The sequence below is a fragment of the Plasticicumulans acidivorans genome (assembly GCF_003182095.1).
Classification (GTDB): Bacteria; Pseudomonadota; Gammaproteobacteria; order Competibacterales; family Competibacteraceae; genus Plasticicumulans; species Plasticicumulans acidivorans.
This window is the reverse complement of the sequence record NZ_QGTJ01000005.1, coordinates 4,680-62,350: the sequence shown is the minus strand read 5'-3', so window position 1 is coordinate 62,350 and position 57,671 is coordinate 4,680. Positions and strand designations below refer to the sequence as shown.

General features: G+C 67.3%; 44 protein-coding genes (1 of these 44 only partly in view). 20 read left to right on the top strand and 24 right to left on the bottom strand.

All coding sequences use genetic code 11. The annotated features are described in order from the left end of the window. From C7443_RS09690 to C7443_RS09670, 5 genes are all read right to left on the bottom strand, one after another. Positions 1-439, bottom strand: partial view of a DUF6600 domain-containing protein gene (locus tag C7443_RS09690; RefSeq protein ID WP_110018409.1) — the beginning only. It extends 1,436 nt beyond the left edge of the window; the window shows 439 of its 1,875 coding nt (coding positions 1-439); it begins with the start codon at positions 437-439; its stop codon lies beyond the left edge, outside the window. A gap of 125 nt (positions 440-564) precedes the next feature. Further along, the gene (locus C7443_RS09685) at positions 565-1,152 is read right to left on the bottom strand and encodes a GNAT family N-acetyltransferase (RefSeq protein ID WP_170123568.1); all 588 of its coding nucleotides are present in this window, start codon (positions 1,150-1,152) and stop codon (positions 565-567) included. 81 nt (positions 1,153-1,233) lie between these two features. After that, positions 1,234-2,067, bottom strand: a complete 834-nt coding sequence (gene queF / locus C7443_RS09680) for an NADPH-dependent 7-cyano-7-deazaguanine reductase QueF (protein ID WP_110018407.1) — start codon at positions 2,065-2,067, stop codon at positions 1,234-1,236. Then, positions 2,067-2,621 carry a YaeQ family protein gene (locus tag C7443_RS09675; protein WP_110018406.1) on the bottom strand — a complete coding sequence of 185 codons (555 nt, stop codon included), beginning with the start codon at positions 2,619-2,621 and terminating at the stop codon, positions 2,067-2,069. Before C7443_RS09675 ends, queF begins: the two co-directional genes overlap by 1 nt. A gap of 123 nt (positions 2,622-2,744) precedes the next feature. Continuing rightward, positions 2,745-4,337 carry a GGDEF domain-containing protein gene (locus C7443_RS09670; protein WP_342774225.1) on the bottom strand — a complete coding sequence of 531 codons (1,593 nt, stop codon included), beginning with the start codon at positions 4,335-4,337 and terminating at the stop codon, positions 2,745-2,747. A gap of 414 nt (positions 4,338-4,751) precedes the next feature. Between C7443_RS09670 and eat the strand changes: the two genes are divergently transcribed. The 4 genes from eat to C7443_RS09650 all read left to right on the top strand — a co-directional run bounded on the left by eat (position 4,752) and on the right by C7443_RS09650 (position 9,844). After that, positions 4,752-6,149, top strand: a complete 1,398-nt coding sequence (gene eat, locus C7443_RS09665; protein ID WP_110018405.1) for an ethanolamine permease — start codon at positions 4,752-4,754, stop codon at positions 6,147-6,149. A gap of 62 nt (positions 6,150-6,211) precedes the next feature. Continuing rightward, the gene (locus C7443_RS09660) at positions 6,212-7,594 is read left to right on the top strand and encodes an ethanolamine ammonia-lyase subunit EutB (RefSeq protein ID WP_110018404.1); all 1,383 of its coding nucleotides are present in this window, start codon (positions 6,212-6,214) and stop codon (positions 7,592-7,594) included. 13 nt (positions 7,595-7,607) lie between these two features. Continuing rightward, positions 7,608-8,420: an ethanolamine ammonia-lyase subunit EutC gene (eutC, locus tag C7443_RS09655; RefSeq protein WP_110018403.1), complete on the top strand. Its 813-nt coding sequence runs from the start codon at positions 7,608-7,610 to the stop codon at positions 8,418-8,420. Between the two features lie 185 nt (positions 8,421-8,605). Then, a complete protein-coding gene (locus tag C7443_RS09650; RefSeq protein ID WP_110018402.1) occupies positions 8,606-9,844 on the top strand; it encodes a pyridoxal-phosphate-dependent aminotransferase family protein in 1,239 nt (412 codons plus the stop codon). Between the two features lie 16 nt (positions 9,845-9,860). Here the strand turns inward: C7443_RS09650 and C7443_RS09645 are convergent, their stop codons facing one another. Both C7443_RS09645 and C7443_RS09640 read right to left on the bottom strand, forming a co-directional pair. Beyond that, a complete protein-coding gene (locus C7443_RS09645; protein WP_110018401.1) occupies positions 9,861-10,988 on the bottom strand; it encodes a VIT1/CCC1 transporter family protein in 1,128 nt (375 codons plus the stop codon). Positions 10,989-11,003: 15 nt separating this feature from the next. Then, entirely contained in the window at positions 11,004-11,981 is a 978-nt protein-coding gene (locus tag C7443_RS09640; RefSeq protein WP_246004610.1) for a sensor domain-containing diguanylate cyclase, read from the bottom strand. 284 nt (positions 11,982-12,265) lie between these two features. Between C7443_RS09640 and C7443_RS09635 the strand changes: the two genes are divergently transcribed. Further along, the gene (locus C7443_RS09635) at positions 12,266-12,898 is read left to right on the top strand and encodes a hypothetical protein (protein WP_110018400.1); all 633 of its coding nucleotides are present in this window, start codon (positions 12,266-12,268) and stop codon (positions 12,896-12,898) included. A gap of 66 nt (positions 12,899-12,964) precedes the next feature. On the opposite strand, the gene lpdA is transcribed toward C7443_RS09635, so the two are convergent. From lpdA to aceE, 3 genes are all read right to left on the bottom strand, one after another. After that, a complete protein-coding gene (lpdA, locus tag C7443_RS09630) occupies positions 12,965-14,728 on the bottom strand; it encodes a dihydrolipoyl dehydrogenase (protein ID WP_110018399.1) in 1,764 nt (587 codons plus the stop codon). A gap of 173 nt (positions 14,729-14,901) precedes the next feature. After that, positions 14,902-16,530, bottom strand: a complete 1,629-nt coding sequence (gene aceF / locus C7443_RS09625; RefSeq protein ID WP_110018652.1) for a dihydrolipoyllysine-residue acetyltransferase — start codon at positions 16,528-16,530, stop codon at positions 14,902-14,904. 118 nt (positions 16,531-16,648) lie between these two features. Beyond that, positions 16,649-19,312: a pyruvate dehydrogenase (acetyl-transferring), homodimeric type gene (aceE, locus tag C7443_RS09620; RefSeq protein WP_110018398.1), complete on the bottom strand. Its 2,664-nt coding sequence runs from the start codon at positions 19,310-19,312 to the stop codon at positions 16,649-16,651. Positions 19,313-19,699: 387 nt separating this feature from the next. Here aceE and C7443_RS09615 point away from each other — a divergent pair, with 387 nt between their 5' ends. The 8 genes from C7443_RS09615 to C7443_RS09580 all read left to right on the top strand — a co-directional run bounded on the left by C7443_RS09615 (position 19,700) and on the right by C7443_RS09580 (position 29,782). Further along, on the top strand, positions 19,700-22,036 hold the full coding sequence (locus C7443_RS09615) for a methyl-accepting chemotaxis protein (RefSeq protein ID WP_170123567.1): 2,337 nt from the start codon (positions 19,700-19,702) through the stop codon (positions 22,034-22,036). Between the two features lie 46 nt (positions 22,037-22,082). Continuing rightward, a complete protein-coding gene (locus tag C7443_RS09610; RefSeq protein WP_110018396.1) occupies positions 22,083-22,718 on the top strand; it encodes a paraquat-inducible protein A in 636 nt (211 codons plus the stop codon). Next, on the top strand, positions 22,715-23,359 hold the full coding sequence (locus tag C7443_RS09605; protein ID WP_246004609.1) for a paraquat-inducible protein A: 645 nt from the start codon (positions 22,715-22,717) through the stop codon (positions 23,357-23,359). Before C7443_RS09610 ends, C7443_RS09605 begins: the two co-directional genes overlap by 4 nt. Then, positions 23,346-25,004: a PqiB family protein gene (locus C7443_RS09600; protein ID WP_170123566.1), complete on the top strand. Its 1,659-nt coding sequence runs from the start codon at positions 23,346-23,348 to the stop codon at positions 25,002-25,004. The genes C7443_RS09605 and C7443_RS09600 overlap by 14 nt, the downstream gene beginning before the upstream one ends. Continuing rightward, complete coding sequence (locus tag C7443_RS09595) at positions 25,001-25,594, top strand: PqiC family protein (protein ID WP_110018393.1); 594 nt, start codon at positions 25,001-25,003, stop codon at positions 25,592-25,594. Before C7443_RS09600 ends, C7443_RS09595 begins: the two co-directional genes overlap by 4 nt. Before the next feature lie 65 nt (positions 25,595-25,659). Then, positions 25,660-26,595 (top strand): AEC family transporter, encoded by a 936-nt coding sequence (locus tag C7443_RS09590; RefSeq protein ID WP_110018392.1) that lies wholly within the window; start codon positions 25,660-25,662, stop codon positions 26,593-26,595. Further along, positions 26,592-28,460, top strand: a complete 1,869-nt coding sequence (locus C7443_RS09585; RefSeq protein WP_110018391.1) for an ATP-binding protein — start codon at positions 26,592-26,594, stop codon at positions 28,458-28,460. The genes C7443_RS09590 and C7443_RS09585 overlap by 4 nt, the downstream gene beginning before the upstream one ends. Beyond that, positions 28,457-29,782, top strand: a complete 1,326-nt coding sequence (locus tag C7443_RS09580) for a sigma-54-dependent transcriptional regulator (protein WP_110018390.1) — start codon at positions 28,457-28,459, stop codon at positions 29,780-29,782. The genes C7443_RS09585 and C7443_RS09580 overlap by 4 nt, the downstream gene beginning before the upstream one ends. 155 nt (positions 29,783-29,937) lie before the next feature. Here the strand turns inward: C7443_RS09580 and C7443_RS20615 are convergent, their stop codons facing one another. Further along, positions 29,938-30,198: a DUF1127 domain-containing protein gene (locus C7443_RS20615; RefSeq protein ID WP_211346188.1), complete on the bottom strand. Its 261-nt coding sequence runs from the start codon at positions 30,196-30,198 to the stop codon at positions 29,938-29,940. A 214-nt stretch (positions 30,199-30,412) separates the two neighbouring features. Between C7443_RS20615 and C7443_RS09570 the strand changes: the two genes are divergently transcribed. Then, positions 30,413-31,399, top strand: a complete 987-nt coding sequence (locus C7443_RS09570; protein WP_110018388.1) for a transcriptional regulator GcvA — start codon at positions 30,413-30,415, stop codon at positions 31,397-31,399. 192 nt (positions 31,400-31,591) lie between these two features. Here C7443_RS09570 and prlC read toward each other — a convergent pair whose 3' ends face one another. The 3 genes from prlC to C7443_RS09555 are packed head-to-tail and all read right to left on the bottom strand — an operon-like array spanning position 31,592 to position 35,069. Then, on the bottom strand, positions 31,592-33,640 hold the full coding sequence (gene prlC / locus C7443_RS09565) for an oligopeptidase A (protein ID WP_110018387.1): 2,049 nt from the start codon (positions 33,638-33,640) through the stop codon (positions 31,592-31,594). A gap of 28 nt (positions 33,641-33,668) precedes the next feature. Then, positions 33,669-34,493: a hypothetical protein gene (locus C7443_RS09560; protein ID WP_110018386.1), complete on the bottom strand. Its 825-nt coding sequence runs from the start codon at positions 34,491-34,493 to the stop codon at positions 33,669-33,671. 3 nt (positions 34,494-34,496) lie between these two features. Then, entirely contained in the window at positions 34,497-35,069 is a 573-nt protein-coding gene (locus C7443_RS09555) for a LemA family protein (protein WP_110018385.1), read from the bottom strand. Positions 35,070-35,154: 85 nt separating this feature from the next. On the opposite strand from C7443_RS09555, the gene gorA reads away from it, so the two are divergent. From gorA to C7443_RS09535, 4 genes are all read left to right on the top strand, one after another. Then, positions 35,155-36,501: a glutathione-disulfide reductase gene (gene gorA / locus C7443_RS09550; RefSeq protein WP_110018384.1), complete on the top strand. Its 1,347-nt coding sequence runs from the start codon at positions 35,155-35,157 to the stop codon at positions 36,499-36,501. 28 nt (positions 36,502-36,529) lie between these two features. Next, positions 36,530-36,910, top strand: coding sequence for a lysozyme inhibitor LprI family protein (locus C7443_RS09545; RefSeq protein ID WP_110018383.1), 381 nt, complete (start codon positions 36,530-36,532; stop codon positions 36,908-36,910). Between the two features lie 13 nt (positions 36,911-36,923). Further along, positions 36,924-37,451, top strand: coding sequence for a gamma carbonic anhydrase family protein (locus C7443_RS09540; RefSeq protein WP_110018651.1), 528 nt, complete (start codon positions 36,924-36,926; stop codon positions 37,449-37,451). Between the two features lie 143 nt (positions 37,452-37,594). Further along, a complete protein-coding gene (locus C7443_RS09535) occupies positions 37,595-37,897 on the top strand; it encodes an EF-hand domain-containing protein (RefSeq protein WP_110018650.1) in 303 nt (100 codons plus the stop codon). 4 nt (positions 37,898-37,901) lie between these two features. On the opposite strand, the gene aroE is transcribed toward C7443_RS09535, so the two are convergent. From aroE to C7443_RS09490, 9 genes are all read right to left on the bottom strand, one after another. Next, positions 37,902-38,720 (bottom strand): shikimate dehydrogenase, encoded by an 819-nt coding sequence (aroE, locus tag C7443_RS09530; protein ID WP_110018382.1) that lies wholly within the window; start codon positions 38,718-38,720, stop codon positions 37,902-37,904. An 87-nt stretch (positions 38,721-38,807) separates the two neighbouring features. Further along, a complete protein-coding gene (locus C7443_RS09525) occupies positions 38,808-43,340 on the bottom strand; it encodes a pilus assembly protein (RefSeq protein WP_110018381.1) in 4,533 nt (1,510 codons plus the stop codon). A gap of 33 nt (positions 43,341-43,373) precedes the next feature. Next, positions 43,374-43,880: a pilus assembly PilX family protein gene (locus C7443_RS09520; RefSeq protein WP_110018380.1), complete on the bottom strand. Its 507-nt coding sequence runs from the start codon at positions 43,878-43,880 to the stop codon at positions 43,374-43,376. Next, positions 43,877-44,965 (bottom strand): PilW family protein, encoded by a 1,089-nt coding sequence (locus tag C7443_RS09515; protein ID WP_110018379.1) that lies wholly within the window; start codon positions 44,963-44,965, stop codon positions 43,877-43,879. Before C7443_RS09515 ends, C7443_RS09520 begins: the two co-directional genes overlap by 4 nt. Further along, positions 44,932-45,441, bottom strand: coding sequence for a type IV pilus modification protein PilV (pilV, locus tag C7443_RS09510; RefSeq protein WP_110018378.1), 510 nt, complete (start codon positions 45,439-45,441; stop codon positions 44,932-44,934). Before pilV ends, C7443_RS09515 begins: the two co-directional genes overlap by 34 nt. A gap of 8 nt (positions 45,442-45,449) precedes the next feature. Further along, positions 45,450-46,007 carry a GspH/FimT family pseudopilin gene (locus tag C7443_RS09505; protein ID WP_110018649.1) on the bottom strand — a complete coding sequence of 186 codons (558 nt, stop codon included), beginning with the start codon at positions 46,005-46,007 and terminating at the stop codon, positions 45,450-45,452. 267 nt (positions 46,008-46,274) lie between these two features. Further along, positions 46,275-46,949, bottom strand: coding sequence for a hypothetical protein (locus tag C7443_RS09500; RefSeq protein ID WP_110018377.1), 675 nt, complete (start codon positions 46,947-46,949; stop codon positions 46,275-46,277). After that, on the bottom strand, positions 46,949-47,962 hold the full coding sequence (gene hemB / locus C7443_RS09495; RefSeq protein WP_110018376.1) for a porphobilinogen synthase: 1,014 nt from the start codon (positions 47,960-47,962) through the stop codon (positions 46,949-46,951). Before hemB ends, C7443_RS09500 begins: the two co-directional genes overlap by 1 nt. Positions 47,963-48,161: 199 nt before the next feature. Beyond that, the gene (locus C7443_RS09490) at positions 48,162-49,610 is read right to left on the bottom strand and encodes a glyceraldehyde-3-phosphate dehydrogenase (RefSeq protein ID WP_110018375.1); all 1,449 of its coding nucleotides are present in this window, start codon (positions 49,608-49,610) and stop codon (positions 48,162-48,164) included. 285 nt (positions 49,611-49,895) lie between these two features. Between C7443_RS09490 and gshA the strand changes: the two genes are divergently transcribed. Then, complete coding sequence (gshA, locus tag C7443_RS09485) at positions 49,896-51,470, top strand: glutamate--cysteine ligase (RefSeq protein ID WP_110018374.1); 1,575 nt, start codon at positions 49,896-49,898, stop codon at positions 51,468-51,470. 38 nt (positions 51,471-51,508) lie between these two features. On the opposite strand, the gene C7443_RS09480 is transcribed toward gshA, so the two are convergent. Further along, positions 51,509-54,307, bottom strand: coding sequence for a DUF349 domain-containing protein (locus C7443_RS09480; protein ID WP_110018373.1), 2,799 nt, complete (start codon positions 54,305-54,307; stop codon positions 51,509-51,511). 14 nt (positions 54,308-54,321) lie between these two features. Between C7443_RS09480 and C7443_RS09475 the strand changes: the two genes are divergently transcribed. Then, the coding region (locus tag C7443_RS09475; RefSeq protein ID WP_170123564.1) for a beta strand repeat-containing protein at positions 54,322-57,671 on the top strand (3,350 nt) is incomplete at its 3' end.

The following is a 57,671-nucleotide window of genomic DNA, read 5'->3' as shown; positions in this document are numbered from 1 at the left end:
TCAGCCGCGTGCCGTCGGCATCGACCTCGAAGCGGTAATAGCCGGCGCGCTCGATCAGCACGCTCGCTGCCGGCGTCACCACCTCGACGCGCCGGGCCGGCAGCGTCGCCAGATCCAGCGCCAGCCGGCCGCCGGCGACGCGCAGCTGCAGCTGGCGCTCATCGAGCGTGCCGAAGGTGAGCTGGGTGTTTTCGGCGGCACGCGCGAAAGCCCGCGCGCCGAGCTGGATTTCGAATTCACTGCGCGCCGCGCTGTAGAGCGCGTCGCCCGCCGCCAGCGGCGTGTTGCGCAGCGCTGCCGACCAGTCACCGGCGCCCGGGCGCAGGAACGATACCTCACCACCGAGCTCGCCCAGGCGCGGCGGTGCGGCCGCATGCGTCAGTGGCAGCAGGCCGAGCAACAGGATCAGCAGCAGACAGACTTGTGTGACGCGACGCATGCGCGCCCCCCGGCCGCAGCCTTGTGGGGAAGCAGCGGACGGTCGCCGCCGGCGGCCGCCCGACCCGCCGGCCCGCCGGCCGGCTCTGTTTCGACCGCGCCCCGGCGCGGACGTTGCGCCGGGCCTCAGCCCAGCGTCTTTGCCATCAGCAGCACATCACCACTGTATTCGAGCAGCGGATGCGGGATCACCGAGCGGCGGTCGACGATGCCGAAACCGTGACGCAGGTACAGCCGCGTCGCCGGGCTGCGCTCGAAGGCGATCAGGCTCAGGCTCGGATAATCGCCGCGGCGGGCGGTGCGTTCGGCGTGCGCCAGCAGGCGGCCGGCAAAACCGTGATTGCGCCACGGTTCGAGCACCGCCATGCCGACGATGAACCACGAACCCGGCACCGACATGCACACCGGCGACAGCAGATTGGCGGCGTCGGGGCGCTGCTCGCTGCGGCAGCCGCAGGGGCAGCGGCTGGCCTGCATCAACATCGCCGCCACCGGCTCGGCATCGAGCTCGGCGACGACGGCATTGCGCCAGTCGAACGGCGGCTCGCGGCGGGCGAACAACGCCGCGCCGATCAGCTCGGGCTCGACACCGGGGAATTCATCCTGCCGCCGCAACCAGCCGATACGCGCGTAGCCGCCCGACGCCTGGCCAATGGCCCGGGCCAGCAACGGAATGTCCGCCTCGCCGGCGGGACGGATGTTGAACTCGGCCACCCTCAATCTCCCTGCCCAATCATATGCATGCTCAATGCACAACATAGGTGCGCCTTGTGCACGGTCAACTGTGATGATGCCTCATTGACGGGCGCCTCGTGGATTGACGGCGGTCACAGCGGCGTCACTGCTGCGCAGCGGATTGATGTCGAGGCCGCCGCGGCGCGTGTAGCGCGCATAGACACGGAGTTCCTGCGGCCGGCACTGGCGCAGCAGATCCATGTAGATGCGCTCGACGCACTGCTCGTGGAATTCGTTGTGCTCGCGAAACGACACCAGGTAGCCGAGCAGGCCGGCGCGGTCGATCGGTGCGCCGCGGTAGCGGATCTGCACGCTGGCCCAGTCCGGCTGGCCGGTGACCAGGCAGTTGGACTTGAGCAGGTTCGAGCACAGCGTCTCGGCGACCGGCGCGGCGCTGAAGTCGGCGCGCAGCAGCTGCGGCGCCGGCTGGTAGTGCTCGATGGTCACGTCGAGATCGTCGATGCATTCACCGTCCAGCTCGCCGAAGTCGAGCGCGGCGAAGCGCTCCGGCCCGATCAGCTCGACGCCGACCGCTGCGCCGGCGGCGGCGCTGAGGTCGGTCTGCAGCCGCGCCAGCAGTGCCGCGCGCGCGGCCAGACGGGTCTGGTTGAAGCTGTTGAGGTAGAGCTTCAGCGACTTCGACTCGATGATGTTCGGCGAGCTGGCCGGCACGCGGAATTCAGCGAGCGCCACCTGCGGCTTGCCCGAGGGCAGCAGCCACGACAGTTCGTAGGCATTCCACAGATCGAGGCCGTGGAACGGCAGCGGCGTGCCGGCCGGCAGGCCGATCTCGTCGCGCTTGAGCTGGCGCGGGATCGGGCACAGCAGCGTGGGATCGTAGTGACTGGCGTAGCGGACAGGCTTGCCGAGCGGGGCGCGGTCGAGATCGCTCATCACAACACTCCGCCGTCGGTGGCGCGCAGACACCGGGGTTCGAGGGTGACGGCGCCGCGCGCGCTGCTGAACAGGAACTGGCCCTCCTGGATCGTGCACTGCAGCTGCAGCGTGCGCTCGGCCAGGGCAGCCAGCGCCTGGGTCTGCGCTGGCGGCAGCTGCCAGACGCTGAGATTGCGCGCACGTTCGAGGCGCTCGGCGGCCTGCTTCCACCACAGCTCGACGCCGCCGCCGTAAGCCCACACCACCACCTGCCGCGCCAGGCCGCAGGCGCGCAGCAGGCGCCGTTCGTCGGGCTGGCCGAGCTCGACCCACAGCTCAATGTTGCCGCTCAGATCCTTGCGCCACAGCGCCGGCTCGTCGGCTTCGCACAGGCCGCGACCGAAAGCGAGCGCGGTGTCGGCCTGCGCGGCAAAGGCGAGCAGGCGCAGCATCAGCCGCTCATCGGTCTCGGAAGGATGGCGCGCCAGTGTCAGCGCGTGGTCGGCGTAGTAATGCCGATCGAGATCGGCGAGCTGCAGCTCGACCTTGAACACGGTTGCCTTGAGAGCCATCGCGGAAACACCCGGGAAAACGGACCGCGCATTAGACCGTATCCGCAGGCCCGACCGCCAACCCGCGGTTCAGGCGGTTCAGGCGGTTCAGGCGGTTCAGGCGGTTCAGGCGGTTCAGGCGGTTCAGGCGATATCGTGCAGTACCGTCCGCGCCACGGCCACCCGATTGCGCCCGCTGCGCTTGGCCTGATACATCGCCCGGTCGGCCGCCTTGAGCACAGCGCCGGCCTCGCTGGCGTGGAATGGACAGTGCGCCACACCGAGCGACACCGTGACCTGCCCGACCGGATCGATGGTGCCCCGTGCGATCTGCCGGCACAAACGCTCGGCGATCAGCAGCGCGGCGTCCGGGGTGATGTCGGGCAGCAGGATGAGGAACTCTTCACCGCCGGTGCGGCACAGTACGTCGACATCGCGCGTGCACTCGCGGATCAGGCGCGCCAGGTGCTGCAGCACCTGATCGCCAATGTCGTGACCGTAGGTGTCGTTGATCTGCTTGAACCAGTCGATGTCGAGGAACACCGCGGCGAACACGCGCTGCTCGGCCTGCCAGGTCGCCAGCACGTTTTCAGAGACGCGGCGGTTGCACAGGCCAGTCAGCGGATCGAGCTGAACGTCGCGCGCCAGCTGGCTGATGCGCTGATGCAGCAGGTCGATCCCCACCAGCAGCGCGCGCTTGAGCTCGGCGGACTCGAAGTACCAGGAATGCACACCGCGGATGTAGCCGGCGACCGTCGGCTGCTCCAGCTCGCGCACGTGATCCGCCAGCTGCTGCAGGGGCAGCGACACCAGGCGGGCGAACCACCAGATGAACAGCATGGTCAGCAGCGCCAGCGGCAGGGTGTTGCGCAGGACGTCGAGCATCAGGGCGTCGAGCGGTGCCAACGCCGCATGCAGCGGCCGCTGCACGACCACGCCCCAGCCGGTTTCCGGCACCGCGGCGTAGCCGGCCAGCATGTCGGTGCCTTGGCTGTTGCGTGCGCTCATCTGCCCGACCTGGCCACGCAGGACGGCGTCGATCACCTGATTGGCACCGATCTGCTCGCCGACCCGCGTGATCTCCGGGTGATACAGCAGCCGCCGGGTGTAGTCGACCACGTACAGATAGGACCCGTCACGGTAATACTGCTCGCCGAGCAGACTGTGCAGGACGTTCTGCTGCTTCAGATAGATGGTGCCACCGACGAGGCCCAGGTAACGGCCCGTGCCATCGATCACCGGCGCGGAGATGAACACCAGCAGATTGCCGAGCGTCGAGACATACGGCTGACTGACCAGCAGCCTGCGCTCAAGCAGCGCCTCGCTGACACCCGGAGTGTTCAGCACCTGGTCGCGCAGCGGCAGCGTCTCCGGTGCGGTCACCAGCACGCGCCCCGAGGCATCGAAAAACAGCACCGAATTGAAGTTGTCGGACTGGCGGTGCAGACGCTCCGCCTCGCGCTGCAGCCGCTCGCGACTGCCGAACTGTCCGGCGGCCATGGCGGCGCTGTAGGCCAGCTGCTGATGCGCTTCGTCGAGGAAGTTCTGTGTGATCGCCGCCAGCTTCACCGCATAGGCGCGGTTACTCTCCAGCGTGTTGTCGATCAGGATCTGCCGCTGCACGCGATAGCTGGCATACAGGCCGTTGGCGAGCGTGAACAGCGCGACGGACACGGCCATCAGCAGAATCAGTCGATGCAGATCGACGCGGAATACCGATGCCAACACTCTGTTCACTTTGCTTCATCCGTGAAGAAAACCGATCCCTGAATGGACGCCCCGCCCCTGTCGCGCGGGCGCCTCGCTCCGCCTGACAGCTGCATTCATAGACCCGGCAGCGCCGACTTGCCCGCCGGGGGCGCGCCACCTTGCACGGCCTGTCACGCCGGGGCAACGCACCAGCGTCATCCAGAAACGACAAAACGAACGCCGCCGCCCCGTTGCAGCGCGCCGGACGGGCGGGCGCGCTCGCTGCCGAAGCAGCCTTCACATCACAACACGCGCTGCGTCAGTCGGCAAAACATTACCAATCAGCCACTTCCAGGCAATGGCATCGTCCTTGTATCGCTGCAGTGCAGCATCACGCCGCGCTGCGTTCCAGGGAGTTGTGCGCCGCGCCCCGCGCCGTTTTCCTCACCCCGGAGTGAATCAATGCAAACCGATGCTGCAAACCCTTCATTGAAAAAGACCCTGGGTGCCTGGCACCTGTGGGGCATCGCTGTCGGCCTGGTGATTTCCGGCGAGTATTTCGGCTGGAGTTACGGCTGGGCCACCGCCGGCACGCTGGGCTTTTTCATCACGACGGTCATCGTCGCGCTGATGTACACGAGCTTCATTTTCAGCTTCACCGAGCTGACCACGGCGATCCCGCACGCCGGCGGCCCGTTCGCCTACGCCCGCCGCGCCTTCGGCCCGAGCGGCGGCTTCGTCGCCGGTGCCGCCACGCTGGTCGAATTCGTCTTCGCGCCGCCGGCGATCGCGATGGCGATCGGCGCCTACCTCAACGTGCAGTTTCCGGAGCTGAACCCGAAGACCGCCGCGGTCGGCGCCTACCTGCTGTTCATGACGCTGAACATCCTCGGCGTGCAGCTGGCGGCGACCTTCGAACTGTTCGTCACCGTGCTGGCGATCTTCGAGCTGCTGGTGTTCATCGGCGTGGTCTCGCCGGGCTTCTCGCTGGCCAACTTCAGTGCCGGCGGCTGGGCCGGCAGCGATACCTTCGGCCTGCCGGCGTTCACCGGCATCATCGCCGCGATCCCCTTCGCGATCTGGTTCTTTCTCGCCATCGAGGGCGCGGCAATGGCCGCCGAGGAAGCCAAGGACCCGAAGCGCACGATTCCGGTCGCCTACATCGCCGGCATCCTCACGCTGGTGGTACTGGCCTTCGGCGTGATGATCTTCGCCGGCGCCGCCGGTGACTGGACCAAGCTCTCCAATATCAATGATCCGCTGCCGCAGGCGATGAAGTTCATCGTCGGCGAGAACTCCGGCTGGCTGCACATGCTGGTGTGGATCGGCCTGTTCGGCCTGATCGCGAGCTTCCACGGCATCATCATGGGCTACTCGCGCCAGATCTACGCGCAGGCGCGCGCCGGCTACCTGCCGCCGAGCCTGGCCAAGATCAACCCGAGCTTCCGCACGCCGCACCGCGCGATCATCGCCGGCGGCGTCGTCGGCATCGCCGCGATCTACTCCGATGAGCTGATCACCTTCGGCGGCCAGACGCTGACGGCGAACATCGTCACCATGTCGGTGTTCGGCGCCATCGTCATGTACATCATGAGCATGGCCAGCCTGTTCAAGCTGCGCCGCAGCGAGCCCGCACTCGCCCGCCCGTTCAAGGCGCCGCTGTACCCGCTGTTCCCCGGCCTGGCGCTGGCAATCGCGGTGCTCTGCCTGCTGACGATGGTCTACTTCAACCCGCAGGTCGCCAGCCTGTTCCTCGGCTTCATGCTGCTCGGTTACGCCTACTTCTGGCTGACGCACAAGCAGCGCGAAGCGGCCCCCGACGACGCGCTGCTGCAGACGGCGCGCTCGCTGGTCGACTGAGCCACCGGCCCCGCCACCGGCGGCGGGGCCGTTTCCGCCCGTTCCGCGACGAGGTCCACCGCATGGCCTACACGCAGACCCTCGGCAGCACCCGCTACCGCTTCGCCGACCTCAAGACGCTGCTGGCGAAAGCCACGCCGCTGCGCTCCGGCGACTGCCTCGCCGGCATCGCCGCGGCGACGGCCGAGGAGCGCGTCGCCGCGCAGCTCGCACTGGCCGAGCTGCCGCTGCAGACCTTCCTCGATGAAGCGGTGATCCCCTACGAGGACGACGAGGTCACCCGGCTGATCATCGACGGTCACGACGCCGCGGCCTTCGTGCCGGTGGCGCACCTGACCGTCGGTGATTTCCGCAACTGGCTGCTCGGCCCGCAGGCCGACGAGCGCACGCTGGCGGCGCTGGCCGCCGGCCTGACGCCGGAGATGGTCGCCGCCGTCAGCAAGCTGATGCGCGTGCAGGATCTGATCGCCGTCGCCCGCAAATGCCGCGTCATCACCCGTTTTCGCGACACCATCGGCCTGCGCGGGCGGCTGTCGACACGCCTGCAGCCGAACCATCCGACCGACGACGCCACCGGCATCGCCGCCTCGATCCTCGACGGCCTGCTCTACGGCAACGGCGATGCGGTGATCGGCATCAACCCGGCGACCGACAACCTCGCTCAGGTCAGCGAGCTGCTGGTGATGCTCGATGCGGTGATCCGCGAATACGCCATCCCGACGCAGTCCTGCGTGCTGACGCATGTGACGACGACGATCGAGGCGATGGCGCGCGGCGTGCCGGTCGATCTGGTGTTCCAGTCGATCGCCGGCACCGAGGCGGCCAACGCCAGCTTCGGTGTCAGCCTGGCGCTGCTCGACGAGGCGCATCAGGCGGCGCTCGCGCTCGGCCGCGGCAGCATCGGCGACAACGTCATGTACTTCGAGACCGGCCAGGGCTCGGCGCTGTCGGCCAACGCCCATCACGGCGTCGACCAGCAGACCTGCGAGGCGCGCGCCTACGCCGTCGCCCGCCGCTTCCGCCCGCTGCTGGTCAATACCGTGGTCGGCTTCATCGGCCCGGAATACCTCTACGACGGCAAGCAGATCATCCGCGCCGGGCTGGAGGATCACTTCTGCGGCAAGCTGCTCGGCGTGCCGATGGGCTGCGACGTCTGCTACACCAACCACGCCGAAGCCGACCAGGACGACATGGACACGCTGCTGACGCTGTTCGGCGTCGCCGGCTGCAGTTACATCATGGGCATCCCCGGCGCCGACGACATCATGCTCAATTACCAGACCACCTCCTTCCACGACGCGCTCTACCTGCGCCAGACGCAGGGGTTGCGCCCGGCGCCGGAGTTCGAGGACTGGCTGCTGGCCAACGGCATTCTCGATGCCGAGCTGCGCCCGGCCGACACCCTGCCGCCGCGCTTCGCGCCGGCCCTGGCACGCCTGAACTGAACGGAGGCCGGCGATGAGCGAACACAAAGCCCCCCTGGTCGTCGACAACCCGTGGACCGCCCTGCGCCGCTACACCGATGCGCGCATCGCGCTCGGCCGCGCCGGCGTCAGCCTGCCGACCGCCGCGCAGCTGGCTTTTCAGCTCGACCACGCGCGCGCCCGCGACGCCGTGCATCTGCCACTCGACCGCGCCGCACTGCTGCCGCGGCTGCAGGGCTGCGGCCTCGACCTCATCGAACTGCACAGCGCCGCCGCCGACCGCCATGTCTATCTGCAGCGCCCGGACCTCGGCCGTCGGCTCGATGCGGCCTCGCGCGCGCGGCTCGACGCCCTCGCCGCACCGGGCTGCGAGCTGGCGTTCGTCATCGCCGACGGCCTATCGGCGCGTGCCGTCAACGAGCACGCCGCGGCGATGCTGGCAGCCATCCTGCCGCGGCTCGACGGCTGGCGGCTCGGCCCGCTGACGCTGGTCGAACAGGGCCGCGTGGCGATCGGCGATGAGATCGGCGCCGGCCTGCGGGCCGACATCGTCGTCGTGCTGATCGGCGAGCGCCCGGGGCTGAGCTCGCCGGACAGCCTTGGCCTGTACCTGACGCATGCGCCGCGCCCGGGGCGCAGCGATGCCGAGCGCAACTGCATCAGCAACGTGCGCCCGGCCGGGCAGAGCTTCGCCGCCGCCGCGCACCGCCTGCACCATCTGCTGGCAGAAAGCCGCCGCCGCGGCCTATCCGGCGTCGCGCTGAAAGACGACACCGAGCTGACGACGCTGGCCTCCGACTGCCAGGGCAGCTTCCTGCTCGGCGTGCAGGGGAGCGATGCCGGCTGAGCGGAGCGCGGCTTGCATCAACGTGGTGCACAGAGGTTTACACACAACATTTTGTGAATTTGATACACACTTGTTGTGTGTTTGCGGATATGCTCTGCGCCCTTCGCGCTCGCCAGCCGACCTCCCCCCGATGCGCCGGCCGCGACACGGAGACAGACCATCGTCTCCACCCCCTCGAGGAAATCATGACCGTCGAAGCCCTGAACCCGGCCGGCATCGTCCCGCTCGATCACATCCTTCCCGATGAACCCCTGCTGATGATGGGCGCCGGCCCGGTGCCGATCCCGCATCGCGTCGCCGAAGCCAACTCCATCGTCATCAATCACCTGGGCGAGACGATGAGCCGGGTGATCGAGCAGGTGAAGGCGATGGCCCGCTACGTGTTCCAGACCACCTCGGGCCATGTCATGGGCGTGGCCGGACCGGGCTCGGCGGCGATGGAAATGGCCGTCTGCAATCTGGTCGCGCCGGGCACGCCGGTGCTGTCGGTGGTCAACGGCTATTTCAGCCGCCGCCTGGCGGAGATGTCGACGCGCGTCGGCGGCCAGGTCACGCGCTATGAGATCAGCGAACTGCGCTGCGCCACGCCCGAGGAGCTCGGCGAGCTGTTCGCCAAGGGCCGCTTCGAGGTCATGACCATCGTCCAGGGCGAGACCTCGAACACCGTCTGCAACAAGCGCCTGCAGGAAATCGCCCGCATCGCCCGCGCCCACGGCTGCCTGATCGTCGTCGACGCCGTGTGCACGCTGAGCACCATGCCGCTGCAGATGGACGACTGGGGCATCGACGCCGTCATCACCGGTGGGCAGAAGGGTCTGTCGTCGATTCCCGGCGTCTCGCTGCTGGCCTTTTCCGACCGTGCCTGGGATCGCATCAGCGCGCGCACCGACCTGCTCTCGCACTGGTGCCTGGACGCCAAACTCGCCGACAACTTCTGGAACCAGAAGTCCTACCACTACACCGCCCCGGTGTCGGGCATCCTCGCGCTGCACGAGGCGCTGCACCTGGTCTGCGAGGAAACCCTGACGCAGCGCTTCCTGCGTCACCGCCACTGCTCCGAGGCGCTGCAGGCGGCGATCGAGGCGATGGGCCTGCAACTGTTCGTCGCGCCGGAATCGCGGCTGAACTCGGTGATCGGCATCAGCGTGCCGCAGACGGTGTCGGCCGACACCGTGCGCCAGCACATGTCGCACGTGCATCACGTCGAGATCTCCGGCGCCTTCGGCCACAACATCCTGCGCATCGGCCAGATGGGCGAGCAGAGCCGCGAGTACAACCTGTTCCGTACGCTGCACGCCTTCGGTTCGAGCATGCGCAGCTGTGGCGCCGAGCTCGACCTGCCGGCCGGCATGGCCGAACTGGAGCACTGCCTGTCGGAAACCGCGCAGCTGCGCGTGCCGAACAAGCGCGCCCGCGTCGCCTGAACCGGCCGCGCCCGGCTCAGCCGCCGAGCGCGACGCCGAACAGCCAGCCGGCGCCCCAGGTGACGCCGGCGGCGGCCAGACCGATCGACAGCTGACGCAGCCCCGACCACCAGGCGCTGCGGCCGGTGAACAGGGTGATCGCCGCGCCGATCAGGAACAGCCCGCCGGCGCCGGCGCCGGCACTGGCAAGCACCGCCTGCTCGCCAGTGAGCCAGACGAACGGCGCCACCGGCAGCAGCGCACCGACGATGAAAATCAGAAACGAGGTCGCCGCCGCCGCCCACGGCGAACCGGCCATCGCCTCGGGATCGACACCGAGTTCCTCGCGCGCCAGCGTGGCCAGCGCGGTCTGCGGATCGGCCATCACCCGCTCGGCGATGTTGTGGGCTTCTTCTTCAGTGAAGCCCTTGCTGCGGTAGATCAGTTCGAGTTCCGCGCGCTCCTCGGCCGGCACCTGCTGCAGCTCCTCGGCCTCGGCGGCGATCTGCCGCTGATACAGCTCGCGCGCGCTCTGCACCGAGATCCACTCGCCCATCGCCATCGAACAGGCACCGGCGAGCATGCCGGCGACGCCGGTGAGCAGGATGGTGTGCGAATCGGCACTGGCGCCGGCCACCCCCATCACCAGACTCAGCGTCGACACCAACCCGTCATTGGCACCGAGCACCGCGGCGCGCAGCGCGTTGCCGCCACCGGCGCCGTGGCGGCCTTCGAGGCGCGCATAGGTGGTGCCGCTCCAGCCCGGCCGCGGCCGCCGCGCCAGCTGGCCGAGCAGGCGCACATGCGAGCGCTCCTGCGCCGGCATCGCCGTCTGCGCGCTTTCCGGCTGATGGTCATAGCTGTCCTGGTCCATCGCCTCCAGCGAACGCGCCACCGGCAACACGAAATCGGCACCGAAACGCCGCGCCAGCCCGATCAGCACCCGGGTGCGCCAGCCCGGTCGCACCGCGAGCGGGGCGCCGAGCGTCTGCAGCCGGCGCTGCCAGAACGCGGCATGGGCGTCCTCGACGGCAGCGAGCTTGTGGTAGAGCTCGGCCTGCGTGGGGTCTTCGGCGCTCTGCGCCATCGCCCGGTACAGCGCGGCACTGTCGACTTCACCCTGCAGATTGGCGCGATAGCGCGCCACGTCCGCGGCCTGTTTCATGACTGAGGCTCCCGTTCAGACCTCGCCGATACGCACCCGGTCGCGGCCGGCCTGCTTGGCCTCGTCGAGGGCGGCATCCGCCGCCTGCAGCATCAGAGTGGCCTCGATGCCCGGCATCGGCACGCATACCGCCAGCCCGATGCTGACGGTGACACCGATGATCTCATCGTCGTCGACGAAGCGCAGGCTGCGCACGGCATCGCACACCCGCTGCGCCACTGCCTGCGCCTGCGTGCGAGTGAAATCGGGCAGCAGCAGCACGAAGGCCTCGCTGCCGTAGCGCACCGCCAGGTCACCGGCGCGGCGCGCGAAGCGGTTGATGGTCGCCGCCACCCGCTTCAGGCATTCGTCGCCGGCGGCATGACCGTAGCGATCGTTGAAGCGCTTGAAGTGGTCGATGTCGATCAGCAGCAGCGCCAGCGAGGTTTCATCCCGCTCGCCGCTGCGCCACTCCAGTTCGAGCGCGGCATCGAAAGCGTGGCGGTTGCCGAGGCCGGTGAGCAGGTCGCGGCTGGCGAGCTGCTGCAGCTGATCTTCGGCACGCTTGCGGTCGCTCATGTCGCGCAGAGTTTCGACCACGGCGATCAGCCGCCCGCCGGCATCGAAGATCGGCCCGGCATCGACCGCCAGATACAGGCTCTGGCCGCGGCGCGGCATGTGACACCAGGTCTCGGCGCGCAGGCCCCGCCCCGGCTCGCGCGGCGCCTCGGGCCGCACATACAGCTGCTCGATGCGGCCTTTGGCGCCCTCGGCGACCAGATCGGCCAGGCAGGGGCGCGGACTCTCGTAGAACGCCCGCCAGTGTTCGCGGGTGCCGATCACCTCGCTGGCCGGCACGCCGGTCAGGTGTTCACAGGCCCGGTTCCAGATCAGTACGCGCAGCTCGGCATCGAGGACGAAGGTGGGTACGACAAGGTGCTCCATCAGCGTGATGGCGAAGGCGGTGCCTCCATCCTCGGGGCTGACAGCGGCGGGCGGCGTTGCGTCGGTCATCGGCGAACTCCGGCTCGGGGGGGAAGCGTTTCAACGGACTGTAACGCAGAGATCCACCGAGGGCGCGCGCAAGGCACATCGCGCAAGCCACGACCGCCGCTGGTTCACGACGCGGCACGAACCGCCGGTGCGCAAGCCTGCGCAGCCGCCGCCAGCGCCTTGACTGCGCGTTGCGCTGTTCTAATTACCGGGCCGGGCGCCCGGCCGATCAGCCGACCCACGGGCGCTCTGCGCCGTCGCCGCGGACTCAAGATCAGCGCTCATGCGGCGCCCCCTCGCCATCCATGCACCGCGTCACCCATCTTGAGAACTATCTGAACTCCGGCAAGTGCTTCCACACCACCGTGCAGGACAACATCAGCGCCACCGGCAAATTCGGCAGCGGCAAGCTGCGCGGCGTGTGCTTCCGCGTCTCCTATGAATGGCTGGTGGCCACCTGGAAGGGACGCGCCTTCGACCTCGGCACGCTCGACGGGGAGACCGTCTACCGCAAGCAGCTCACCTACCTCGATGAAGCCGACACGCTGCGCGGGCTCGGCTATGACGCCTGGTTTCGCAACGCCAACAGCCTGTCGCAGACCACGCTGCAGCTGTGGGGGCAGCCGCACGGCCACGCCTGCGCACCGCCGCTGAGCAGCGCCAATCTGGCGACGCTCAACGTGTTCGCCGCCGACGGCCAGGGCAACCCGCCGGACATGGCGGCGATCATCGGCTTCTTCGGCGATCAGCAGCAGTTGTGGGGACATGCCACCGCCTACTGCTGCCGCAACGACGTGCCGCAGTGCTTCGACATCAACGACGGCATCTACGTCTTCTCGGCGCAGGACGAGCGCCCGGCGGAAATGCAGCGCTGGATCCGCGCGCAGTACTGCACGACCGACAAGATCCGCGACTTCGTCGTTTACCCGATCTACTGAAAACCGCCCGCGCACGGACAAAAAAACGGCCGCCCGCGGGCGGCCGTCGTGTGCAGCGCCGGGCGCTTACTTCTTTTTCTGCGGCGGCAGATCGGTGCAGACGCCTTCGAAGACTTCCGCGGCCATGCCGACCGACTCGCCGAGCGTCGGGTGCGGGTGGATGGTTTTGCCAATGTCGACGGCGTCGGCACCCATCTCGACGGCGAGGCAGACCTCGCTGATCAGATCACCGGCGCCGGTGCCGACGATGCCGCCGCCGATGATGCGATGCGTGTCGGCGTCGAACAGCAGCTTGGTGAAGCCCTCGTCACGGCCGTTGGCGATGGCGCGCCCCGAAGCGGCCCAGGGGAACAGCGCCTTGCTGTACTTGAGCCCTTCGGCCTTGCACTGGTCCTCGGTCTTGCCGGCCCAGGCGACTTCCGGGTCGGTGTAGGCGACCGACGGGATCTGGCGGGCATCGAAGTAGGCCTTGTGACCGGCGGCGGCCTCGGCGGCGACGTGCGCCTCGTGCACCGCTTTGTGCGCCAGCATCGGCTGGCCGACGATGTCGCCGATCGCGTAGATGTGCGCGACGTTGGTGCGCATCTGCTTGTCGACTGCGATGAAGCCGCGATCGCTGACGGCGACGCCGGCCTTGTCGGCGGCGATCTTCTTGCCGTTCGGGCTGCGGCCGACCGCCACCAGCACCAGATCGTAGCCCTGCGCCTCGGCCGGAGCCTTCTCGCCTTCGAACTTGACGTAGATGGCGTCGGCCCTGGCCTCGGCCGACACCGTCTTGGTCTTGAGCATGATGTTGTCGAAGCGGTGGGCGTTCTTCTTTTCCCAGACCTTGACCAGATCGCGGTCGGCGCCGGCCATGACGCCGTCGAGCATCTCGACGACGTCGATGCGCGTGCCGAGCGTCGAGTACACCGTCGCCATTTCCAGGCCGATGATGCCGCCGCCGATGACCAGCATGCGCTTGGGCACCGCGGTGAGCGCCAGCGCGCCGGTGGAGTCGACCACCCGCGGATCGTCCGGCATGAACGGCAGATGCACGGCCTGGCTGCCGGCGGCGATGATGCACTTCTCGAAGCGCACGATCTTCTTCTCGCCGGTCTTGCCCTGGGCTTCGCCGCTGGTCAGCTCGACTTCGACGTGGTGGGCATCGAGGAAGGTGCCGTAGCCGCGCACCACCTCGACCTTGCGCGCCTTGGCCATGCCGGCCAGGCCGCCGGTGAGCTTCTTGATGACGCCTTCCTTGAAGCCGCGCAGGCGGTCGATGTCGATCTTCGGTGCATCGAAGGTGATGCCGTGGTGCGCCAGCGCGGCGGCCTCGTCGATGATCGCCGCGGTGTGCAGCAGCGCCTTCGACGGGATGCAGCCGACGTTGAGGCAGACGCCGCCGAGCGTGGCGTAGCGCTCGATGAGCACCGTCTTCATGCCCAGATCGGCACTGCGGAACGCCGCCGAGTAGCCACCGGGGCCGGCGCCGAGCACCAGCATCTCGCATTCGATGTCGGCACCGCCGGCGAACTTGGCCGCCTGCGGGGCGGCGGCCGGCGCCGCGGCTGGAGCCGCCGGTGCAGCTGCCGCAGCCGGTGCGGCCGGCGCCGCGGCGGCCGCTTCGAGCACGGCGACCAGCGTGCCTTCGGAGACTTTGTCACCGACCTTGAGTTTGAGCTCCTTGATCACGCCGGCATGCGTCGACGGGATTTCCATGCTCGCCTTGTCCGATTCCAGCACCGCCAGCGCCTGGTCGACGGCGACGCTGTCGCCGGGCTTGACCAGCACTTCGATGACATCGACGTCTTTGAAATCGCCGATATCGGGAACCTTCACCTCGATCATCTTGTTCTCCTCGTGATCCTGCCCCTGCGGGCCGCCCCCTGGCCGGGGATGTCGAATTCATTGCCTGCATCCGCTGCGCGGCAGCCACCGTGCTGACATCCGCCCCCGCCGGCTGACGTGCCGTCGGGGGCGGGCAGCTTAGACGCCGCCGCTGCGGGCAGGCGAGTGCGGGCTCAGAGCAGCACGCGGCGCATGTCGGCGAGCATCTCGGCGATGTAGACGTTGAAGCGCGTCGCCGCGGCACCGTCGATGACGCGGTGATCGGCGCTCAGCGACAGCGGCAGGATCAGGCGCGGGGCGAACTGCTTGCCGTCCCACACCGGCTTGGTCACCGACTTGTTGACGCCGAGGATGGCGACTTCCGGCGCATTGACGATCGGCGAGAAGTAGGTACCGCCGATGCCGCCGAGGCTGGAGATGGTGAAGCAGGCGCCCTGCATGTCGGCCGGGCCGAGCTTGCCGTCGCGCGCCTTCTTCGCCAGCGCCCCGGACTCCACCGCCAGCTCGAAGATGCTCTTCTTGTCGGCGTCGCGGATCACCGGCACCACTAGGCCGTTCGGCGTGTCGGCGGCGAAGGCGATGTGGCAGTACTGCTTGAGCACCAGGTTGTCGCCGTCGAGCGAGCTGTTGAACTCGGGGTACTTCTTCAGCGCGGCGGCGCAGGCCTTGATCAGGAAGGCCAGCATGGTCAGCTTCGGCCCGCCCTTCTTCTCGCTTTCCTTGTTGACCTGGACGCGGAAGGCTTCCAGATCGGTGATGTCGGCGTCCTCGTGATAGGTCACCGCCGGGATCATCACCCAGTTGCGCGCCAGGTTGGCCGCCGAGATCTTGCGGATGCGCGCCAGCGGCTTGCTCTCGATCGGGCCGAACTTGGCGAAGTCGACCTTCGGCCACGGCAGCAGATTGAGCTCGCCGCCGCCGGTGATGCCGCCAGCCGCCGGAGCAGCCCCCGGCTGCGCCACCGCGCCGCTCATCACGCTCTTGACGAAGGCGGTGACGTCCTCGCGGGTGATGCGGCCCTTCGGCCCGGAGCCGCGCACGCGACCGAGGTCGACCCCCAGCTCGCGGGCATAGGCCCGCACCGACGGGCTGGCGTGGACGCGGGCGAACGCCACTTCGTCGATCTTCGCCGGCGCGGCGGCCGGCGCCGGAGCAGCGACCGGAGCCGGTGCCGGCGCGGCCGCGACCGGCGCAGGTGCCGGCGCCGCCTGCGGGGCCGGGGCGGCAGCCGGCGCAGCGCCGGCGCTTTCGACGATGACGATCACCGAGCCTTCGCTGACCTTGTCGCCGACGGCGACGCGCACGTCCTTGACCACACCGGCGGCGGTCGACGGCACGTCCATGCTCGCCTTGTCGGATTCGAGCACGCACAGGGTCTGGTCGAGCTTGATGCTGTCGCCGACCTTGACGCTGAGTTCGATCACCGGCACGTCCTTGAAGTCGCCGATGTCCGGTACCTTGACCTCGACCAGGCTGGCAGCGGCAGGCGCCGCGGCCACCGGCGCGGCCGGCGCTACCGCCGCGGCGGGCGCCGCCGGCGCCGGCGTGGCGGCGGCCGCAGCAGCGCCTTCCAGCAGCAGCACGACGCTGCCTTCGGAAGCCTTGTCGCCGACCTTGAGGCGGACTTCCTTGACCACGCCGGCGTGCGAGGACGGCACTTCCATGCTCGCCTTGTCCGACTCCAGCACCGCCAGCGACTGGTCGACGGCGATGACATCACCGGGCTTGACCAGCACCTCGATGACGTCGACATCCTTGAAGTCGCCGATGTCCGGCACTTTCACTTCGATGAGATTGCTCATGCACTTGCCCTTGGGGCTGCGGGCGGCGCGCGGCACACGCCTGGCGTGGCGCGCGGCTCCACCCGTGGTTGCCTGTTCGGCGTGAGCAGCCGCTCACGCCCCTCGCTCGTGTCGTGGCTCAGACCAGTCGCGGATTCGGCTTCTCGGCGTCGAGACCGTACTTGGCGATCGCGGCGGCGACCTTGTCGTAGGCGACCGTGCCCTCGTCGGCCAGCGCCTTCAGCGCGGCAACCGTCACCCAGTAGCGGTCGACCTCGAAGAAGTGACGCAGCTTGGCGCGGGTGTCGGAGCGGCCGAAGCCGTCGGTGCCGAGCGTGACGTAGCGGCGCGGCACGTGGGCGCGGATCTGCTCGGCGAACAGGCGCACGTAGTCGCTGGCGGCGATCACCGGACCGCTGGTCTCGGCGAGGCAGGTTTCGACGTGCGAACGCTGCGGCGTCGCCATCGGGTGCAGCAGGTTCCAGCGGGCGACGTCGTTGCCCTCGCGCGCCAGCTCGGTGAAGCTCGGGCACGACCACAGGTCGGCCTCGACGCCCCAGTCCTCGCGCAGCAGGTCGGCGGCGGCGATCACCTCGCGGAAGATCGTACCCGAGCCGAGCAACTGCACGCGCGGGGCCTTGCTCTCGGCGCCGCGGCGGAAGGCATACATGCCCTTGATGATGTCGGCCTCGGCACCTTCGGGCATCGCCGGGTGCTCGTAGTTCTCGTTCATCACCGTCAGGTAGTAGTAGACGTCCTGATGCTCGACATACATGCGGCGCAGGCCGTCATGGATGATCACCGCCAGCTCGTAGGAGAAGGTCGGATCGTAGCTGATGCAGTTGGGCACGGCGCCCGACCACAGATGGCTGTGACCGTCCTCGTGCTGCAGGCCCTCGCCGTTGAGCGTGGTGCGACCGGCGGTGCCGCCGACCAGGAAGCCGCGCGAACGCATGTCGCCCGCCGCCCAGCACAGGTCACCGACGCGCTGGAAGCCGAACATCGAATAGAACACGTAGAACGGGATCGTCGGCACGTTGTGCACGGCGTAGGCGGTGGCGGCAGCGATCCAGTCGGCCATCGCGCCGGCTTCGTTGATGCCTTCCTGCAGGATCTGTCCTTCCTTGGACTCCTTGTAGAACATCAGCTGGTCGGCATCCTGCGGCGTGTAGTTCTGGCCGACCTGCGACCAGATGCCGATCTGGCGGAACATGCCTTCCATGCCGAAGGTGCGCGACTCGTCGGGGACGATCGGCACGATGTACTTGCCGATGTTCTTGTCCTTGACCAGCGTGTTGAGGATGCGCACGAAGGCCATCGTGGTGCTGATCTCGCGGCCCTCGCCAGTGCCCTTGAGCATCGACTCGAACGCCGACAGCAGCGGGATGTCGAGTTCCACCGCGCTGTTGCGCCGCCGCCCCGGACGGTAGCCGCCGAGCGCCATGCGCCGCGAGCGCATGTATTCGAGTTCCGGCGAGCCTTCGGGGAAGGTCAGGTATTCGAGCTTGTGCACCTGCTCGTCGCTCAGCGGCAGCTTGAAGCGGTCGCGGAAGCGCAGCAGCGACTCGTCCGACATCTTCTTCTGCTGGTGGGTGATGTTCTGCGCCTCACCCGAGTCACCCATGCCGTAACCCTTGATGGTCTTGGCGAGGATCAGCGTCGGCTGGCCCTTGTGCTCGGCGGCCGCCTTGAACGCGGCATAGACCTTGTGCGAATCGTGACCGCCGCGGTTGAGCGCCCAGATGTCGTCATCGGACCAGTCGGCGACCAGCTCCTTCAGTTCCGGCGTGTTGAAGAAGTGCTCGCGCACGTAGGCGCCGTTCTTCGCCTTGAAGGTCTGATATTCGCCGTCGACGACCTCCATCATGCGCCGCATCATGATGCCCTTCTTGTCGCGCGCGAACAGCGCGTCCCAATGGGTGCCCCAGATCAGCTTGATGACGTTCCAGCCCGAGCCGCGGAATTCGGCTTCGAGCTCCTGGATGATCTTGCCGTTGCCGCGCACCGGGCCGTCGAGGCGCTGCAGATTGCAGTTGATGACGAAGATCAGGTTGTCGAGCTTCTCGCGCCCGGCCATGCCGATGGCGCCGAGCGACTCCGGCTCGTCGGTCTCGCCGTCGCCGAGGAAGGCCCAGACCTTGCGGTTGCTCTGCACGCCGAAACCGCGGTCTTCGAGGTAGCGCATGTAGCGCGCCTGGTAGATCGCCATCAGCGGGCCGAGGCCCATCGACACCGTCGGGAACTGCCAGAACTCCGGCATCAGCCAGGGATGCGGATAGGAACTCAGGCCCTTGCCGTCGACCTCCTGGCGGAAGTTGTCCATCTGCTCTTCGGTGAGACGGCCGAGCAGGAAGGCGCGGGCATAGATACCTGGCGCGGAATGGCCCTGGATGAACAGCAGGTCGCCGCCGTGACCTTCATGCGGCGCATGCCAGAAGTGGTTGTAGCCGACCTCGTAGAGCGTCGCCGCCGAGGCGAAGCTGGCGATGTGGCCACCGACGTTGGTGTGCTTGTTGGCACGCAGCACCATCGCCATCGAATTCCAGCGCACATAGCTGCGAATCTTGTGCTCCATCTCCTGGTCGCCCGGCAGATGGGCCTGGGCGTCGACCGGAATGGTGTTGACGTACGGAGTCTCGTTGCTGAACGGCTGCAGATCACCGGCCAGACGCGCGGCGCCAGTCAGATTGTCGATCAGGAAATGGGCGCGATCGGCACCCTCATGCTCGATCACGCCTGCAAGCGCGTCGAGCCACTCCCGCGTTTCCTGCGGGTCGATATCGTTGTAGTTATCGGCAGTCATGGCTTACCTCTGATTACGAGGTTCATGGGCGACAGCCGTCCTCCTCCTCCCGAAAAACCGTCTCCCGGGTCTTGGACGGCATCCTTTTTGGTTGGAAAGCCCCAGATGGTGTGCTGAGTCATCAGGGCCCGCGGGCTTCGCGGTGCGCGTATCGTAAAACTTCAGTCCGATCGATTACCACGATGTGAAGTGCCGCCATTTCACAGAGTTTTCGCCATGCGAAATCCGGTGAATCGAAGATCCCGAACCGGACCGCCACAAAACTTTAGATTCACCGCGCGCGATTCGCCGGATGATTGCAGGCCAATCGATCGGCAAGCCGATCGTCGGCGGACTAGATTTCAGCTCGTCCGCTCCCATGCATTCAGAACATTCGCGGGGTCACTCATGAATCTTCATCGCCTGCGCATCGGCACCCGACTCGCGCTGGGCTTCGGGGCCATTCTCGTCATGGTCGCGGCCAGCCTCACCGGCTCCGCCCTCAAGGCCATCGACGACATGCAGGAACACCAGCGCGCCGAGCGCCTGAACAGCTCGATCGGTCTGTTCATCGCCGCACTGCATCGCGAGCAGCGCGCCGGCACCGCGCTGGCACAACTGGTCGCCACACAGCCCACCGTGATCGAAGCCGTCGCCAATGGCGATCGCGACAAACTCGCCCGCGAGTTCGCCGCGGCTTATGACTTTCTGGCCAAGGACTACAACGTCGAGCAGTTCCAGTTCCACACACCGCCGGCGATCTCCTTCCTGCGCGTGCACAAGCCGGAGAAATTCGGCGACGACCTGTCGAGCTTTCGCCAGACCGTCGTCGATGCGATCAGCAAGGACACACTGATCAGCGGGCTCGAAGGCGGCGTCGCCGGCATCGGCATCCGCTCAGTGGTACCGATCCACCGCGACGGCAAACTGATCGGCAGCGTCGAGTTCGGCATGTCGCTGACGCAGCCCTTCCTCAACGAACTCGCCGCCTGGTACGCGCTGCGCGCACGGCTGTTCATCCTCGACGCCAAGGGCAACATCCAGCGCGCCGCCGACACCGCCCCGGCCGAGTGGCCCGACATGGACAGCGAGCAGCTGCGCGGCGCCCTCAACGGCACGCCGCAGATGGGCTCGCTGACGCAGGGCGACACGCGCCTGGCAACGCTGGTGATGCCGATCAACGACTACCGCGGCAAGCCGATCGGCGCGCTCGAAGTGTTCAACGACCAGACCGCCTTCGAGCAGGCCGCCGCCAGCGTGCGCAATCTGGCCATCGGCCTGAGCCTCGGCCTGCTGCTGCTCGGCTGTGCGCTGGCCTGGTGGCTGGCGCGCGGCATCGCCCGGCCGCTGTCGACGATGGCGGTTTCGGCGCAGGCGATCGCCTGCGGCGACGTCTCGCGCAGCATCGACTACCGCGGCCGCGACGAGGTCGGCCAGCTCGCCGACGCCTTCCGCGCCATGCTCGATTACCTGCGCGAACTGACCGGCGCGGTCGACGCCCTCGGCCGCGGCGACACCGCCCATCATCACCAGCCGCGCAGCGAGGCCGACCAGCTCGGCGCCAGCGTGGCACGCACGCAGACCACCGTCGCCGAGCTGCTGGCCGAGACCCAGAGCCTGACGCGCGCCGCCGAGGCCGGCGAGCTGGAGCGGCGCGGTCACGTGCAGCACTTCAACGGCGACTATGCCAGCCTGGTATCGAGCATCAACGAGCTGCTCGACAGTCTGGCTGCGCAGCGGGTGCGTCAGGCCGAGGCCGATCAGCAGCGTCACGCCGCCACCGCCGCCACCGCCCAGGCGCTGGCCGAACAGGTCGAACAGCTGCTGCGCACCGTCGATGCCGCGGCCACCGGTGACCTGACACAACCGGTGACGGTGACCGGCAGCGATGCCATCGGCCGCGTCGGCGGCGGGCTGGCGCGCCTGCTCGGCGATCTGCGCAACCATCTGGCCGAAATCGGCGACTCTGCCGGCGAGCTCGGATCGGCCTCGCACCAGCTCGATGCCCTCGCCCGCCGCCTGCGCAGCGAGGCCGACGAGCATTCAGGGCAGTCGTCGTCGGTGGCCGCCGATGCCACCGACGTCGGTGCGCGGCTGGAGGCGATCGCCGCCGCCACCGAGGAGATGAGCGTCAGCGCACGCGAAATCTCCCACAACACCGAAATGGCGCGCGACATCAGTGCCGAGGCCGAGCGCGCCGTCGACGACGCCACCAGCCGCATGCAGCAGCTGGCTGAATCCGGCGCGCAGATCGGCGACGTGGTGCGACTGATCACCAGCATCGCCGAGCAGACCAATCTGCTGGCGCTCAATGCCACCATCGAGGCCGCCCGCGCCGGTGAGGCCGGCAAGGGCTTCGCCGTGGTCGCCAGCGAGGTCAAGGATCTGGCGCGCGCCACCGCCGAGGCCACCGGCCGCATCCATGCCCGCATCGAGGCGATCCAGCACGACACCTCGGCGGCGCAGGAAGCGATCGGCCGCACCCGCGAGATCATGACGCGCGTCGCGCAGTTCCAGGTGTCGGTGGCGCAGGCGGTCGAGCAGCAGTCGGCCGCGGCCAATGAAATGGCCAGCAACGTCACCGAGGCCGCCGAGCGCGGACGCCACATCGCGACGACCATCCGCGCCCTGGCCGACGGCGCCGTGCACTCCGCCGAGGCCAGCAGCGAGGTGCTGGACTCCGCCGGACAAGTCGCCGACACTGCCACCACGCTGAGCCGCCTGGTCGGCCAGTTCCGCACCTGAAACGCCCGCCGCACCCCTCGTGCCGTGGGCAGGACTGCCCCGGCCCATGGCACGAGACTCCGTCCACCCCGCTTCCAGCCTCGATCACCTCGTCGCCTGCCACGACTGCGACGCGCTGCATCACGTGCGTCCGCTCGGCCGTCACGAAAAAGCCTTGTGCGCGCGCTGCGGCGCGCTGCTCTACACCGGCGCCGCCGGCAGCGAACGTGCGCTGGCGCTGAGCCTGGCCAGCCTGATCTGCCTGCTGCTGGCCAATGCCTTCCCGCTGCTCGACATGCGCCTGCAGGGCCAGGAGCAGATCTCGACGATCTTTGCCGGCTCGCGCGAACTCTGGCGCCTCGGCTACCAGCCGCTGGCGCTGCTGGTGCTGGCGATGAGCATCGTGCTGCCGCTGGTGCGCCTCGGCGCGCAGCTGTGGCTGCTGGCGCCGCTGCACTTCGGGCGGCGCGCGCGCGGCGCGGCGCTGGCGTTTCGCATCACCGAGGCACTGGCGCCGTGGGCGATGACCGAAGTCTATCTGCTCGGCGTGATGGTGGCCTTCGTCAAGCTTGCTGATCTGGCGAGCATCGCGCCGGGGCCGGCGCTGTATGCCTTCGTCGCCCACATCGCCTGCGGCACCGCGGCGGCGGCGGCACTCGATGCGCACATGCTGTGGCAGCGCCTGGAGGCCGCCCGGCCATGAACGCACGAGCCCCCGAAACAGCGGTGATGACAGCCCGCCGGGCCGGCCTCGCCGCCTGCCGCGCCTGCCATCATCTGGCGCCGCAGCCGGCGGCCGGAACGCCCGCGCGCTGCCCGCGCTGTGGTGCGGCACTGCATTCGCGCATGCCCGACAGCCTGGCGCAGACCTGGGCGCTGCTGCTTTCCGCCTGGCTCCTGATCATCCCCGCCAACGCCCTGCCGGTGATGAGCGTGATCATGTTCGGCCGCGGCCAGCCGGACACCATCCTCTCCGGCGTGGTCGAGCTGCTGCACGCCGGGCAGTGGCCGCTGGCGGCGCTGGTGTTCTTCGCCAGCATCCTGATCCCGGGCGCCAAGCTGCTGGCGCTGACCTGGCTGCTGATCGCCGTGCAGCGGCGTTCGATCCGTAACCTGCGTGCGCGTACGCTGATGTATCGCATCGTCGAAGCGGTCGGCCGCTGGTCGATGATCGACGTGTTCATGGTCTCGATTCTGGCGGCGCTGGTGAGGCTGCAGGCGCTGGCAACGATCGAGCCCGGCCCCGGCGCGGTCTGTTTCGCCGCCGTCGTGGTCCTGACCATGTTTGCCGCGCTGCGCTTCGACCCCCGCCTGCTCTGGGATGCCCTCGATGGCGACGACTGACGACCTGCCCCCCGTGCCCGCCGACCCCGTGGTGCGCCGCCGCCGCGGTCCGGCGCTGATCTGGACCATTCCGCTGGTCGCCGCGCTGATCGGCGCCTGGCTGGTCTGGCAGCAGCTGGCGGCGCGCGGCCCGCAGATCACCATCACCTTCGTCGACGGCAGCGGCCTCGAAGCCGGCAAGACCAAGATCCGCTACCGCTCGATCGACGTCGGCACCGTCGACAGCGTCAACCTCTCCGCCGACCTGCACCAGGTCGAGGTCAGCGCCACACTCAAACCGGCGATGAAGTCGCACCTCGGCGCCGATTCGCGCTTCTGGGTGGTGCGTCCGCGCATCAGTGTCGGCGGCGTCTCCGGGCTGGATACGCTGCTCAGCGGTTCCTACATCGAGATCGAGCCGGGCGACGGCCACGAATCACACACCCACTTCACCGGCCTGGAGCAGGCGCCGCCGGTGCGGGCGACGACGCCGGGGCGCTCGCTGCATCTGGCGGCGGTGACGCTCGGCAGCGTCAGCGTCGGCACCCGCGTGCTGTTCCGCGGCATCGAGGCCGGCGAGGTGATCGCCGTCGGCCCGAGCAAGGACTTCGGCGCGGTCGACATCGAAATCTTCGTGCGCGCGCCGTTCGACCGGCTGGTGCGCGCCGACAGCCGCTTCTGGCGCGAATCGGCCATCGATTTCTCACTGGGGGCGCAGGGTGTCAACCTGCGCCTAGGCTCGCTGTCGGAGCTGATCGTCGGCGGCATCGCCTTCAGCGCGCCGGACGATCCGGCGCCCCCGCCGGCCGACAAGACCTTCTGGCTCTACGACAGCTACGCCCGCAGCACCGACCGCGACACCGGCGAGCCGACCACGGTGGTCGCTTACTTCGATGATTCGGTGCGCGGCCTGAGCGTCGGCGCGCCGGTCGAATACCGCGGCATCCGTGTCGGCCAGGTGCGCGACATCCGCCTCGAACTCGACCCGCAGACGCTGCGCATCCGCGTGCCGGTGGTGCTCGACATCACCCCGGCGCAGGCCGCCGGTGGCCCGGTGCGCTACAGCGAAGCCGAACGTGTGGCGGCGCTGGCCAAACTGGTCGAGCGCGGGCTGCGCGTGCGCCTGCGCTCGGGCAGCCTGCTGACCGGCGCGCTGTTCGTCGACATGGACTTCGTCGCCGACGCGCCGCCGGCGCGGCTGGAACCGGCCGAGCCCTACCCGGTGATGCCGACGGTACCGGCACTGACCACCGAGCTCGAACAGACGCTGACCGAACTCGCCGCCAAGCTGCGCCGCCTGCCGCTCGACCACATCGTCGAGCAGCTCGACGGCGCGGCCAGCGGCGCCAATCGCCTGCTCAACGCTGGCGAGCTGCGCGACAGTCTGAAGTCGCTGTCGACACTGCTGCGCGATGCCAAGGGTCTGCCGACGCAGCTCGACCGCCAGATCGGCCAGATCGGCCCGCAGCTGACGCGCACGCTGAGCGCCGGCGAGCGCGCGCTGCAGCAGCTCGATCCGCAGGCGCCGCTGGCCAGCGACCTGGCGGCCACACTCGACGAGGTCGCCGCCGCCGCACGCTCGCTGCGCGATCTGGCCGATTACCTCAGCCGCAGCCCGGAAGCCCTGCTGCGCGGCAAGCTGCCACAGGAGACGCCCCGCCGATGAACCGCCGCGAGTTCCTCCAGCGCAGTCTGCTCCTCGCCGCCGGCAGCGCACTCGGTGCCTGCGCCAGCAGCCAGCCGACGCATTTCTATCTGCTGCCGACGCTCGGTGAAGACACGGCAGCCCTCGGCGCGCTCGACGGCACGCTCGGCCTGGCGCCGCTGCAGCTGCCGGATTATCTGAACCGGCCGCAGATCCTTGAGCGCAGTGCCGATGGCGCCCTGCGGCTCGACGACTTCGAACTGTGGGGCGAGCCGCTGAAGGCCGGCATTGCCCGCGCGCTGCGCGAAAACCTCGCCCGCCTGCTGCCGCAGCTGCAGGTGGTGATGGCGCCGTGGCGGCGCGCGGCGGCACCGTCGCGCGTGTTGTGGCTGCAGGTGCTGCGCTGTGAGAGCGAAGGGACGACCGCGCTGTTCGCGCTGCGCTGGCAGCTGCAGGACGCCGACGGCCACGAGCTGCTGGCCCCGCGTCACGGGGAATACCGCGAGACGCTGGAGGCTGCGGACACGGCGGCGGTGGTCGGTGCGCTGGGCCGCGCGCTGGCGCGCTTCAGCCGTGATCTGGCCACGCAGCTGACCCGCTCCACGCCCTGAATCGCGCCGCGACAGGCGGCCACGGAATTTCGCATTGTGCAAGACGGTAGGGTACGCTCTGCACCATGTTCGCTACGCTTGCCCCCTTCCAGCCCATTCTCGATGCGCTCGGCCCGGTTTTCGCGCTGATCGTGCTTGGCTTTGCGCTGCGTCGCGTCGATTTCCCCGGCGCGGCGTTCTGGACGCCGGCCGAGCGCCTGGCCTACTACCTGCTGCTGCCGGCGCTGCTGGTGCGCGAGCTGGCCAGCGCCGATCTGAGCAGCTTCGCCGTCGCCCATGTGGCGCTGGTGCTGGTGACGACCATCGTGCTGATGACACTGCTGGCGCTGCGCCTGCGCCGCTGGCTCGGCAGCGACGGTCCGGCTTTCGGTTCGAGCTATCAGGGCGTCATCCGCCTCAACACCTACGTCGGCCTGGCCGCCTGCGCGCCGCTGTACGGCCGGCCGGGGCTGGCACTGGCTGCGCTGGCGCTGGCGGTGATGGTGCCGCTGGTCAACGTGCTGTGCGTCAGCATCATCAGTCACGCTCACGGCCTCGCCCGGCCGACGCACCTGTTCGCGGCGGTGCTGCGTAATCCGCTGATCATCGCCTGCCTGCTCGGCATCGCGCTGAACCGCTCCGACATCGGCCTGCCGCCGGGCACACGCGGTCCGCTCGACATCCTCGCCCGTGCCGCGCTGCCGCTCGGTCTGCTGACGATGGGGGCCGGGCTGCAGATCGCGGCGGTGCGCGGACGCAGCGGCGCGATCGCCCTCGGCTGCGTACTGAAACTGCTGGTAGCGCCCCTGCTCGGCTGGACGCTGGCCGCGCTGAGCGGCTTGCCGCCGCTGGAAACCGCCGTGGTCGTGCTGTTCGCCGCACTGCCGGGCGCGCCCTCCTCCTACATTCTGGCGCGGCAGATGGGCGGCGATGCGCCGCTGGCCGCGGCTGTCGTCACCGTGCAGACCTTGCTGTCGATGCTGACGCTGCCGCTGCTCGCTGCGCTCAGTCACGCGCCGTGAAGCGTCGCCGCGCCCTCGAACGCCTCAGCCTCGCCTGCCTGCTGGCGGCACTGATGGCGGCGGCGATGTGGCAGGCGGCGCAGTTCGCACGGCGCACGGCGATCGCCGAGATGCGCGATCAGGCCGGCCGCGCGCTGGAGCGCTCGGTGGCCAATCTGCAGGGCCTGCTCGACACCTATCACATCCTGCCGCGACTGCTGGCGCAGGAACCGCTGGTGCGTCAGCTGCTGGCCGCGGTGCCGACGCCAGCGCAGCGCAGCGCAGTCAATGCCTTTCTCGCTGACTTCAATCAGGCGGCCGGCGCCTCCGAGACGTACGTGCTCGATACCGCCGGCGAGACCCTCGCCGCCAGCAACGCCGAGGCCGACGTCTCCTTCGTCGGCCGCAATTTCGGTTTTCGCCCGTACTTCCAGCTGGCGATGGCAGGCCGGGCCGGGCTGTATTTCGCGCACGGCATCACCTCCAATCGTGCCGGCTTTTATTTCTCCTTCCCGGTGCGCGAGCACGAGCGCGTGCTCGGCGTCGCCGTGGTCAAGATCGGCCAGGAGCGCCTGGAAGCCGCCTGGTCGCAGAGCACCTCACCGATCGTCGTCACCGATGCCGCCGGCGTGGTGTTCATCACCAACCGCAGCGACTTCCGCTACCACACGCTGCGCCCGCTCGATGCCGGCGCGCGCCAGGCGCTGCAGCGCAGCCGCCAGTACGGCGATGCGCCGCTGCGGCCGCTGCCGGTGGTCGCCGAACGGGTCGAGGACGGCGCCCACACGCTGACGCTGCAGGAGGTCGACGGCGCCGACGGCCCCGGCAAGCCGGTGCGCTATCTGCTGGAAACCAGCCAGGTGCCGAGCACCGAGTGGATCGTGCACACGCTGCTGCCGATGGACCCGGTGGCGGCGCGGGTCGGCGTCGCCGTGCTGCTGTCGGGCTCGGTGGCGGCGATCGCGCTGATGCTCGGCCTGCTGCTGCGCCAGCGCCGCCAGCGCCTGCGCGAGCGCCTCGCCTATCAGGCGCGCGTCGCCCAGGCGCTGCGCAAGGCGCGCGATCAGCTCGAAGCGCGCGTCAGCGAGCGCACCCGCGACCTGACCGCCGCCAATGCGCGACTGTCGCGCGAGATCCGCAGCCGCGAGACCGCCGAGCACGCTCTGGTCAAGGCGCAGGACGATCTGATCCAGGCCAGCAAACTGGCCGCGCTCGGCCAGCTCGCCGCCGGCATGGTCCACGAGCTCAACCAGCCGCTGGCGGCGATCCGTGCCTACGCGGCCAATGCCGTGACGTTTCTCGAACGCGAACGCCCGGCGCAGGCGCGCGACAACCTCGGCCTGATCGGCGAGCTGACCGAGCGCATGGCGACCCTGACCGCGGAGCTGAAGACCTTCGCCCGCCGCACCTCCGACGAAACCGCCGAGATCGACCCGCGCGTCGCCGTCAGCCGCGCGCTGGCGCTGCTCGAACCGCGCCTGCACAAGGACGGCATCGAACTCGCGCTCGATCTGCCGGAACAGGCGCTGACGGTACGCGCCAACCTGATCCGCCTGGAGCAGGTGCTGGTCAATTTGATCAAGAACGCCGCCGACGCCCTGCACGGACACCCGGCCCCGCGCATCGAACTCGGCCTCAGCCGCGCCGCGGCCCGGGTGCGCCTGAGCGTGCGGGACAACGGCCCGGGCATCGAGCCGGAAGCCGCCTCGCAGCTGTTCGATCCCTTCTACACCACCAAACCGGTCGGCGAAGGACTCGGCCTCGGCCTGTCCATCAGCTACGGCATCGTCCATAACCTGGGAGGCAGCCTGCACGCCGACAACCATGCCGACGGCGGTGCGCTGTTCATCGTCGAACTGCCCCTCGTCCATGCGGAGTCCCCATGAACCCCGGCACCGTCCTGCTGATCGACGACGAGCCGCATGTGCGCCTCGCCACCGCCCAGTCACTCGAACTCGAAGGCATCGACACCGTCGCGCTGGACGGCGCCGCCGCCGCGCTGACACGGCTGGATGCCGATTTCCCCGGCATCGTCGTTTCCGACGTGCGCATGCCGGGCATGGACGGTCTGGCGCTGCTGCGCGCCGTCAGCGGGCTCGACCCGGAACTGCCGGTGGTGCTCGTCACCGGCCACGGCGACATCGCGATGGCGGTGCAGGCGATTCGCGACGGCGCCTACGACTTCATCGAAAAGCCCTTCCACACTGAGCGCCTGCTCGACATCGTCCGCCGCGCGCTCGACAAACGCCGGCTGACGCTGGAAAACCGCCAGCTGCGCCGCGAACTGGCAGCGACCCGCGATGGCGACGTGCTGCTGCTCGGCCGCAGCCCCGGCATCCAGCGCCTGCGCGCAGCGATCGACAACCTCGCCGACACCGGCGCCGATGTGCTGATCGAGGGTGAAACCGGCTCCGGCAAGGAAGTCGTCGCCCGCCTGCTGCACCAGCGCAGCCAGCGGCGTGAGCACGCGTTCGTCGCACTCAACTGCGGCGCGATCCCGGAGACGATCTTCGAGTCCGAGCTGTTCGGCCACGAGGCCGGCGCCTTCACCGGGGCGGCCGGCAAGCGCATCGGCAAGCTCGAATATGCGCAGGGCGGCACGGTGTTCTTCGACGAGATCGAAAGCATGCCGCTGGCGCTGCAGGTCAAGGTGCTGCGGGCGCTGCAGGAGCGCGCGATCGAGCGCCTCGGCTCCAACCGCCCGATCCAGCTCGACATCCGCGTCGTGGCGGCGACCAAGGTCGATCTGCGCCAGGCCGCGCAGCAGGGACGCTTTCGCGAGGATCTGTACTACCGCCTCAACGTCATCAAGCTGGAGATTCCGCCGCTGCGCGAACGCCGTGAGGACATCCCGCTGCTGTTCCAGCATTTCGTGCAGAAAGCCAGCGAGCGCTATCGCCGCCCGCCGGCGGAGCTCGACAGTGAACAGCTCAGCGCACTGATGGCCGCACAGTGGCCGGGTAACGTCCGCGAGCTGGCCAACGCCGCCGAACGCTGCGTGCTCGGCCAGACAGGTCAGGTGCCAGTGACGGGCGCCAGCTCACTGCCGGAGCAGGTTGCGGCGTTCGAACGCACCGTCATCACCCAGGCGCTGGCCCGCCACGACGGCAACGTGGTGGCGACCGCCGATGCACTCGGCGTACCGCGCAAGACGCTCTACGACAAGCTGAAGAAGTACGGTCTGCGTCGCGACGAGGGCACACCATGAGCCGGCATGATTACCGCAGCGTGAAGGCTTTTTCCGCGATACGCTATTGTGCGACGCAGCAGTTCGTGAGCAAATGTCAGTTAAACAGAAAACGCGACCCCAAGGGAGTCGCGTTTTCCAGACTGCGCGCAGCTACGCTGCTTTGCGAGGGAAGCTCATTCCTTCCAGAAAGGCTTGCCAGCTTCGTTATCGGCCTCGCAGCGGCTCATGCCGATGTCAGCCAGGCAGCGATCATCGAGTCGGGCCAGCTCGTTACGCTCGTGGATGCGACGCCCCCACAGCGTCAGCAGCTTGCCCGCGCGGTACAGGAAGGACGGCTGCGTCTCCTGCAGACCCTGAGGAATCAACAGACCGGATCCGCTGACCGCATTGACCAGATGACCGGCGCCCGGATTGAAATGGAAGCCTTTGAACATGATGCTCACCCAACATTTCCCAACTGAAGCCCGCTGGTACCTTTTGCACCATTTTGGCACCTTGATCATTCAGAGGCGCGGTCTTCAACAATAAGTTGCGACTTTTTGCATTTAATCGGTGCGGTGTCGCCCTCTGCTGGTGCAAAGTCTGGTTGGGCCTGCAGAACGTCTCAAACGACCTTTTCTCATCACTGGATGAGCCGGATTAACGCGAATGTCCTATCGCCTGCCACCTCTCAATGCCCTGCGCGCCTTCGAAGTCGCTGCCCGCCACTTGAGTTTCAGCAAGGCTGCCGAGGAACTGTTCGTAACACCTGCTGCGATCAGCCATCAGATCAAATCGCTTGAGGATTACCTGGGTGTGCAGCTGTTCCGCCGGATGAATCGTGCGCTGGCACTGACCGACGGCGCACAGGCCTGCCTGCCGAAACTGCGTGAAGGCTTCGAGGCGCTGGCCGAAGCCGTCGCGCTGGTTCACGCACAGGAGGAAACCGGCATCCTCACCGTCAGTCTGACGCCGTCATTCGCCGCCAAGTGGCTGATCCCACGACTCGACCGCTTCACGCTGGAACACCCGGAAATCTCCATGCGGATTGCCGCCAGCGCCGATCTGCTCGATGTGCGCAGCGGTGGCGGACCACGCCAACACACTGATCTTGGAGACTTTCGTCGCGAAGACATCGACGTCGCGATCCGTTTCGGCGACGGCGACTATCCAGGGTTCCACGTCACCAAGCTGTTTTCGGTGGAAGCCACGCCGCTGTGCAGCCCGCGCCTGCGTGACGGCACGCCGCCCCTGCACGAACCGGCCGACCTGCGTCAGCACACGCTGCTGCACGACGAAACGGCCTACGGCTTCGATGCCCGTCCGCAATGGGAAATCTGGCTGGAAGCCGCCGGTGTCGATGGCATCGACGCCAACCGCGGCCCGCACTTCAATACCGCCTCACTGGCGATCGAAGCCGCGCTCGACGGTCAGGGCGTCACGCTCGGCCTGCCGGTACTGGCGCTGGCCGACATCCGTGCCGGGCGCCTGGTGATGCCGTTTGCTCTCGGCGTACCGCTTGAGTTCTCGTATTGGATCGTCTGTCCCGAGCACTTTGCCCAGCGGCCGAAGGTCGTCGCCTTCCGTGAATGGCTGCTGAGCGAGGCGCGCCAAGACGAAGCGCTGCTGGCCACGCTGGGTCGTGGAGGCACTTGAAGCCGCCGTTGCGCTGATCGATGTCAGTTTATATTGACATGGCACCCTAAAAGATCAGCGCGCCGCAGCCCCGACGGCAACGGCCGCCGCGCACCAACGGCGAGCATGCGCCACATGCCCTCTTGACAGCCCGGTGCGCTGGCGAATCGGACGCCGCCCGGCCAGACCGCGGCGGCGTGCCGAACCGCCCCATCAGGCAGCAGCGATGCCGGAATGGCGCAACAGCGCATCGATACGCGGCTCGCGACCGCGGAAGGCCTTGAAACTCTCGATGGCCGGCCGCGAACCGCCGACTTCAAGGATTTCCCCGAGGAAGCGCCGGCCGGTGTTGCTGTCGAACACCCCGGCTTCCTCGAAGGCGGCGAAGACATCGGCCGACAGCACTTCCGCCCATTTGTAGCTGTAGTAGCCGGCGGCATAACCACCGGCAAAGATGTGCGAGAAGCTCAGCGGGTAACGGTTGTAGGCCGGCGGCTGCACGACGGCGACCTCGTCGCGCACCTGTGCGAGCAATTCGAGCAGGCGCGGACCGCGGGCCGGCTCGTACTCGCGATGCAGGCGCAGGTCGAACAGGCCGAATTCGAGCTGCCGTACCGTCATCATCGCCGACTGGAAATTCTTCGCCGCCAGCATGCGTTCGTAGAGTGCGTCCGGCAGATGCTCGCCGCTCTGCCAGTGCCCGGCGATCAGATCGAGCGCCTCGCGCTCCCAGCAGAAATTCTCCATGAACTGCGAAGGCAGCTCGACGGCATCCCATTCGACGCCGGAGATGCCCGACACGGAGGCATAGTCGACCTTGGTCAGCATGTGGTGCAGACCGTGGCCGAACTCGTGGAACAGCGTTTCAACCTCACCGTGGGTGAACAGCGCCGGCTGCCCGCCGACCGGCGGCGTGAAATTGCAGACCATGTAGGCGACCGGCAGCTGCAGGCCGTTGCGGGTGCGCCGGCGCGCGATTGCCGAGTCCATCCAGGCGCCGCCACGCTTGTGCGGCCGGGCGTAGAGGTCGAAGTAGAACTGCGCGCGCAGCTCGCCATCGCTGCCGAAGATGTCGTAGGCATGCACGTCCGGATGCCAGACCTCGACCTCGTGGTTCTCACGGATCGACACGCCGAACAAGCGCTCGACCAGCGCGAACAGGCCGGGCACGACCCGGGTCTGCGGGAAATACGGCCGCAGTTCCTCATCGGAGATCGAGTAGCGGCGCAGCTTGAGCTTTTCACTGGCGTAGCCGACATCCCAGCTTTCCAGCTTGTCGAGGCCCAGCTCGGTGCTGGCGAAACGCTGCAGTTCGGCGACTTCATGCTCGGCCTGCGGCTTGGCGCGCCGGCTCAGATCACGCAGGAAGTCGATGACCTGCCCGGCCGACTCCGCCATCTTGGTCGCCAGCGAGTATTCCGCGTAGTCGGGGAAATCCAGCAGGCGGGCCATCTCGTGACGCAGTTCGAGAATGCGGGCCACGGTTGCGGTGTTGTCCCACTGCGCTCCGGCCGGGAAGTTTTCTGCGGCGCGCGTGGCGTAGGCGGCGTACATCGCCTCACGCAGACGGCGGTCCTCGGCGTAGTTCATCACCGGCAGGTAGGACGGGAACTCCAGCGTCAGCAGCCAGCCATCGAGGCCGCGCTGCTGCGCAGTCTGCTTCGCCAGCGCCAGCGCCGACTCCGGCAGGCCGGCGAGTTCAGTCACATCCGAGATGTGGCGGCTGAAGGCATGCGTCGAGTCGAGCACGTTCTCCGAGAACTTGGCGCCGAGCTGTGACAGCTCCTGCGCGATCTGGCCATAACGGGCCTTTTTGTCTTCGGGCAGGGCGACGCCGGCAAGGCGGAAGTCGCGCAGCGAATCCTCGATGATCTTGCGCTGCACCGCATCGAGCCCGTCCCAGACACGGCTGTTGTCACGCAGGCTCTGTGTCGCCCGATACAAGGCTTCGTTCTGGTTGTATTCGGTGTAATAGGCCGACAGTTTCGGCAGACAGGCGTTGTAGGCCGCACGCAGCGCGTCGGAATTCATCACCGCATTCAAGTGCCCGACCGGCCCCCAGACCCGGTTGAGCCGATCCTGCAGCTCTTCGAGCGGGGCGACCAGGTTGTCCCAGGTGAATGCTTCGGGCTGCGCCAGCAGCTGTGCCAGCTCGGCGCGATTCTGCGCGAGCAGCGCATCGATGGCGGGCTCGACGTGCTCGGGGCGGATCGCGGCAAACGGCGGCAGGCCGGTGAACTGGAGCAGCGGGTTGTCATTCATGGACGGACTCCGTAAGGGCGGGAAACACTCAGACGACGAGCAGACGCTGGGCACCCCAGGCAGCGAGGGCGGCGCCGGCCCACCAGGCGGCGATCTGCCAGCGCAGCCAGCGGCACAGCGAGCGCTCCGGCAGCGTGGAGATCAGGAACGGCAGGCGCCGATCCTGTGGATTCGACAGCAGTGACAGTCCCGGTTCAAGCGCACGCAGCCGCGCCTCGCGCTCGACCTGGCGGCGGGCGGCACGGCGCACCGCCTCCCATTCGGTCGCGTCGAGCTGGCCGTCGCCATTGCGATCGAACAGGCTCATGCGTTGCGGGTCACGCTTCCAGTCTTCGAGCTGCAGGCGGGTTTCGAGCACGATGTCGGTGGCGGCCCCGGCACCGCCCTCGGTACGCAGCCAGCCAAGCACATGCAGCGCCTCGCCGGGGATGATGCGCTGCTCGCTGTAGCGCAGCGTGCCGTCGGTGCCGGCGGCGTGCCAGCGCTCGGTGCGCACCTTGATGATCTGTGCCTGCTCCGGGTCGATCACACAGCGGGCATCGCCGTCATCGAGGCCGAACAGGCCGTCACACTCGCCGCGATCGATGGTCACCCAGCGCTGCTCCTCGTCGCGCTGCTCGACGCGATAGCGGTACCAGCAGCACGGCAGACCGCTGAGCGGAGCGATGTTCGGCACGCCCGGCAGCAGCACCGCCCGGCCACGCAACTCGACGTAGCCCTGCGGCGCCGAACGCACGCGCGAACTCGGATGATCGACGACGGCGCGCAGGCAATGCAGCGTGCGCCAGCCGCGCCAGAACGCGTAGACGGCGAGCAGCGGCAGGAGCACGGCCAGCGCAGCGAACGCCAGCACCGCCTAGCCGCCGAACAGTCCGCGCAGGTCGGGATCGGCGAGCCGGGCCGCTTCGAAGCGCAGCAGCGCGCAGCGGCGGAAACCGCACAGCGCCGCCAGCAGCAGCTCCGGGAAACTTTCGATGCGGGTGTTATAGAGATTGGCGCTCTCGTTGTAGAACTCGCGGCGGTCGGCGATCGCGTTCTCCAGGCCGCTGATGCGCCCGTGCAGATGCAGGAACGATTCGCTTGCGCGCAGATCCGGGTACTGCTCGACCAGCGCGAACAGCTGGCCGAGTCCGGCCTGCAGGCTGGCTTCGGCCCGGCCGAGGGCTGCCAGATCGCCGCCGGCGCGCGCCTGCATCGCCAGACTGCGCGCCTGCGTGACGCGCTCCAGCGTCTCCTGCTCATAACGCATGTGCTGACGGCAGGTCTCGACCAGCTTCGGCAGCTCCTCGTTGCGCTGCACCAGCAGGACGTCGATGTTCGACCACGCCTTGGCGCTGGCCTGACGCAAGGCCACCAGCCGGTTGTAGATCGAGACCCCGTATAAGGCCACCAGCAGGGCCACGGCTCCCAGGCCGATCCAGACCGTCATCAGGCTCCCCCTCTGCGCGTTGCGCGTCGTTTACGCGCGATCATCCGGTATCCTCTGGCGACGTTCAATTCGCCAGGAGTGGTCCATGGGCAGGCAATACGACCTGATCGCGATCGGTGCAGGCTCGGGTGGGCTGTCCGTCGCCGAGCGCGCGGCAAGCTACGGAGCGAAAGTCGCGGTCATCGAGTCCGGCCAACTCGGCGGCACCTGCGTCAACGTCGGCTGCGTGCCGAAGAAGATCATGTGGTTCGCTGCCAATACGGCTCACACGCTGGCCAATGCCGCCGGCTTCGGTTTCGATGCCGAAGTCCGCCGCCACGACTGGCCGACACTCAAACGCCGGCGCGACGCCTACATCGCCGACATCAACGGCTGGTATGGCGGCTATCTCGAACGAGCTGGCATCGAGCTGATCCGCGGCCGCGCGCGCTTCGTCGACGCCCGCACCGTCGAGGTCGACGGCGAGCGGCTGGGCGCCAGGCACATCGTCATCGCCAGTGGCGGCACGCCGACGATCCCCGACATTCCCGGTGCCGCGCTCGGTATCGATTCCGACGGTTTTTTCGAGCTGGAGGCACTGCCGCCGCGCGTTGCCATCGTCGGGGCCGGCTATATCGCCGTCGAGCTGGCCGGCGTACTCGCCGCCCTCGGCAGCCAGGTCAGCCTGCTGCTGCGCAAAGATGAGCCGCTGCGCGAATTCGATGCGCTGATCCGCGAGCAACTGGTCAAGGCGCTGCGCGCCGACGGCGTCGACATCCTCACCCGCACGCAGCTGAGCGCGATCGAACGCCTGGCCGACGGCAGCCTGCAGCTGACACGTGACGGCGCTGCGCCACTCACGGTCGACTGCCTGATCTGGGCGATCGGGCGCACACCGCAGACAGCAGCGCTCGGCCTCGACAGCGCCGGGCTCAAGCCGCGCGCCGACGGTACGCTGAGCACCGATTCTTTCCAGAACACCGAAGTCCCCGGCATCTACGCCATCGGCGACGTCACCGGCCGCGCGCCGCTGACGCCGGTGGCGATCGCCGCCGGCCGTCGTCTCGCCGACCGCCTGTACGGCGGCATGCCACAGCGCCACCTCGACTACAGCAACATTCCGACGGTGGTGTTCTCGCATCCGCCGATCGGCACCGTCGGACTGACCGAGGATCAAGCCTGCGAGCAGTACGGCGCCGAGGTGCGCGTCTACACCACGCATTTCACACCGATGGGTCAGTCCTTCTCCGCGCATCCGCGGCAGACGGCGATGAAGCTGGTCTGCGCCGGTGACGACGAGAAAATCGTCGGCGTGCATGCCATCGGCGACGGTGTCGACGAGATGCTGCAGGGCTTTGCCGTCGCCGTGCGCATGGGCGCACGCAAACGCGATTTCGACGACACCGTCGCCATCCACCCGACCAGCGCCGAAGAGCTGGTCACACTGCGCTGATGCTGAACATCGGCCAAGGAGTCCAACGATGCGCATGGAGCTGATCGTTTTTCCGCTGCTGTTGTCGGCCACCGCCAGCGCCGGCCCGCTGGAGGAATGCCGTAGCAGCGTCGGCGCCGACGGCGACGTCGCCGCCTGCCTTACCCTGCGCCTGCAGACCGCCAACGAAGGGCTCGCCGGCACCGAGCGCGATCTGCGCAAAGAGATGCGCGAGCTCGATGCCCGCCGCGGCGGCCGCAAGGCCGTGCCCGCGTTCGAGCGCAGCGCGAGTGCGTTCCGCAATTACCGCAGTGCCCACTGCGCCTTCATCGAAATCCGGATGGATAACCGCGACGAGGCCCCGCTCGCCCGCACCGCCTGTGAAGTGCAGCTCACCGACGAGCGCCTGACCGAACTGCTGATCCGCTGAAACGGGAGCCATGATGAACATCCGTCCTTTCGGCACGCAGCTGCCGCGCATCGCCGCCAGCGCCTACGTCGATGCCGCCGCCATCGTCATCGGCGATGTTGAAATCGGCGAGGAAGCCTCGATCTGGCCACTGGTCGTCGTGCGCGGTGACGTGCAGTCGATCCACATCGGTGCGCGCAGCAATGTGCAGGACGGCACGGTCATTCATGTCACGCACGACTCGCGCTTCTGCCCCGGCGGTCAGGCAACGACGCTCGGCACGGACACCACCGTCGGCCACAAGGCGCTGCTGCACGCCTGCACGATCGGTTCGCGCTGCCTGATCGGCATGGGCGCGATCGTCATGGATCGTGCCGTCATCGAGGACGAGGTCATGCTCGGTGCCGGCGCACTGGTGCCACCCGGCAAACGCCTCGAAAGCGGCTTTCTCTACGTCGGCAACCCGGTACGCCAGCAGCGTCCGCTGAGCGAGCGCGAGCGCGAATTTCTGCTTTATTCGGCACAGAATTACGTCAGGCTCGCCGTCCAGTACCGCAGCTGAAACCGCGCGCTGCCACCGGCCCGCGACCGCCGCCGATTCTGAACCTGACCTGCACGTCATCGGTCGAAGTTCGGGCTGCGCGGCAAAATGGCTCGCTCCGCTGCCGCCAGCTGCGGCATTTCCGCATATCAAAGGAGATCATCATGCGCAGCATCGTGCTTGCTTTCGCACTCGCGGCCACCTCCGGCGTCGCGTTTGCCGCCACCGAGACCGTCATCACCAACGAATACGTCAACGGCCAGAAGGTCGGTGAAAAGGTCGAACAGCGCGAATACGCCCCGCCACCGCCCGACATGAGCTTCGAAACCGCCGACAAGAACCACGACGGCTCGATCTCGCCGGAGGAAGCCCGTGACATGGGCATCCTCAATTTCGAGCAGGCCGACCTCAATCATGACGGCCGCCTCGATCGTGAGGAATACGAGCGCGCGCTGAGCAGCCAGTAGGGACTCAGCGCGCGGCACGCAGTGCCTGCATGACGCTCGCGGTATCCGGCCGCACGCCGCGCCAGATGAAAAACGACTCCGCCGCCTGCTCGACCAGCATGCCGAGGCCGTCCAGCGCATGCCCGGCGCCGTGCGCCCGTGCCCAGCGCACGAAGGCGGTCGGCTGGTCGGCATACATCAGGTCGTAACACCAGGCGTTATCGGCCAGCACCGTGTCGGGCAGCGGCGGCACGCTGTCGTCGAGACCAGCCGCCGTGGCGTTGATCACCACATCGAAGTGCTCGCCGGCGAGCTCGTGGTACGTGCTGGCGGTGATGTAACCGAAACCGCCGAAGCGTATGGCCAGCTCGGCGGCTCGGTCGAAAGTACGGTTGGCGATCGTGACGGCGCCCGGCCCCGCCAGCAGCAGTGGCTGCAGCACACCACGCGCGGCCCCGCCAGCCCCCAGCAGCAGGATGCGCCGACCGGCCAGCGTGCAGCCGTGGTTGACTTCGAGATCACGGACCAGACCGACACCATCGGTGTTGTCGCCGATGATGCCCTGCGCGGTGAAACTCAGCGTATTGACCGCACCGGCCAGCTCACCGCGGTCCGACAGGCGATCGGCGTAGACCCAGGCATCCTGCTTGAACGGCACCGTGACGTTGAGTCCGCGCCCGCCGGCGGCACGGAAGGCTTCGGCGGTCTCGGCAAAGCGGCCAACCTCGCCGAGGACGCTGGTGTAGACGAGGTCTGCGCCGGTCTGCTCCGCAAACATCGCATGAATGCGCGGCGACTTGCTGTGTGCGATCGGATTGCCGACGACGGCGTAACGGTCTGTCATGAACGTGCCTCTGGGGACTGGCGCAAATGCCGGGCAACGATGCGACCGGCCATCGCCGGTCGCAAGCCCCCATTTTCGCCGACACGCTTACTGCAGCTGCAACCAGGAGCGCCGCCCACCGGTTTCAGCGCCGCGGACACCGATCGAGAACAAACCGCCGCTCGAACCGGTGTCATACAGCGTGGCACTACCACTGGTGCTGCCGCCAACCAGCGTCGGCGTGCCGCCAATGACACCGAGCCCCGGATTCAGGCCGCTGACCGCGACACTCTGCTCGCTGCCGTTGATCGTCACCGTGACTTCATCGCCTGCGTTGTAGGCGCCATCACCGTTGAGGTCGTAGGTACTCTGGCTGACACGATCGCCGGAATCGGCCATCACCGTCATGATCCAGCCATCACCGCCGCCGGAACATTCATCTCCGACCGTCGGCAGCATGGTCACGAACATCACCCGGTCGAAGTAGACCAGCGGTGCCTCGACGATGCGCTCGCCGTGTTTGCTGCCGTCCGGCTCGACCAGATCCATGAACCAGCCCCGCGGATCGGCGGCACGCTCGTCCGTACTCATATCGCTGACGGCACTGGTCACGCGCAGCGGATAACTGCCGTTGGTGCCCGCCGGATACTCCGCAATGATGCTCTGACGCTGCAGCACGGTGTCGCGCTGCGCTCCGGTGACGTTCAGCGCCGAGCCGGTATCGTCGATGGCATAGAAGCTGTCGACGGACGGGGCGTCCAGCACCTGTGCGTCGATCGCTTCGAGGTATTTGCCAGTGCCGAAGTACACCCGCAGGATGCCATCGCTGCCGACCGCGGCCGCAGGCTGCGCGGTGATCGCCTGCACCTCCTCGTCAGGACCGCGCGCGGTGAACAGCGGCACGTCATAGCCACCCGCCCGATAGGCACTGCCCCAGGCTCCGGCGTCGCTCGACGAGATGTCGAACTTCCACAAATGCCCCTGCAGGTCGCCCACGTAAATGGTGTCAGCGATGCCGTCACCGTTGGCGTCCCAGGCCAGCGGTACCGCCATGCCGTTCTCGCCGCTGGCACCGCTGTCCGGCGTCAGCTGCGCCACCCGCTCGCCGCTGGCGAGATCAAGGATGAACAGGCTGGCCACCGTCCCCGTACTGTTGTAGCCGTTGCCGAAAATGGCCACCCAGGGATGCGCCGTACTCGCGGTGCGGGCAATGATGACCCGGCGCACGCCGACACCAAGCGCGTCGTCACTGAACTCCCACAACACCTGCCCCGCACCGAACGCCGCCGGGTCAGACACATCGAGCGCAAACACCGAGCGCCCGCCAGCGCCCAGTGCGCCGACCAGGACCGTCTTCCAGTGCCCACCGAGATAGGCATCGGACACGCTCGGCGAGGCATCGACGTAGTACTGATGACCGTAGGTCTGCTGGGAAAGCAGCGCCAGGTTGGCATACACGCCATTCGGCACGAAGCTGAAACGCTCGGCACCACTGGCCGCGTCGAAAGCGTGCAGCATGCCGTCATTGGCGCCGACGAACAGGATCTGTGCGCGGCTGTCCTTGGCGGCCACCCAGGCGGCGTAACTGCTGCCCTCACTGCCCGGCAATACACTGAACCCCTCGTCATCGGCACCGACGAAAACCGGATCGCTGTTGACGAAATCCCCGAGCAACGACTCGCGCACACGGAACTGGCCACTGCTGCTGCCCTCCTGCGTGCGCACACCGCGCAGGTAATCGAGCACTGACTCGCTGCCGATCGCCGTCTGCTGGGCGGCATTAAGATTGCTCCACAGGAACGCGGCCCCGGCCGCAGTGCCCGCGCCACTGGCTGGCACCCAAGTGTAAATACTGCGCGCACTGGCCGCCGGTACACCGTCACTCGCCTTCCAGATCAGCGAGGACACCGCACCGGATACTGAATCGAGCGAAAACGCCTTGATCTCGCCGGTCCACACCGAGGGATCGTAGGTCGACTGGAACAGCATCGAGGACGTGGTCAGCGTGCGCACATTGGCCGCTACGGCTGCCGATGACGGCGACTGCGAGGCGACCGTTGCGAATACCTGTGACAGTGCGCTGACCAGGTCCGCCGGGTTCTTGACGTCGAAGAAGTGGTTTTCCCATTCGCCGGCGTCCGGTGTGCCGTTACTGTTGCGATCACGGAATCCGCCCCATTTGGCCGCCAGCGCCAGCGGGGTCTGCAGGAAACCGGCGGCCGAGTCGCCGATGGTGAACACCCGGGTACTGGGCGCATCGGAGCGCACGCAATTACTGCACTGCACGCCGCCCGTCGGGTCGGCATAGCTGAAGCTGTTGATGCCGGAATGAGCGTGGAAACCGTCCTGTGTCGTACCGCTGACGACGTAGCCGAACCCCATCAGATAACCCGATGAAGTCGAGTCCATGCGCACGTCGGTGGTCACCGACAGCGTGCTGCTGGTCAGGGCGTAATCGATGACGCCCCACATGTCCTGGTCGTAGTCTCCGCCCTGCTCGCTGTCTTCCCAGTTCACGTACAACCGGCCGGTACCGGCAGCGAGATCCTGGCTGACGATGCGAAATTCGACGATCGCGCAGTTACCGCCGACGCCATTGTTCCTGCAGGCCGGCATGATCGTCACCGTGCGGGTGCTGCCCGGCACCGGGACAGTCACCTGGGCAGGAGCCGGCGCGAGTGACACGCCGAACACGTCGACCTGCTGCCCGTTCGTGCGCACGCCGTGGGCATGGGCATAGGCGGCCAGCCCGGCCGTCTGGTAGGAACCACTCAGACGCGGCGCATCCGGACACGGCCCACGCAGCGCGGAGAGTGCGTTGACCGACTTACCGGTGCAGAGCTGATCGTTGTTGGTACCGTTCTCACCGATGAAATAGTTGTGGCCGGTGATACCTTCGCTGCTGCCAATGCCATCAGTAGTCGCGTTGAGTGAACTCAGGCCGACACCGCTGGCACCGCCGAGCTCGTCCGCATCGTAGGACGAGGCACTGGCGTTGAACGAAATCACGCTGAGCGGCGAGCACTGGTTGGCTTCGCTGGAGCCGATGACATCGGACCAGGTCGCCGTGCGCAGCGCCGCGATGCGCCCGGAGTCATCGACATTGAACGCCGCGGTCGCACTCTTGCCGCCGAGATAGCGCAGTGCCTCAAGAAACACTTCGGCCTGCGGATTACCCCAGTTCGAGCAATTCCCATTGCTGAACGAACTCAGGCCCCAGCTGCAGTTATCCGAGCCGGTGGTACCGAAATAGGTCCCGTCAGAATGCCGATAGCCGTAGATGCGCAGCGCGCTGAGGGTCCGCTGGATGCCCTGTCCACTGCTCGGCGTCACGAACTGCCCTGTCGTCGCATTGATTTCGTCGCGCCACGACGACAGGTTCTTGCGCAGCACACCGCCGGACTTGTTCGCGCCATACGAACCCGTCAGCAGACCGAAATACATCTGATCACTGTCGCCGTAGTCCTGCAGCAGCCCGACAGGCTTGTAGTCGCCGTTGGGATAGCGCTTGCATTTCTCATCGCCGAGCAGCGATTCGACACAGGTCTGCACACGGACGATGTAGTCCTTGTCACCAAGTCCGCTGCTCGTGCCGGGGGTGTAGTCAGAGGCCCCCGGGATCGTGCCACCGTTGCCGTTGCTGCCGGTGTTCTTTTCGTCATTCCAGCGGCACTGCCAGCGCTCGTTCGCCGCCCACAGCGTGTAATTGCCATTGGCGACCCGCAGCAGGGGGGGCGCCGTGACGTTCTGTGAGAGGTTGCCTGCCGTGTCGACCGTGGTGTTGCACAAGCTGATCGTGCTCACCGAGAACGGCGTCAGCTGTGCGATATCGCTGCCGCTGTAAACCTTGACCCAGCTGTGGGCATCGTTGGGCAGGTAAGTGCGTTCGATCACCGCCTTACCCGGCACCAGCACGTCATTGGCTGTAGTGACGTAGGTGGTGGTCTGCGAAGTCACTGTCTTCGTGTAGCTGCAGGACGAGCTTGTGTAACCACACAACGACACGTTCGTCGTGGTCACCGTCCCCGTGCATGAACCCGCCGAGCTCGGTGCGCTGGTGCAGCCAGTCGTCACCGTGCTTGAAGCAGGACAGTTGTAACGGCTGCTGCGACTGTCACAGCGCCCACTGGTGGTAGTGGTCACCGGGGCAGCTGCGCTCGACGTCGAGGACAATTGCGTCTCGGTGCTGACCGCCGAGTCAGTCGAGCGATAGCCGCCGTAAAGCACCTTGCGGGTGATGTCGATGCGCGCCATCGACGCCCAGTTGAGGAAGTTGCCGCTCCAGGCTCCCGAACAGTATTTACTGCTGCTCAACGCACTCGGCACGAATATGCCGCTGGAGTAGGTGTAACACTTGCCGCTGTCGAAATAGCCGTAGTAATCGATGCTGTGCTTGTAGCTGGTGTCGGCAATGCCGTCGCTGTCGAGGTCGGAGTAGTCGTCGTAGGCTTTGTAGAAGATCGGATGATCTTTCGACATCGTCAGCATGACCATCGGCTTGCGTGGCGGCGCCTGATACAGCGGGTATTGTGCCAGCTCCAGCGCTGGCGCCCGGGTCGCCGCGGCGAGCGCGATCAGCATCAGCAGACAGGCCAGCCATTTCCACACCGTGGATGCGCGGCCAGCGGCTTGTTCCAACATGGCTCTCTCTCCTTCGCGCGTGCGCGGCGCGGCTCATTTCGGCACGTAGACCGACTGCACCACAACCACGCTCGCCGCCGTACCACCGGTCGCCCGGGCAGTGACGCGGAAGGTGCGGGTGCTGGCATCCAGCTGTTCAACGATGTAGCGCGGGTTGGCCTGCAGCAGATCGACGCTGCCGCTGGGCACGCTCAGGGGTGCCGCAACGCTGTTGGCGGCGGTCCAGTTGATGTGCTTCCAGACCGGGACGTCGTCCGCCGCGCCGGCTGCGTAATAACCGTCGGTGCAACTGGTTGCCGTCGCGGCGCAACCCGGCGCGCTGGCGTACAGGGTATTGCTCGAAACGGCCGCTTCACCGACACGCAGCGCCGCTTCGGCCGCCTGGAACGCCAGATTGCGATCGAGCATGTTGCCGGCCATGCGTTCTTCGAGCGCCACGTTGCGCTGTGCCGACAACGCGATCAGCGAAGCGACGACGAGGATGATCAGCGTGATGATCAGCACGACACCGCGTTCGGTACGGGGCGGGCAGCGTCTCATGGCAGGCGGTTCCGGATGGCGATGGTCGAGCTGAAGGTGCGGCGCAGCCGGTGATCGCTACTGGCGACGCCGTCCAGCGTGTAGCTCTGTGCGGTATCGACGATGTGGTCATCGACGCTCTCCAGCGTCAGCGCCACACGCAGGCTCACCACATCACTCCAGCGATCACCGCTGGCGACGGCCGCCGCGGTCATGTAACGCGCCGCATAGTCACCGCCCGATTCACGCACGCCGTAGAGCACTTGCAGGTCATCGACGTTGCGTATCAGCTCCATCGGGGTATCGCTGCCTTCCCGACGGTACAGAGAAGGACGCCCGGTGCTCCCGGCAGCGATGTAGTAGCTGACTGTCAGCAGACGACCGATCCAGCCATCGGTGAAGTTCCCGGTCGCCGGGCAGCTGGCCGCGGTCGAATACACCAGACACTTGGTCGCGTTGCCCGGACTACCGGCGGAGGTGTCATGCACGACGGTATCGCTGCCTGAAGACGTACTGCCCGGATCATCCGCACTCGTGCTGACCACCTGGAAAATGGCGGCGCGGCCGCAGCTCTGCGTGTAAGCCAGCGCAATATCGCCATCGTGCAGCCCGGAACCGCCGTCGATGGTCATCGTTGCGCTGGAGATGTCATGCGTGGTGATACGCACCAGACTGTCCGCCAAGGCCATGCGGAAGTTGAGCGTATCGGTGCCTTTGTAGATCGTCGGATAGCCACTCGGCAGCGCCGGCGACCAGGTTACACCGCTGGCATTGACGCCATCAGCGATCGCTCCGGACGAAAACGCCAGCGTGTAGTCACTTGTGGCATTGAGTGCACTGAATGGCTGGGCCGATGCGCAGCCCATGAATCCGGCCAGCCGGCCGTCCCGGCTCATCAGCTCGAATACGACGCGGGCATTCTCCTGCAGCTGCCCCCAGGCCTCCTGCTGGCGGTAGGTGGCGCGATTGGCGATGAACAACGCCAGTACGCCGGCGACGATCACCAATCCGAGCGCCGACGAAATCATGAATTCGACGAGCGTGAATCCTGCTGCGCGCCGCAGACTCGACTTCAGAGTTCCGAGGTCATCGTGAAAGTCGACCATCCGCTGCTCTCCGTGGCACCGCAAGTTCCTGTCAGTGTTTCGCCGGATGCATGCGTGGCATCCCAGCAGACCGTCACGCTGTAGGCATGGGCACCGACTGCTGTCACCTTGCCGTCGCCGGACGGCAGGCTCGATGCCAGCGAGCTCTTCCAGCTCGCTTTGTCGAACGTGGCCATTGCGTTTTCCGAGCACGCCGCCGGCGGACTGCTGTCGCTGGGGCCCTGCTCGCACTGCGTCGAGGCGCTGACACTGCCGAAGTCCACCACGTAGGCGGCGGCAACGTTGGCATTGGCACGCATGCGTTCGAGGATGTCATCGGCCAGCAGTACCGCCTGGCCGTGCTGATAAGCCGTCTGCCCGACACGCAAGCCGTGCAGATGCAGAGCGGCGAGACCGAGCAGGCCGACGCTGGCGACCACGATCGACACCAGCACCTCGATCAGGCTCGATCCTTCAGCTCGTTGTCCCGAGCTCATCACAAACCTCACTCGCAGGAGAATCCCGTCCCCGGAGCCATCACCATGGCACTGCCACCGGCAACCACATCGATGACTCGTCCCTGCTCTGCATCGTTGTCCTGACACAGACTCAGCTGTCCCGCACTGCGGCGCGCCAGGCCCATGCCATCAAAAGTGATTTTGCGCTGGATCGCCGAGTCGGCCGCGGCACGCAGGGTGAGCGGCTCGGCCAGTGCAGAGTGAATGCGCAGCACGCTGTCGCCGGAATCGACGACACCGTCACCATTGCTGTCGGCAAACACGATCCAGCCCTGCTCCCAATTGCCGCTGGTGGCGCAGTGGCTGCCATCACTGCTGGCGCAGAGGCTTGCGCTGCCGCCACGCGTCACGGCTTCGCTGCGAGCATAGGCGAGATCCGTGAGCATCTCATTGGCAGTCGTGGCCAGCCGGTTATCACGAATGGTGGCCATGAACGAGGGCACGCCCAGCGTCGTCAGGATCGCCAGCACACTGAGGGTCACCATCAGCTCGATGAGCGTGAAACCACGCAGCGAACGAATACTGCAACGATCTTGAATGTTCATAACCGCCTTCACCGACTTGGCGCTGCGCTCTCATCCTGTGAGCTCACGCCCAATACTGCCAACACCGCCAGGAGGAACGGGGCTCGACCGCTCATCCTGCTCCCCAGAAAGTCCGCCCCGGAGGAGGATTGGCTTCCCTGTGATTTGCATCATATGTCGGTTAAACGCGGCGTTTGCCGAGGGTGACAGTGTTTAACAGCCTAGCTGTCGACCAGAACAGTCGATCTACACAGCACGCCATATCAACAAACGATTTTTCTAAAACATTCAATGTATCGACGCGGCGCCAGAGGCCTGCAGGCGGGCGAAATCTGCCGGATTGACATACTGCAGCACGGTTTTACCGCTCGCTGCCCGCCAAATGTCGATACCGCGCGCCGGATACAGCCAGTGCTCGCCCTCCTCCCCCTGCACACGCCGCTGTTCGGGCTCACCGAAACGCTGGCGCAACGTGTCCATATCGAGCCGTGCCGAGGGCGCATAGGTAATACCGGCGACCGGCAGGCCGAGCAGTACGTGGTCATCCTGCGGCGACGGCGTCACCTGCATCGCCCCCGACGGTTGCGGCTTGGCCGACTTCGGATCGGCATGCGTGAGCAAGGTCTCGAACGTTTCCGGTGACGCCTGCAGCTGCAGGATCAGCTTGGCCGTCAGGCCACCGAGCTCGACCTCGCGGAAATACGCCTCCAGCGTGCGCTGGCCGTCGGGCTGAATGAAGATCGCCAGTTCGACGGCGCTGCCCAGCCGCGGCAGCACCTCGCCCAGCGTCGTCGAGCCCAGCGTAAAGCCGAACACCGACACCCGGCCCTGTGCATCGACGTCGCTCTGCCACGGCAGGTTCGTTCCGGCGGCGGTCGGCCGCTCGCCGGCGAACTGCCCGACGAGACCGATCGCCGCCACCAGCGCCAGCGCCAGCGCTGCCAGCCACAGCCCCCAGCGCATCAGCGCGCCCGCATCTTCAGCGCCGCCGCCATGCGCCCGGCAAAGTAGGTGAGGATGCCGTCGGCGCCGGCGCGCTTGATGCAGACCAGCGACTCCTCGATGACGGCATCGCCGAGCCAGCCGTTCTGCACCGCCGCCATCAGCATCGCGTACTCACCACTGACCTGATAAACGAAGGTCGGCACGGCCAGCTCCTGCTTCACCCGGCGCACGATGTCGAGGTAGGGCATGCCCGGCTTGACCATGACCATGTCCGCCCCCTCGGCGAGATCGAGCGCCACTTCGCGCAGAGCCTCGTCGGAGTTCGCCGGGTCCATCTGATAGCTGTACTTGTTGCCCTTGCCGAGCGCACCGGCCGAGCCGACGGCATCGCGGAACGGACCGTAGAAGGCACTGGCGTACTTCGCCGAGTAGGCAAGGATGCGCGTGTGGATGTGGCCGGCGGCTTCCAGCGCCGCGCGGATCGCCCCGATACGCCCGTCCATCATGTCGCTCGGCGCAACGATATCGACGCCGGCATCGGCATGTGACAGCGCCTGCTTGACCAGCACTTCGACCGTTTCTTCGTTGAGGACGTAGCCACTGTCGTCGAGCAGACCATCCTGGCCGTGGCTGGTGTAGGGGTCGAGCGCAACGTCAGTGATGACGCCGAGCTGCGGGAATTCGCGCTTGAGCGCCCGCACCGCGCGCTGCGCCAAGCCCTCGGGATCATAGGCGCTGGCCGCATCGAGCGACTTGGCCTCCGGTGCCGTCACCGGAAACAATGCCACGGCCGGCACGCCGAGCTCCGCCAGCCGCTCGCCCTCGCGCAGCAGCTGATCGATGGTGACACGCTCGACGCCCGGCATCGAAGCCACCGCCTCGCGGCGCCCCTTTCCCTCGATGACGAACAGCGGCTGGATCAGATCGTCGACCGTCAGCACGGTCTCGCGCACCATGCGGCGCGTGAAATCGTCGCGACGCAGGCGGCGGGGACGAACTGAGGGATAGGCACCGGTGATGATCTGCGGCATGACAGGCCTCCGTGGGAACGTGAGGCGGGGCATTATTCCACAGGGCGCTTTAACGGGCGCGGCGACAACCGCCGGCGGCAGCGGTTCAACGCCGGCAGCCACATCCGTCACAGAATCCTGCCGATAAGCTCAGCCCCGTGAAACCCCCATAAAAAAACCGGCCGCACGGGCCGGTTTTTCGTGCATCGATGCTGATCGATCAGAACGGCAGGTTCGGCAGGCAGATGCCGACCATTTCCTGCATCACCCGCACGACCTGGCAGCTGTAGCCGAACTCATTGTCGTACCACACGTAGAGCACGACACGATTGTCGGTGGCGATGGTCGCCTGCGAATCGACCACGCAAGCATGACGCGAACCGACGATGTCCGTCGAGACGATTTCAGTCGAGGCCGTGTAGTCGATCTGCTCGGACAGCTCACTGTGCAGCGAGGTCTTGCGCAGGAAGTCGTTGACCTCGTCCTTGCTGACCACGCTCTTCAGATTCAGCGACAGGATGGCCAACGAGACGTCCGGCGTCGGCACGCGGATGGCGTTGCCGGTGAGCTTGCCCTTGAGCTCCGGCAGTGCCTTGGCAACGGCCTTGGCCGCACCGGTGGAGGTGATGACCATGTTCAGCGGCGCGGCGCGGCCGCGGCGCTCCGACTTGTGATAGTTGTCGATCAGGTTCTGATCGTTGGTGTACGAATGAACGGTTTCGACGTGGCCGTTCTCGATGCCGTACTCGTCGTTGAGCGCCTTGAGCACCGGCGTGATCGCGTTGGTGGTGCAGGACGCTGCCGAGACGATCAGGTCGTCATCGCCGATGGTGCCGTGATTGACGCCGTAGACGATGTTCTTGATGCCCTCGCCCTTCGACGGCGCCGTGAGCAGAACCTTCTTCGCGCCCGGTCCCTTGAGGTGCTGGCCGAGACCTTCCAGATCGCCCCACTTGCCGGTGTTGTCGACGATCAGCGCGTCTTTGATGCCGTAGGCGGTCAGATCGACCACGCCCGGCTGATCGGCGTAGATGACCTTGATGAAGTTGCCGTTGGCGATGATCGCGTTGTTTTCTTCATCGACGGTGATCGCGCCGTTGAACGGGCCGTGCACCGAGTCGCGGCGCAGCAGGCTGGCGCGCTTCTGCAGGTCGGCGCCCTTGCCCTTGCGCACGACGATCGCGCGCAGGCGCAGCTTGTTGCCGGAGCCGGTGCGCTCGATCAGCAGACGGGCGAGCAGGCGGCCGATGCGGCCGAAACCGAACAGCACGACGTCGCGCGGCTCCAGCTCCTTCTGCGCGTTCTCGCCGATGATCCCGCCGAGCTGGTCGCCGAGGAAGTCGTTCAGCGTCACGCCGCCAGCGGCTTTCTTGTAATCGAAGGCAAGCTTGCCGACGTCGAGACGGGCCGGGGCCAGATCGAGCGTGCACAGCGTCTTGATCACCGCGTAGGTGTCGGCGATGTCGAGTTCGACGCCTTCGTGGTAACGGACGTAACGATGGGCCTTAAGGATGTCGATGGTGGAACTGTGCACGATCGGGCGACCGTATACCCGCAAGACAATGCCGCGATCGCGGTACAGCTTGCCGATCAGCGGCAGCATTTCCTCGGCAATTTCCTGACGGTTCTTCCAGTCCTGCAAAACCAGATCCTGCTGTGCTTGGCTCATGTCGTTACGTTCCGAGAGACGAGAAGGATAGCAATGGTGCTCAATCCGCCTGACCTCGGGCAGCACGTCGGTTTTCCGTACCGAATCGTGAAAAGCCCAGAATTATCAGGCGCAAGCAATAAAATTGTAGCGATCTGGTAGTGCTGGCAGCAAGCACATTGACGCGTTGGCCCGCGCAACTGCCGCCGCGTGCATGGGCCTTATGCACGGCCCGATGGGCGGCTCGCGCTATGATGCGCGCCTTTGCCGCGGCCCGTCCCCCGGCTTCGCATTGAGAGAAACGACGTGTACCGATCCTTCCGCACCCGCCTGAATCGCCTGCTCGATGCCGCCGGACCGCAAGCCCTGCAGGGCGGGCTCAAGGGCCTTGAGCGCGAAGCGCTGCGCGTGGCGGCGGACGGCCACATCGCACAGACGCCACATCCGGCAGCCCTCGGTTCGGCGCTGACCCACCCGTGGATCACGACCGACTACTCCGAGGCCCTGCTCGAATTCGTCACCCCGCCGCAGGCCCAGGCCGCCGACTGCCTGCGCTGGCTCGATGAGATCCATCGCTTCGTGCTGCCCCGGCTCGGCGACGAGCGCCTGTGGTCAGGCTCGATGCCCTGCGTCGTCGACGGAGAAGCCGGTATTCCGATCGCCTGTTACGGCCAGTCGAACGCCGGGCGGATGAAGCACGTCTACCGCGTCGGCCTCGGCCATCGCTACGGCAAGGTGATGCAGGTGATCGCCGGCGTGCATTTCAATTTCTCGCTGCCTGAAGCGCTGTGGCCCCTGCTGCGCGACCTCGACGGCAGCCAGATCGCCCTGCCGGCCTTCGTCTCCGACGGCTATTTCCGCCTCGCCCGCAACCTGCAGCGCGTCGGCTGGCTGATCCCCTACCTGTTCGGTGCCTCGCCGGCGGTGTGCCGCTCGTTCCTGGCAGGCCGGCCCAGCGATCTGGACGAATGGGACGACGGCAGCCTCTACCGGCCGTTTGCCACCTCGCTGCGCATGAGCCGCATCGGCTACCAGAACAAGAAGGAAAAAACCTGCGGCGTCAACGTCAGCTACGACAACCTCGAAAGCTACATCCGCAGCCTCAGCCGGGCGATCAATACACCGTGCCCGCAATACGAGGACATCGGTGTCTGCGTCGACGGCGAATGGCGGCAGCTCAACGCCAACATCCTGCAGATCGAGAACGAGTACTACAGCACGATGCGGCCGAAGCAGCCGCCGATCGGCAACGAGAAAGTGATCTGCGCACTGGCCAGACGCGGCGTGCGCTACGTCGAGCTGCGCTCACTGGATGTCGATCCGTTCGAACCCTGCGGCGTCAGCCTCGAAGCCATGTATTTCGCCGAAGCCCTGCTGGCGTTCTGCGCGCTGGAAGACAGCCCGCGCATCGGCATGCAGGAACGCCTCGACCTCAACACCAACCTCGAACTCGTCGCCAACAGCGGCCGCGAACCCGGCCTGCTGCTGCGCCGCCTCGGCCGCGACATCAGCCTGCAGGACTGGGCCGCCGCCGTCCTCGATGCCCTGCAGCCGATCTGCGAGGTTCTCGACAGCGGCCACGATGACCAGCCCTACGCCCACGCGCTGCAGCTGCAGCGCGCCAAGCTCGCCAATCCTGAACTGACGCCGTCGGCACGCGTGCTGCGCGAGATGGCGCGCAGCGAATCGGGCTTCTTCGACTACGGCTGGCGGCTTGCCGAAGCGCATGCCAGAAGCCTGTGCCGACGCCCGCTGCCACGGGCCCGCGACGTCGAATTCCGCGCACTCGCCGAGCGCTCGATCGGCGAGCAGGCGGCGATCGAAGCCGCCGATGAGCTCGACTTCGCCCGGTACCTGCAGAATTACTTCGCCCAGTGCTGATGCTGCGTGACCGCCCGGGCGCCTGACAGCGGACGAGCTCAGGCCTGGCCGAGCGCCACCAGCGCAATCGCAAAGCGGGCGTCGAGCGCCGGATCGGCGGTGGCCGCGGTGCAGTACCAGTCGCGGATCACCGACTCTGCATCGGCGAGCGGCTCACCGTTCATCGTCGCCGACAGACGCTCGACCTTGCGACTGAGATGCGCCTCAGCATCCTCCGCCGGCGGCTCGATACCGGCGAGGATTTCGAGCTCGATGCACAGCTGGCGGCGAGCGGCGTTGCCCTGAGCCAGACGTGCCATCAGCCCGTCGATGCTCCCGTCCTCAAGGATCTGTTGCGCGGCCCGATAGCGGGCGCCGATGCGCTGTTCGAGCTCGGCCGGCAGAGCATCGAGCGCCTGCCACTCCTCGCCCACGCCGGCGATCTCCGCCGCATCCGGGGTCGCCTCCAGCGCCATCTGCTCCAGCCGCGCGCACAGCGCGGCCTTCTCCGCCAGCGCATGCACCGCCTGGCGGCAGGTCCGACGCTGCGCCAGATCGATCTGGGACTCGACATCGGCCTGCGCCGCTTCGAAACGCTGTGTCAAAGCCGTTCGCGCATCGTGAGGCAACCCGTCGAGCTCGGCAAAGCGCACCGCCAGAGACTCGGCCTCAGCCCGCAGCTGGCCGGCGGCCGCCGTCGATACCGGCGGCTGCGCAGCCAGTGCTTCGAGGGCCTCGCACACGGCCAGCGCGGCGGCCGTGGTCTCGGCCCGCTGCTCGCGGGCGACCCGCCGCCCGGCCTCGCGTCGCTGGAAGATACGATCGCAGCTTTCACGCAGCGCTTCCCACAGCGCCTGTTCCTCGCGCCGGCGCAGCCGCAGACTCGGCGTCCAGGCGGCCTGTGCCTCGCGGGCCGCGGTGATCGCCGTGCCGAGATCGCCGTCGGCGAGCTGCTGCAACTGATCGATCAGCGCCTGGCGGCGCGACCGTTCGCGCTCGCGTTCACCATCGAGGCGACGGCCAATGACCTGCTGAGCGCTGCGCCACGCCGCGTCGAGTGCCAGGTAGTCCTCGCGAGCCACCGCGCCGGCGGCCCGCCAGCGTGCCAGCAGCTCGCGATAGTGTGATTCAAGCTGCTTCCAGTCGGCGGCCTGCCAGTCGGTCGCAGAATCAAGCGCACTCAGCTCGGCGAGCAGGGCCTGGCGCTCGGCAAGATGCGTCTTGCGCTGCTCCGCGGCCGCCGCGAACGCGGTGCGGGCCGGTGCGTAAGCACGCTCACAGGCGGCATCGAAGCGCTCCCAGACGGCGCGCGGCGCCGCCCCGGCGGCATCCAGCTGCCGCCAGCGCTCGCGCAGGGATTTGACCTGACGCGCACGCTCGTTGGCCTGCTGATCGGCAGCGAGCTCGGTCTGTGCGAGGGTATCGGCCTCTTCGCAGAGCTGCTCGCGCGCCTGCCGACTGCCCCAGCGCGCCCAGTCGCGTAATTCACCGAGGCGGGCGACAGCCATACGCAGCCGCTGTTCGGCGCGCCGCTGCGGTTGTTCCCTGAGCAGGGCCTGAGCCTCGTGCACTCGCGTCTCGGCGAGCTGCAGCTCGCCAGCCTCCAGCGCCGCGTCGATATCCTGCAACAACGTGTCCAGTGCCCCCCCGGCCTGCACCGGCGGCCTGCTGGCGGGCGTGTGCGGATGAGCCGGGCGGCTGGCACGTGCCCGCGCCGCAGCCAGGCAGGCCGCAAAACGCTGATCCTGACGCGCCTGCAGACGGGCGTCCTGCGGCGGTGTCAGCTGTCGCCAGCGTTCGGCATAGGCTTCAGCGCTGCCGCCGTCATCAGCTTCGCAGGCGGCCAGCAGGCGCTCCCGGGCCGTATACGCCTCGTGCTCGTGCTGCTGATGCTGCAGGCTGCCGTACACGTCGGCCAGGAGATCACGCGTACGGGTTTCGCTGGCCTGCAGCGTGTCGAGCGCCGCGAGGATGCGCTGCAGCTCGGCGCTCAGCGTGCTGGCATCGTCGAGCGGTTCGAGGGCTTGGCAACGCGCCTGCAGGGCTTCGGCTTCACGCGCGAGACGGGCGATGGCGCCAGCGCGCTCGCGGTACTCGACCAGAGGCGGCTCGATCAGCGCGCGTGCCTGACTCCAACGCTCCTGCAACGTGGCATCCGCAGCCTGCGTCCACTCCAGATCCAGCGCCGCGACCCGCGCCGCCGCCTGGGCATCGACACTGTCGGCCTGCTGCAGCGCTTCCAGCTCGGCACACAGCGCCCCGGCATGCGCCCGCGCCGCCGCCGCCGCACGCAGCGCCTCCAGACGCGTGCTGCTCAGTCGGTGTACGCGCTTGTCGCGGCCGCGGCTGGAGCGCGCCAGTGTTTCCAGTATCTCCGCATCGGCAATACGCTCCGCTGCGCTGACACGCACCTCGGCCACCTGATCGTTCAATGCGATGGTCAGCAGACGGGCATCGTCATCGACACGCCGCAGGGCCACGAGGCGCAGGGCCGATTCGCGCGCCTCGCTGGCGAGATAGACCATCACCTCGGCCGGCAACGCCGATTCAGCCAGCAGTGCAATCCGCTGCTCCAGCGTCAGCGCCGGCTCGACGCGTCCGGCGAGCACCGCGCGCAGGCGCAGGCCAAGGACCTCGCGCAGCATGGCGTCACGCTCCTGTCGCAGACGCTCAAGCAGGATCAGCGGATCGTTCAAACGTTCGATGGCCGCACGGCGCACCGCCGGATCGGCGTCGTCGCTTGCGAGGCTCAGCAGACGGGGATCGTCATCGGCGAGCGTGCGCAGCGCCTTCAGGCGCACGCCGGCATCGCGATGCTGCAAAGACGGCGTACGGCGAAACAGGCTGGAAAAAATCATCTCGGAACTCGGGCGTGGAGCATGCGGGGCGGATTGATACCACATCACCCACTGCGCGCGTCAGGCACAGCAGGCGTACGCATCTGGATGGCATGCAGCATTCAGATTTACATTCCGACACAATCCAGCGTCGCTCAGGGGGAATGGCTGTGATTCAGATACCGCAAACATCGCGCCTGCGAAGGTACCACTATCCTTTATATCCTCTTTGTGGAGCGCTCGCCTGGGCAGTGCCCGGATTCACCCTGGCCGATACGCTGCTCAGCACCGATATGACGGTGAGCAGCCAGACCGGGCTCGACGCGCTGGGCAGTTTGACGTTCGCCAACGGTACGCTGGGCTTCGTCGAGGCCGGCCTGTATACGTTCAACAACAGCATCACCCTGAACTCCGGCACGGCCAATACCCTGTCGTACACGGGGACTACCGGCGCGGCGGTTTGGAACCTGACGCCGGTGAGCCCGCTCGTCATCGATGGCAGCTCGCTGACGGTGGACACCGGTTCGAGCGACAGCGCGCTGGCCGCCGCGATCACGGTCAGCAATGGTGGCGTATTCGCCAAATCCGGCACCGGCACGCTGCTCTTCAGCGGCACGATCACCGGCACCGACCCCGGCACCGGCGCCGTCATGGTCAGTCAGGGTACGCTGACGCTCGGCAGCGACTACGCCATCGACTCCCCCGCGACGGTGCAGATCGGCCCCGGCGCCATACTCGACATCGGCGCCACGACCCAAACGGTGTCGGGACTGACCAGTGCCGGCGCCGGCACCGTCCACATCGGCGAAGGCGTGCTTTACATCAATGGCAGCAGCACACCGGCGCCGGTGCAGACCGACATCACCGGTGTCGGCACACTGGATTTTCAGTACGCGACGCTTTCACGCTCATTGAGCTTCACAGGCAACGTGCAGGTGTCCGGCTCGCTCGACCTGACCATTGCGGATGCTCTGCTAAACGCCGACAGCGTTGAAGTCAACGGCTGGCTCAATCTGAACGGCCTCGACCAAACCCTGCATCAGCTGAGTGGCGGCGGCACCCTTTACAGTTACAGCTTCTCCAGCCCGCCCCCCGTGCTCACCCTCGACAACAGCACCGGCGACACCGAATTCAGCGGTTCAATCACGGCTTATGGCATCCAGACCACGGCCCTGCTGAAAACCGGCAGCGGCCAGCTGACCCTGTCCGGCAGCGATCTCAGTGCGCTGACGAGCCTCGATGTCGAAGACGGCACACTGGCGATCACCGCTGACAGTTCCCTGTCTCCGGCGGTCACCGCCACCATCGCCAGCAGTGGCACATTGCAACTCAGCAGTGTGCAGACGTTCAGCGCGCTGAGCGGCGACGGTAACGTGATCGCCGACAGCGTGCTCACGGTCGGGGCCCTGGACAGCAACCTGCACCTGTCGGGCAGCGGTACGCTGCAATTGGCGGGCGACGTCAGCCTCGGCAGCAATTTCACGCTGACCGGTGCACTCGTCGTCGATTTCGGCACCACGCTGACGCTGACGGCCGCCGACGCGATCAGCTCAGCAGGCAGTGTCACCGCCAACGGCACCATCGACCTCGGCGCCAGCCATCAGACGCTGAACCAGTTGTCCGGCGTCGGTGTGCTGAACAACCCGGGTCTCGACCTCGCGCTGGTCAACGCCGATGCCGATTCGACCTACAGCGGAGCGATCAGCGGCTCGGGCTTCACCACCTTGCAGAAAACCGGCCCCTACACGCTGACGCTGTCCGGCAGCGATCTGTCGGCGTTCGGCTATCTGAATGTCCAGGCGGGCACGCTGGCCATTACCGGCAATGATTCACTGGTGGGCGCTCCGGGCGCGACGATCGCGGCCGGTGCGACCCTCTCGCTCGGCAGTGGCAGCAACACGTTCTCCGCCCTCTACGGCAGTGGCTCCGTGCTGGTCGACGGCCTGCTGTCACTGGTCGAGGGCAGTGAAGGCATCGGCTTTGACCAGCGGCTGACGCTGAGTGGCAGCGGCTCCCTGCGCGTTGCCGGCAACCTGACGCTCGGAGATGGCGAAGTCTCGCCATTCGCCCTGACTGGCGCGCTGCTGGTCGACAGCGGCACGCTGATCCTGGCAACGGCCGGCGCCGTAGCGTCAGCAAGCAATGTCAATGTTGCCAGCGGCGCCACCCTCGACATGACGGACACCATTCAGGTGCTGCATTCGCTGACCGGCGCCGGCACGGTGGCCGCCGCCAACAGTCAGCTGGAACTCGCCGTCGACGCCGGCACGGCAGTCTTCAGCGGTGACATCACCGGCGATGCGATCAGCCTTGCCTACGACGGAGCCGGCACCCAGGTGCTGAGCGGTCGCGTCGGTGACAGCCTCGCCAGCCTGACGGTGTATTCGGGCACCCTGCAGATCACGCAGGACGGGGCGCTGCCGGCTTCCGTGTTTCCCGTCATCGGTACGGATGGCACGCTCGACATCGCCAGCAGTCATCAGACCATCGCCGGCGCCGCCAGTGAAGGCACACCGGGCCGGATCAACATCGCTGCCGGCGGCGTGCTGACGGTACAGCCGCTGAGCTCGGCCGAGCTACCGGGCACCAGCACCTCCGTCGACGCCATACTCACGGGAGCCGGCGATTTCGTGGCCACCGGCGGCACCGTTGCGCTGAACGCCGCCGCCGAACTGACAGGCCAGGTGTTCGTCGAGAGCGGTGCGACCCTCGATCTGGTGGCCACCAACGCGATTGCGGCAAGCAGCGAAGTCAACATCGCCAGCGGCGCCACCCTCGACATGACGGACACCATTCAGGTGCTGCATTCGCTGACCGGCGCCGGCACGGTGGCCGCCGCCAACAGTCAGCTGGAACTCGCCGTCGACGCCGGCACGGCAGTCTTCAGCGGTGACATCACCGGCGATGCGATCAGCCTTGCCTACGACGGAGCCGGCACCCAGGTGCTGAGCGGTCGCGTCGGTGACAGCCTCGCCAGCCTGACGGTGTATTCGGGCACCCTGCAGATCACGCAGGACGGGGCGCTGCCGGCTTCCGTGTTTCCCGTCATCGGCACGGATGGCACGCTCGACATCGCCAGCAGTCATCAGACCATCGCCGGTGCCGCCAGTGAAGGCACACCGGGCCGGATCAACATCGCTGCCGGCGGCGTGCTGACGGTGCAGCCGCTGAGCTCGGCTGAATTACCAAGCGCCAGTACCTCCGTCGACGCCATACTCACAGGAGCCGGCGATTTCGTGGCCACCGGCGGCACCGTTGCGCTGAACGCCGCCGCCGAACTGACAGGCCAGGTGTTCGTCGAGAGCGGTGCGACCCTCGATCTGGTGGCCACCAACGCGATTGCGGCAAGCAGCGAAGTCAACATCGCCAGCGGCGCCACGCTGCA

Excerpts from the sequence above, each read along its gene's own strand:
- queF (WP_110018407.1), bottom strand. The coding sequence starts at position 2,067 with ATGAGCGATCTCGACCGCGCCCCGCTCGGCAAGCCTGTCCGCTACGCC.
- C7443_RS09675 (WP_110018406.1), bottom strand. The coding sequence starts at position 2,621 with ATGGCTCTCAAGGCAACCGTGTTCAAGGTCGAGCTGCAGCTCGCCGAT.
- eat (WP_110018405.1), top strand. The coding sequence starts at position 4,752 with ATGCAAACCGATGCTGCAAACCCTTCATTGAAAAAGACCCTGGGTGCC.
- C7443_RS09660 (WP_110018404.1), top strand. The coding sequence starts at position 6,212 with ATGGCCTACACGCAGACCCTCGGCAGCACCCGCTACCGCTTCGCCGAC.
- eutC (WP_110018403.1), top strand. The coding sequence starts at position 7,608 with ATGAGCGAACACAAAGCCCCCCTGGTCGTCGACAACCCGTGGACCGCC.
- C7443_RS09650 (WP_110018402.1), top strand. The coding sequence starts at position 8,606 with ATGACCGTCGAAGCCCTGAACCCGGCCGGCATCGTCCCGCTCGATCAC.
- C7443_RS09645 (WP_110018401.1), bottom strand. The coding sequence starts at position 10,988 with ATGAAACAGGCCGCGGACGTGGCGCGCTATCGCGCCAATCTGCAGGGT.
- C7443_RS09640 (WP_246004610.1), bottom strand. The coding sequence starts at position 11,981 with ATGACCGACGCAACGCCGCCCGCCGCTGTCAGCCCCGAGGATGGAGGC.
- C7443_RS09635 (WP_110018400.1), top strand. The coding sequence starts at position 12,266 with ATGCACCGCGTCACCCATCTTGAGAACTATCTGAACTCCGGCAAGTGC.
- lpdA (WP_110018399.1), bottom strand. The coding sequence starts at position 14,728 with ATGATCGAGGTGAAGGTTCCCGATATCGGCGATTTCAAAGACGTCGAT.
- aceF (WP_110018652.1), bottom strand. The coding sequence starts at position 16,530 with ATGAGCAATCTCATCGAAGTGAAAGTGCCGGACATCGGCGACTTCAAG.
- aceE (WP_110018398.1), bottom strand. The coding sequence starts at position 19,312 with ATGACTGCCGATAACTACAACGATATCGACCCGCAGGAAACGCGGGAG.
- C7443_RS09615 (WP_170123567.1), top strand. The coding sequence starts at position 19,700 with ATGAATCTTCATCGCCTGCGCATCGGCACCCGACTCGCGCTGGGCTTC.
- C7443_RS09610 (WP_110018396.1), top strand. The coding sequence starts at position 22,083 with ATGGCACGAGACTCCGTCCACCCCGCTTCCAGCCTCGATCACCTCGTC.
- C7443_RS09605 (WP_246004609.1), top strand. The coding sequence starts at position 22,715 with ATGAACGCACGAGCCCCCGAAACAGCGGTGATGACAGCCCGCCGGGCC.
- C7443_RS09600 (WP_170123566.1), top strand. The coding sequence starts at position 23,346 with ATGGCGACGACTGACGACCTGCCCCCCGTGCCCGCCGACCCCGTGGTG.
- C7443_RS09595 (WP_110018393.1), top strand. The coding sequence starts at position 25,001 with ATGAACCGCCGCGAGTTCCTCCAGCGCAGTCTGCTCCTCGCCGCCGGC.
- C7443_RS09590 (WP_110018392.1), top strand. The coding sequence starts at position 25,660 with ATGTTCGCTACGCTTGCCCCCTTCCAGCCCATTCTCGATGCGCTCGGC.
- C7443_RS09580 (WP_110018390.1), top strand. The coding sequence starts at position 28,457 with ATGAACCCCGGCACCGTCCTGCTGATCGACGACGAGCCGCATGTGCGC.
- C7443_RS20615 (WP_211346188.1), bottom strand. The coding sequence starts at position 30,198 with ATGTTCAAAGGCTTCCATTTCAATCCGGGCGCCGGTCATCTGGTCAAT.
- C7443_RS09570 (WP_110018388.1), top strand. The coding sequence starts at position 30,413 with ATGTCCTATCGCCTGCCACCTCTCAATGCCCTGCGCGCCTTCGAAGTC.
- prlC (WP_110018387.1), bottom strand. The coding sequence starts at position 33,640 with ATGAATGACAACCCGCTGCTCCAGTTCACCGGCCTGCCGCCGTTTGCC.
- C7443_RS09555 (WP_110018385.1), bottom strand. The coding sequence starts at position 35,069 with ATGACGGTCTGGATCGGCCTGGGAGCCGTGGCCCTGCTGGTGGCCTTA.
- gorA (WP_110018384.1), top strand. The coding sequence starts at position 35,155 with ATGGGCAGGCAATACGACCTGATCGCGATCGGTGCAGGCTCGGGTGGG.
- C7443_RS09545 (WP_110018383.1), top strand. The coding sequence starts at position 36,530 with ATGCGCATGGAGCTGATCGTTTTTCCGCTGCTGTTGTCGGCCACCGCC.
- C7443_RS09540 (WP_110018651.1), top strand. The coding sequence starts at position 36,924 with ATGAACATCCGTCCTTTCGGCACGCAGCTGCCGCGCATCGCCGCCAGC.
- C7443_RS09535 (WP_110018650.1), top strand. The coding sequence starts at position 37,595 with ATGCGCAGCATCGTGCTTGCTTTCGCACTCGCGGCCACCTCCGGCGTC.
- aroE (WP_110018382.1), bottom strand. The coding sequence starts at position 38,720 with ATGACAGACCGTTACGCCGTCGTCGGCAATCCGATCGCACACAGCAAG.
- C7443_RS09525 (WP_110018381.1), bottom strand. The coding sequence starts at position 43,340 with ATGTTGGAACAAGCCGCTGGCCGCGCATCCACGGTGTGGAAATGGCTG.
- C7443_RS09520 (WP_110018380.1), bottom strand. The coding sequence starts at position 43,880 with ATGAGACGCTGCCCGCCCCGTACCGAACGCGGTGTCGTGCTGATCATC.
- C7443_RS09515 (WP_110018379.1), bottom strand. The coding sequence starts at position 44,965 with ATGGTCGACTTTCACGATGACCTCGGAACTCTGAAGTCGAGTCTGCGG.
- pilV (WP_110018378.1), bottom strand. The coding sequence starts at position 45,441 with ATGAGCTCGGGACAACGAGCTGAAGGATCGAGCCTGATCGAGGTGCTG.
- C7443_RS09505 (WP_110018649.1), bottom strand. The coding sequence starts at position 46,007 with ATGAACATTCAAGATCGTTGCAGTATTCGTTCGCTGCGTGGTTTCACG.
- C7443_RS09500 (WP_110018377.1), bottom strand. The coding sequence starts at position 46,949 with ATGCGCTGGGGGCTGTGGCTGGCAGCGCTGGCGCTGGCGCTGGTGGCG.
- hemB (WP_110018376.1), bottom strand. The coding sequence starts at position 47,962 with ATGCCGCAGATCATCACCGGTGCCTATCCCTCAGTTCGTCCCCGCCGC.
- C7443_RS09490 (WP_110018375.1), bottom strand. The coding sequence starts at position 49,610 with ATGAGCCAAGCACAGCAGGATCTGGTTTTGCAGGACTGGAAGAACCGT.
- C7443_RS09480 (WP_110018373.1), bottom strand. The coding sequence starts at position 54,307 with ATGATTTTTTCCAGCCTGTTTCGCCGTACGCCGTCTTTGCAGCATCGC.